Genomic DNA, 56,285 nt, shown 5'->3' on the forward strand with positions numbered 1-56,285 from the left:
CCAGACCGACACAGGCGTCTCTCCTCCCGATTTTACGCGGGAGCAGAGAGTCTCGGTTCGACTCCGAGAGTCGGCATAAAGGCGGCCAAAGCGGTGGGGCAACACCCGTACCCATTCCGAACACGGAAGTTAAGCCCACCAGCGTATCGTGAAGTACTGGAGTGAGCGATCCTCTGGGAACCACGAGTCGCCGCCTGTCCATTCATACGGGAGACAACTCCCTTACAGCCCACGGACGCTGCGTCCGTGGGCTTTCTTTACGTATTGAAAGCCGCGGCACTCGCGACGCGAACTTCCGAAACCAGCAGCAGCGCTGGCGAGTAATATTGGAATCACGTTGTAGCGCTCGCAGGTACTGACACGTCGGACTTCCGAGTCCTTACCACTTGGCGGCAAGTCCGTGGTCAAACCGTAACGACCGGCTAAGTCGCCGTTTCGTCGATATTCATATCAGTACTGATAACAATATCCATAAGTTTATCAGTTTTGTCGGTGAAGCTAACGTATCATGGTCGGCCCGAAGGACGCCGGAGCCACGGTGCGGCTGGCTTGTGGGGATCCCCCGTCGGTTCGCGATCGGACGGCTTCGGACCGCGTCGTGTCGGTGTTGTTCGGGAGCGACGTCGAAGCCTGGCGAACCGGTTGGGATCGGATGGCTGCGGGACCGCCGAATCGGGAGGCGGTGGTGGACGCGAGCGACGTCGCCCGGAGCGGGACCGCCGCGTCGACGCAAGTCGTACCGAACGGCGGACTCGCATACACGGTACTCGGACGTGCGGCCGGAGGTGAACGGGTTCTTGACGCTGTCGCAGACCATCTCGACGACGCCCCCTCGGGGACGGTCGATCTGCTAATTGACGACCTCGCACCCGTCGCCGAACGAGAGGGGATCGGCTCCGCGATCGCGTTCGCGAACCGACTCTCGGACCGGTTTGAGGGACAAGCGAATCGGATCGCGATTGGGTACTCTTTCGAGGGTCCCGCAGAGTTTGTCTCTCGGATCGGCGCTCGCGTCGGTTCCGTCACCGGCGCCGACGCGGAGACGGTAGCGGCGGTCGAACGGCTCTCACGTGACGATCCCACGACCTTCGGGTACGTCCGTCGCCACTGGGACGAGGCCAAGCGGGGAATCGAGGAGTGCGATCGGAACTACCCTCAGTCGAAGCAGGTTCACGCCGTGCTGGCGGACCCGGAGACGACGCCGCGAACGCTGGGAGCGGCGCTGTCGGGGTTAGTGACGCTCGGTGCGCTCGACACGTGGAGCGAGACCGTGGGACCTACCCGATACGATCTCACCGCGTACCGGCCGAACCGGGCGTGGGCCGTCGGCGTCGCGATCGAGGCGGACGCAGCCGATGACTGAGTCGGGGATCGAACTCGGTCCACTGCGCGGAGATTGTCTCACTCGTCCGCCGTGCCGACGCGTTTGAGGTCGGCTTCTACCACCGTGCCGTCCGGTTCGATCGTCACGCTCCCGAGGGGAGCCGTCTCCCCCGTCTCGTACCGTGCGGCGACGGCCTCCAGAGTCGAGCGTCGGTCGAGTCGCTCCCACACGGTTTCGGCCACGAGCGATTGAAACGCCTCGGGGTCGGTCCATCCTGCGTCGATGTCGGAGGGAACGCCGACGACGACGCGGAGCTCCGTCTCGGCGACGCGGATGCCGACCCCGAACGTGTCCGCACACATGATTCGCCGTTTGCGTCGAGGGGTGAAATCTCCGTCGGCGCGTCCGTCGGACGCCGGGACTTCTCCGTCGACTGCTCGGCCGCCTCTCAAAACCCGTAAGCGCCCGCCGCTCGAACGGCCGCGAGACCCGATGACCTCGAAGCCGGCGGTGTCACCGAAGGGAGGACTGGCGGCCGCGGTCGCCGCCGTGAGCGCGGGCGCGATTCTGGTCCGCTTGAGCGACGCGCCGAGCTCGGTCGCCGCGTTCTACCGGGTGTTGTTCACGACGCTGCCGCTGGCCGGAATCGCCGCGTGGCGGTACCGCGGAGAGTTCGCGCGGATTCGGTCTCGGGACCTCGCGTTCGCGGTTCTGTCCGGAGTCGCACTTGCGGTCCACTTCGCGGCGTGGTTCGAGAGCCTGCGGTGGACGAGCGTCGCCGCGAGCGTGACGCTCGTTCAGGCCCAACCGGTGTTCGTCGCGCTCGGCGCGTGGCTGCTGTTACGCGAGCGCGTCACGCGCCGCATGACTGCGGGTATCGCGGTGGCCGTGGCCGGGATGGCGTCGATGTCGATCGGCGACTTCCTCGGCGGCGTGGCGATCGGTCCCCGTCCGCTGTACGGGAACGCGCTGGCGCTGTCCGGCGCGGTCGCCGCCGCGGGCTACGTGTTGGCCGGGCGTTCGCTTCGCCAACGCATCTCGCTCGTCCCCTACGTCACGGTTGTGTACGGCGTCTGCGTGCTCGTTCTGCTCGGGTTCGTCCTTGCCGCGGGGCACCCACTCACCGGCTATCCACCCCGAGAGTGGCTCCTGTTCGCGGGGCTGGCGGCGGGTCCGGGGCTGCTCGGTCACACCGTCCTCAACTGGGCGCTCGCGCACCTCGAGTCGAGCGTCGTCTCCGTCTCGCTGCTCGGCGAGCCGGTCGGCGCGACGCTGCTCGCGTTCGTGTTGCTGTCGGAGACGCCGACGCCGGCTACCGTTGTCGGCGGCTGCGTCGTCCTTCTGGGTATCTACGTCACGGCGGCCGCTGACCGGGAATAGCGTTTTCAGCGCCGATATTTTGGGATAAACGTTGAAGCCCGCCGACCGGCTGGTGCGAGTATGGATCGGCGAACAGTCGTCGCGTTCGTGGGCGACGACGCGAGCGCCGGTGAACGCGTGTCCTGCGCGGTCGATGCCGTCTGGCAGGGACCGGACGGACCGACGTTTCGCGCGCTCACTCCGGGCGATTTCGACGCGGATCGCGACGGGGAGGACCCCCTGAACGCGACGTGCGGCGTGGTCGTCACCGTCGCGGCTGCGACCGACGACGCGGTGGGGGACCGCCTCGCGATGCTCCCGTCGAACGTCCCGGTGATCGCGCTCGTCGAGGACGCGACGACGGCGACGATTCGCACCCTGTTGTCGGCCGACGTGGACGACGTGGTGGACGCCGACGACCGGGAGTCGAACTCGGACGGCGTCGACGACACCGGCCCGCTCGCCGAGCGTCTCGCGAACCGAGTGGACCCCGACCGCGTCCGGCTCGGGGACGACGACGTCGCCCGCCTCGCGGAAGTGTTGCTCGACGCCGGGACGACGCTGATGAGCACGCGAACCGACGAGGTCGGGACGAAGATCGAGTGGACGATGGAGAACGTCGGCGAACACGCCGAACTCGACCGGATCGTCTGTTACCGAGAGGACGACGGACAGTTCGTGCCCGCGTACAGCTGGTGTCCCGACGGGTTCGAGCCGGCGCCGAGACCGTTCGACGACTTCCCCGACCCGGACCGGCTGTCGACGTTCGGCAACGTCGCGCGCTCGTCCGCCTCCGTCCCGCCTCTCGGCGACGAGGCCGAGACTACGGCCGAGGAACCGCCGGCGACGGTCCACGTCCCGCTCGTCGTGGACTGGGAACTGAGCGGGATCGTCGCGTTCGAGTCCGCCGACCGCCGCGTCTGGACGGACGACGAAGTCGACCTGTACCGCACTCTCGGCGACCTGGTCGCGCACACGATCGCGCGCAACGACCGTCGGGTGGCGCTCCGACGCCAGGCCGAACAGCTCGAACAGTTCAGTGCCGTCGTCTCACACGATCTCAGAAATCCGCTCAACGTGCTCTCGGGGTATCTCTCCCTCTCCGAGGACGAGATATCGCCGGCGCGCTACGACGCTATGAGCGGCGCGGTCGACCGCATGGAGACGCTGATCGACGACCTCCTCATGCTCGCGCGCCGCGGCAAGGCGATCGGTGACACGGAACCCGTTCCGATCGAGGCTATCGCGGAAGACGCCTGGCAGTCGGTTCGCGCGCCCGACGCGACCCTCACGATCGCGGACGAGGTCGGCCGCGTCGAGGCGGACCCGAGTCGTCTTCGGCAGGCGTTCGAGAACCTCTTCCGCAACGCGATCGACCACGGCGGTCGGGACGTCGAAATCGAGATCGGCCCGATCGCCACAGAGGGAGACGGCGGGGGACTGTACGTCGCGGACGACGGTCCCGGGATCCCCGTCGAACTCGTCGACACGGTGTTCGACTCGGGCGTCTCCTCGGCCGACAGCTCCGGGATCGGACTGGCGATCGTCGACCGGATCGTCGAAGCGCACGAGTGGGACATCGAGGCGCGAAACGACGACGGTGCCGTTTTCGAGCTCACATTCGGCGCGGACGCGACGCGGGCCGCGTCGCCGTAGGACGCTCGATCCCGGGGCCGGTCGCTGGCGCTCAGTTCTTCGAGAACCGCTCGACCGTCCGTCGGTGCCGGTCGCGGAACATCCCTTCGAACCCGATCTTCGCCGGCGGGCCGGCGGCGTCGCCGAGCGGTCCGAGCGGCAGCCGATAGGTGACCGTGTCGACGAGCAGGGTCTCGTCGTCGGCGGCGTAGAACGCGTGGGTGTGTTCCCAGCGCCGGAACGGGCCGCCTTCCATCTCGTCGACGAACCGGGCGGAGCGCTCGGGCGGCGTCTCTCCGTCGGGATCGCGCTCGACGATCCGCGAGGTCCACCGCTGTCGCGGGCCGATCCCGAACGGTCTGATCGACATCCCTATCGTCGACCCGGCGACGAGGACGTCGGGATCGGGCGATCCGTCCGGTCCCTCGACGTCGCCGACACGGAGGCGCATCCAGTCGGGGGTGAGCTCTCGCAGTCCGTCGACGGTGGAGTGAAACTCCCACACGTCTTCGATCGGGGCCGGCACCCGAGTCGTCCGCCTGTACGTCGGCATACCTCGGATACGGGTCGGGCGGACAAAAAGCCGTCTTCGGCGGCGGTCCGGGACCGAAACCCGCATGTCCGAGCGCGCCCTGGCCGCAGACGATGGAACGCGGGGCGATCGACGTCGGCGACCTGGCTGGACCGTTCGACCTTCAGGCGACCCTGGAGAGCGGACAGAGCTACCTCTGGAACCGCGCTGACGGCGACGCGTACGCGGAACTCCACGCCAGCGGCGGCGACGCGTGGTACGAGACCGTCGTCGACCCGATCCCCGGCGTGACGGACGAGCGCGCAGCGGTCCGGGTTCGCCAGGAGGGGGGCGTCCACGACGGAACGCTCCACTGGGAGGCGTCGATCGACGCCGAGCCGCTGTTGACGCACTTGCTCCGGCTCGACGACGACCTCGACGCGATCTTAGACGCCACGCCGGATCTCCCCCTACTGGAGCGCGCGTACGACGCCTACGAGGGGATGCGGCTGACCCGCGATCCGGTCTTTCCCTGTCTGATCTCCTTTATTTGCTCGGCGCAGATGCGGGTCGCCCGCATCCACGGCATGCAGCGGCGGCTCCGGGAGACGTACGGCGACGCGGTCGCGCTCGACGACGAGACGTACCGGGCCTTCCCGACGCCCGAGCAGTTGGCCGCGCGCACGGAAGACGAACTCCGCGACCTCTCTTTGGGCTACCGCGCGCCCTACGTCCAGCGCACCGCGGAGATGGTCGCGACCGGCGAGGCCGACCCGCTGGAGGCGGCCGACCTCCCCTACGAGGAGGCCCGCGAGTCGCTCACGCGGTTCGTCGGGGTCGGGGACAAGGTCGCCGACTGCGTGCTGTTGTTCTCGCTCGGGTTCCTCGAAGCGGTGCCGCTGGACACCTGGATCCGCACCACCATCGAGGAGTACTATCCCGACTGCGACCGCGGGAGCTACGCGGCCACCTCCCGCGCGATCCGCGATCGCTTCGGCGACGAGTACGCCGGCTACGCGCAGACGTACGTGTTCTACTACCTCCGCGCCGGCGGCGAGTGATCGGGGGTCCCCGAGAGCCGCCCGCCACGGCTCCCGACTGTCGGCCGCGGCCGAAGTTTGATACTCGTTCGCGTGGTAGCTCCGGTCGTGATGGACTGTCGAGTCGTCGTCGAGGCCGCGGTTCCGGTGTACGACGTGGAAACCGTCGACGAGGCGGTCCGGATCGCCATCTCGAAGACGGGCGAGATGCTCAATCCGGATCTCAACTACGTCGAGATCGATACCGGAACGCGGACGTCGCCGAGCGGCGAGCAGCTCGATCCGGCGTTCGTCGCGGCCGACGAGGCGCTCGTCGCCTTGGAACTCCAGATGGACGTGTTCAACGTCGACCGCGGCGAACACGCCAGCCGCGTCGCGCGCAAGGAGATCGGGAAGCGCCTCCGGAACATCCCGCTGAAGGTGCTCTCGGTCACCGAAATCGATCCGGAGGAGAGCGACCGCACCGACGGACCCGAGACGGCCGAAGGGGAGTCGGCGTCGAGCGACGACGAGCCGGCGACCCGCGACGACGAGGAAAGCGTCGGAAACTGAACGCCGGTCGGAGCGACGTGTCGACCGACCCGGGATCCCGATAACCAGAGAGCGGCCGCTACGCTACGTGGGTGTCGGAGCGGTCGGCGAGGAGCAGTACGCGGTAAGCGTCTCAGTCGGCCGTCGGGGCCAGCGGCTCCGATTCGGACGATTCCATCGGCTCGGTGATTCCCTCTGTCAGCTTGAAAACGGCCGCCTTGTGGTCGGTCTTCGACTTGTGAATCGATGTCGGTTTGACGCCCAGTTCCTCGTAGGCTTCGAGGTCAACATCGTCGTCCCAGAACTCGCACTGTTTTCGTACCTCCGCGAGGAGACCGTGAAGATGGATGAGCTCCTGCTTCTTCATGAGTACCAGTCCTTTGCTACCGGAGGTTTATATTATTATCTTGAGTAACGTTACCATACTGTTCGCGTATTTCGTGAGTAGCGGGGCGGAGAAGTGGTTTCTCGATGAATCATTAAGGATCGTTCACCGATGTTCGTAGCCGTGCGAAACTGATGCTACGGAACCGATGATCGTCGACGACGAACGGCTCGGACTGTGCGGCCCTCGGTCAGTTACTGAAACTGCTTGACTGCCTCGAGATCGCGTTCCGTCCGCATGAACTCGGTCAGGCGCCGCGTCGCGTGACACGCCGAACAGCTGAAGTTGGACCGAAGATCCTGAAGTTCGGCGGGATTGTCCTGCCACTCCTTGCCGCACTCCGGACAGACCAGTCTGACGAACGCGTCCACCATGCCCCCGCCTACAGCGGGCCGCGTTAAAAACGTGGGTGGCGAACCGCCGTACAACAGGTCACTGCCGGTGACGGGTCAGGCGGGGACGTCGCCGCTCGCCTCGAGCAGTTCCTTGTACCGGTTCCGGATGGTGACCTCGCTGACGTCGGCCACGTCGGAAACCTGACTCTGGGTCACCTTCTCGTTCGACAGCAGCGCGGCGGCGTACACGGCCGCGGCCGCGAGTCCCACCGGTGACTTCCCGCTCGTGATCCCCGCGCTCGCGGCGTCGTCGAGCAGTTCCCGGGCCCGTCGCTCGGTCTCGTCCGAGAGATCGAGCCGCGAGACGAACCGCGGGACGTAGCTCGTCGGGTCCGCCGGCTTCACTTCCAGCTTCAGCTCGCGGACGACGTAGCGGTACGTCCGCGTCAGTTCCATCTTCTCCACCCGCGAGACCGCCGTGAACTCGTCGAGGCTCCGAGGGTTTCCCACCTGACGCGCGGCGGCGTACAGCGCCGCGGTCGCGACGCCCTCGATGGAGCGCCCGGGGAGGAGGTCCTCGCTCAGCGCGCGGCGGTAGATGACGCTGGCGGTCTCGCGGACGTTGTCCGGGAGGCCGAGCGCGCTGGCCATGCGGTCGATTTCGCCGAGCGCCTGCTTGAGGTTACGCTCCTTGGAGTCGCGGGTGCGGAACCGCTCGTTCCACGTCCGGAGCCGCTGCATCCGGCGTCGCTGCCGTCCGGAGAGCGACTTGCCGTAGGCGTCTTTGTCCTGCCAGCCGATGTTGGTCGACAGCCCCTTGTCGTGCATCATGTTCGTCGTCGGGGCGCCGACCCGAGACTTGCTGTCGCGCTCGCCGGCGTTGAACGCGCGCCACTCCGGCCCGCGGTCGACCGAGTCCTCCTCGACGACCAGGCCGCAGTCGCTACAGACGGTCTCGCCGTGTTCCGTGTCCGTCGCGAGCCGCCCGCCGCACTCCGGGCAGGTCGTCGTCCGCTCGCTCTCGCGCTCGGTCGTCGTCTCCTCGGCCTCCGCCGTCTCTTCGGCCTCCGTCGACTCCGCTCTCGTCCTCGTTCGCGTGCGCTCGCCGCTGGCGGGCGCGTCGCCCGGGTCCGCGAGTCGCTCTCGTTCCGTGCCGCCGTCGCTGTAGGTGTCTGTCTCTGTCATGGGTTTGCCTCCGACGATCCCTCGACGAAAATACAGCGAGGTCCGCGAATCGCCAGTCTGTTAACGTATAGTTAGTCACCAAGGTATTTAAACTTGTTTATACGCGAACCACACAGAATCGACGCGAAACGCCTCCGAAGGCAGGCTGCGTCGTCAACTGGCCCGAATACGCATCGCCCGTAACCGTCCGGGTTCGGAGAAGAGAGCCGCACGACCGTATATATACTTCACTCTCGCAGGCGTCGAACGCGGAAGGGATCGACGCGTCCGGAGTCTCACCGGTTCCGGCTCACGGGGAACGCCACGCGGTCGGGGTTATCGTTGAACCGCTCTAAGATCCGCTCGTACAGCCGGTTCTTCACGCGCTGGCCGCGCCGCGGGTGCGTGAGGTACCGGACGCGAAGCTCGACCCACGACTCCTCCTGTCGGACGTTGACGCTCGGGCCGTCGTGGACCTCCAGTTCGACCGGCGTCTCCGCGAGCGCCTCGCGGTAGGCGGCGATCCCGTCCGCCATCTCCCGGCCGACCAGATCGGTCGCCTCCTCGATCATCACCGAGCGCGCGAACTCCAGGTCGGTCTCGTAGGCGACCTGGACGGCCACCTCGTTCCAGACGTACGGCGACCCGCCGCCGCCGAAGTTGACGACGTTCGACGAGAGGACGACGCTGTTCGGGACGGTGACCACCCGCCCGGAGGGCTGGTTCGTCGTCACCAGTTCGCCGTTTATCTCCCACAGCGTCGTCACGAGGAAGTCGACGCCGATCACGTCGCCTTTCGCGTCGTCGATCCGGACCCGGTCGCCGACGCCGAATGGCTGCTTGACCGCGATGTACACCCACGCGATCAGCGATAAGAGCGGCTGCTGGAGCGCGAAGGTGATCGCGAACCCGATGACGCCGAGCGAGAAGAGGAGTCCGAGCCAGTTCTCCGTCGCGACCGCGAGCGTCGCCACAGTCCCGACGACGCCGAACGCCAGCCGGAGGAGGTTCCGGACGTTGTGCGCCCGGCGCTTGCTCGCAGAGCGCGTCAGCACGCGGACCGCGAGCAGGTAGCTCCCGTACACCAGCCCCGCGACGGCGACGACGAGAAGCGACCGGCCCACCACCACCGGCGCGGGGTACCCGCCGATCGGCGGCCAGTTCGCGAGCGCGTCGGTCGTCCCGGCGATCGTTCCGGCGATCCCCGCCAACAGCCCGACCGCGAGCGACGCGAGTCCGAGTGGACGTCTCACGCTCGTCGCTCGCGGCCGACCGGCAAAACGGTTGTGCCGTCGCGGACGCGGGAGCCGCTCCCGTCTCCGACCGTCACACGCCGCCCGCGACGCGCGCGAGCGCCCCGGCGAGCACCCCGGTCGCGGCGGCGCAGTCCGCCCAGTCGGTCCACTCGCGGGGGTTGTGCGAGATCCCGTCGCGCGAGGGGGCGAAAAGCAGCGACGCGTCGGTGACGCGCGCGACCCGCATCGCGTCGTGGGCGGCGCCCGAGTGGAGGTCGATCGCCTCGCGGTCGGCCGCGTCGGCGGCGGCGTGGGCGGCCTCGCGGAGCCGGTCGCTCATCGGCGTCGGCGCGACGTCGAACGGGCGCTCGAACGCGGTCTCGACCCCCCGCTCGCGCTCCAGCCGCGCCAGCGAGTCGCGGGCGGCGTCGGCGATCGTCTCCATCGATTCGGTCTCGACGTCGCGAACGTCGACGCCCGCCTCGACGCGCCCGGGCACGACGTTCGTCGCGTTCGGCTCGACCGACAGCGATCCCACGGTGCCGACCGCCGACGGCGACGACGACGCCACGACCTCGTTGGCGGCGGTCTCGACGTCCAGCACGAACTCGCTCGCGGCCGCCAGCGCGTCGGTGCGCTCGCCCATCGCGGTCGCGCCCGCGTGGTTGGCCTCGCCCTCGATCGTCGCCTCGCAGTGGGTGATGCCGGTGATAGTCGTCACGACGCCGGCGGCCGCGCCAGTCGACTCCAGCGTCGTGTCCTGTTCGACGTGGAGTTCGTAGAAGGCGTCCCACGACGCGGGATCCAGCGTCGTCCGCTCACCGTCCGCGTCGGTTGGCGTGACGGCGTCGACCGCGCTCCCCCCGCGGTAGCCGATTCGGTCGAGGGCTTCACCGAGCGTCTCTCCGTCGGGATTCGACAGCGCGAGGGCGTCGTCGAGCGCCAGTTCGCCGGTCGCCACGGTCGAGCCGAGCAGCCCGTTGCCGAACGTTCCACCCTCCTCCTCGGTGAAGCTGACGACGCCGACCGGTCTGTCGGGTTCGAACCCCTCGTCGCGCATCGCGCGCACCGCCTCCAGCGCGGCGTACACCCCGAGCGGGCCGTCGAAAATCCCGCCCTCGGGGACGCTGTCGAGGTGGCTCCCCGAGACGACCGGCGCCGCGTCCGGGTCGGCGCTCGCCGGGGTCCACGTCCCGAGAATATTGCCGACGGCGTCGACGGTGACGTCGAGGCCGGCGTCGCGGAGGCGCTCGACCAGCCGGTCTCTCGCCCGTCGGTTCGCCTCGGTACCGGTCCGGTTCGTTCGCGCGTGCGCGTCAGGGTCGTCCGTCTCGACCCGGCCGAACGCCGCGTTCGCCTCGATGTCCGCGCGGAGCCGGTCTGCGTCGACTGGGAGTCTCATACCGGGACCGGGCGCCGCGGGATCAAAACGGTTCGGTCTCCGGCGGTCGCGTCGGGGTCCGATCGGGCGGGGTCGATCGGGTCGGCATCAACGGGTGGGAACGTCACCGCACCCCGAACACTCTCCGAGCCCGTGAGGTAATCAGGCCGTCACCCGTACGATCCCTCGCCCGTTGATAAACGGCCCTCCACCGCTTTCGTCGACGTGTGCTTCCGCCGGTAGCGGAGCGAAAATCCACGCTCCAGACGTGAGATGGGATCGACTATCTGAGAAACACGCAAGAGTCAACTATTTATTCGCAATCTCATTAGGGAATCTAATGGTAGACGACGGAACCGATCTCCGCTCGGTACTCGCCAAGCGGGACGATATTCTCGCGTCTCTCGCGGAGTCTCCCGCGCGAAAGCCGGAACTCGTCGACGAACTCTCGGTCTCGCGGTCGACGGTCGACCGCGCGATCGGCGAACTGACCGACGTCGACTGCGTCGTCGCGGACGGATCCACCTACAGCGTGACGAAGGCCGGCCATCTCGCGCTCGCCGAGCGAACGGAGTACGTCGCCAGCACCGACGCGATCGGCCGCGCGAGCGGATTACTGAAGCACCTGCCGGCGACGGCCGAGATCCCCCCGGTGTTCTTCAAGGGGGCGACGGTGACGCGATCGGAGCCGCACGCGCCCGATCGGGCGGCCGCGGCGAGCGCCTCGCTGCTCACGGAGGCGACGAGCATGCGGGGACTCGCCCCGACCGTCCTGAAATCGGACGTCTTCACCGTCGACGGCGAGCTCGAACGCGACGATCTGACCGTCGAAATCGTCGCCGAACGGAGCGTGATCGACTCGCTCAGGTCGTTCCCGGCGACGCCGACCGAATCGCTGCTCGGCAGGGAGTCGCTGTCGCTCTACGAGTCCGAGACGAGCCTCCCGTACGCGCTGTGGATCATGGAAACCCCGGAGGGAGACCACGCTGGCATCACCGTTCACGATTCCGGCGGCAGCGTCGCCGGCATGATCATGACGCAGTCGGAACCGGCTCTCAGATGGGCGAACGACCGGTATCGGGAGTACAAGCGGCGGGCGTCGCCCGTCGCCGTCACCCCGGACTGAGCTACGTCGGCTCCCTCGACCCCGTCTCTTCAGAGACGCCCGGTTCGAAACGGTCGGTAGAGAGGGACTGCTTCGTGACTAATGACCGTAATTTAAGAGAATCGGACAAAACGAGTGTACCGTGCCCTCCTCAAAACGCATTGCGGCGGCGTTGGTACTGATCGGTATACTCGGATTGGCGTACTCGGTGCTGACCAGACAGGAGTTAATTGGGGCGTGGGTGACGATTTCAGCGTTCGTCGTCGCGGTACTGGTGTACTACGGCGATGCCGAACGTCATACGCTCGCTCGCGCTACGATCGCTGTCACGGTCGTCTATGGCGTTTTCACGGGCCAGCTTCCGATGGCTGTCATCGCCGCCTGCGTTGTCTACCTCTCCGCGTGGCTCACCGGACCGGACGGTCCGTTCAACGCGCCTGATACGGCGATATTCCCGGCTAAACGAGCGACTACCGAGGAGTCTGAACACACTGATTGACGGCCGTGATCCCTTGTCCTGACCGAAGCCGGGTCCGGACATCTCCCACTGAGATCCCGAGAGAGTCAGCGTTCCGTGGTCGTGTCTAACGGGGACCCTGTTCGACGAGCGACGCCGCGGACGATCCGGAAAACACTTGCCTCCGGCCGTTCTGGAATCGGTCGGCATGTCCCCGTTGCTCCTCTAAGGCGCGGCCGCCGGTATCGTCCTCCTGATCAGCCTCGTGTTCCTCGTCGTCCACCTCGCGCTGATCGTGTGGACGTACTCGGACGCGGAGTCCCGCAGCGACCACCCGCCGATCCTCTGGGCGCTCGTCGTGTTCTTCGCCCCGATCCTCGGGGTGTTGCTGTACCTCATCATCGGCCGGAACTCCTACTAGACCGCCGTCCTTCGCGGTCGTCCGCGAACGACGACTGATACAGACACGGACTCACACCCCTCTGAGCACGCTCGTCGCCCCGACCGTCTCGGCGACGACCCACGCGACGAACAGCCCGTAGGCCGCGAGCAGCGCGTACGACTCGCGCGCGGTGAGCGCGAGGCTCGTCCGGAGCGTCACGAAGAGCAGGACGGTCGCGCCCGTCAACACGCCGAGCATCGGCACCGCCGTCGAGAAGTTGACGGCGACCTCGCCGACGATCAGCACGCCGAGCGGGATCGCGACGAGCAGGTCGAACGTGTTCGACCCGAGGACGTTGCCGAGGCTCGTCGCGCCCCGGTCGGCGCGGGCGGTCCGGACGCTCACCAGCGCGTCCGGCAGGCTCGTCGCGGCCGCGACGACCGTGACGCCGGCGAGGAACTCGGGGATCCCGAAGGTGACGCCGAGCGACTCCACCGACGCGACGAGGCGCTCGACCGTGACGACGATGAGCCCGAGTCCGGCCGCCAGTTTCGCCCACTCGCGGCGGACGTCGACCCCGTCGCGGACCCGGTCCATCGCCGCGTCGTCGACGTCTTGGTACTGGATAAAGAGGTAGAGACCGTACAGCGCGAGGGGGATGACCGCGAGCGACCGGGGCATCGTCCCGACGATCGGCTCCGACGAGACCGGGAAGTAGATGGCCGCGAGCGCGAACGTCACGACCAGCGCCGACACCGCGAGCATGTAGAACTGCGCCTCCTTGTACACGATCGCTCGGTTGGCCTCCAGTTTGCCGTCGCCCCCGAGTCCGGACACCGCGGGGATCACGAGGACGTTGAAGATGGCCGACCCGACCAGCGCGCCCACGCCCATGTCGAAGACGCCGGTGACGGCGGTGACGAGCACGCTCACCAGCTCTGGGAAGCTCGACCCGATCGCGACGACGATCGACCCCTGAACCACCGCCGGCAGGCCGTAGTACCCGGAGAGCGTCTCGGCGGCCTCTTCCAGCCAGCCGCTCCCCAGCCAGATGAACCCGGTCGCGGCGACGATCACCAGGACGTGGACGGTCGGCGTGTCAGGGAGGATCCCGGTCACGGCTCACCGCACGTGTTTCCCGCCCAGCTCCCACAGCCGGTCCGCGATTTCGTCGTCGAGCGCGTCCCGGGTGACGCGCCACTCCCAGTTGCCGTCCAGCGTCCCCGGCTCGTTGAACCGCGCCTCGCTGCCGAGTCCGAGCAGGTCCTGTAGCGTCGTCACGGCGAGGATCGCGTCCGAGGCCCACACCTCGTCGATGATCGCCCACTCGCTCGGCTCGTCGGGGTCCGAGCCGACGTTGTACCGGAAGCAGTCGCGCTGTTCGGGCGGCAGGTCCTCGAAGTAGCCGACCCACGTGTCCGTGTCGTGCGTCGAGGTGTAGCCGACGACGCCCTCGTCGTAGTGCATCGGCTGGTACTCGTTCCCCTCCGCACACCAGTCGGCGTACTGCGGGACGCGCATTCCCGGGAAGCCGAACTCGGCCATCAGCCCGTCCATCGCCGGCGCCTCGAAGCCGAGGTCCTCCGCGATGAAGGGGGCCTCGCCGAGCTCGCGCTCGACCGCCTCGAACAGGTCGCGGCCCGGCCCGTCGCGCCACTCCCCGTCGCCCGGGTCGCCGCCCTCGGCGGGGATCGCCCAGTACTTCGCGAACCCGAGGAAGTGGTCGAGCCGCGCCACGTCGGCGAGCTCGAACAGCCGGCGGAACCGGTCGAGCCACCAGTCGTACCCCGACTCCGCGAGCCGGTCCCAGTCGTACAGCGGATTCCCCCAGCGCTGGCCGGAGTCGCCCGCGTTCGGCGGGACGCCCGCGACCGCGGTCGGGCGGTTCCCCTCGTCGAGCCGGAACGCCTCCGGGCTGGCCCACACGTCCGCGGAGTCGAGCGCGACGTAGATGGGCACGTCGCCGACGATCGACACCCCCTCCTCGGCCGCGACCGCGCGCAGGTCGCGCCACTGGCGGTCGAACGTCCACTGGACGAATTCGCGGAACCGGACCTCGCGGGCGTGCTCGTCGCGCGCCTCGGCCAGCGCCTCGGGGTCGCGCGTCCGCAGCGGCTCGGGCCACTCGGTCCAGACGTCCTCCGGCCGCGCCTCCGAGACCGCCCGGAACAGCGCGTAGTCGGGGAGCCACGGCTCGCGCTCGCGGAACGCGTCTATCGCCGCGCGGTCGTCCTCGGTCGCCCGCTCCTCGAAGCGATCGAAGGCGGTCCGCAACAGCGGGAGCTTGTACTCCCGGACCGCGTCGTAGTCGACGCGGTCGGTCGGGAACTCGGGGACCGGCTCTAGGTCGTCTCGGTCGAGCCAGCCGTCGTCGACGAGTCCCTCGGGGTCGACGAACAGCGGGTTGCCGGCGAACGCCGACGGCGACTGGTACGGCGACTCCCCGGCGACCGAGAGCGTCGGGCCGATCGGACAGATCTGCCAGTGGTCGACGCCGGCGTCGCCGAGGAACGAGAGGAACTCGCGCGCGCCCTCGCCGAGGTCGCCGATCCCGTACGCCCCCGGCAGCGAGGTGACGTGACAGAAGACGCCGTCGGAGCGGTCGAATCGCATACGCCACCCTGCGATCCCCACCGACTCAAGCGTTGCGTCCGCCCGGGTCGCGTCCGAGCGAACCGCACCGCGGTCGGCCGCGGGGAGATCGATCGAGCGGTCGGCCGCTCACTCCGCTTCGACCGGCACCACCGCCACCTCGTCGACGCGGATCCGCTCGGTCCCGTCGCCGTCCTCGACGACGCACCGCTCGCCGGCCACCAGGTCGCGCTCGCCGTGGTCGAGTTCGACCGCGACGCTCGCGTCGGCCGGCGCGAAGTTGAGGACGACGACGAGGTCCTCCTCGCCGTCGCTCCGGCGGAACGCGACCACGTCGTCCGGGTGGACGTCGCCGCTGGCGACGATCGGTTGTTCCGAGAGATCGCCGCTCGCGACGTGGTAGCCGACGCGGTCGAGTTCGCCCGCGGGACCGAGCGCCGGGTGCTCCCGGCGCGTCTCGAGCAGTCGCTCGTAGCGGTCGCGGACCTCTTCTCGCGCGTGGTCCCACGCGATCGCGTCGCGGCGGCCGCGCTGGCCGATCTCCTGGCCGGCATACACCATCGGGACGCCCGGAAGCGTCATGATCGCCGCGCCAGCGGCGGCCGCGGCCGCGTCCCCGCACTCGACGCGGTAGCGCGTCTCGTCGTGGTTCTCGATGTACTGGAGGAACTCCGCGTGGTCGGGGAACCCGATCTCGGCGCGCCCGTCGACCGCGTCGAGGACGGTCGCCGCCGGCTCCGCGCCCCGGCCCACCTGTCGGAGCTGGAAGTACAGCGTCGCGTCGAAGTGGACGTCGAACATCCCCTCGTGGAACCCGGGGATGTACGGGATCGTCTCGTCCATCAGGAGGAACTCCCGGTCGATGTCCTTCACGCGGTCGCGCAGTTCGCGCCAGAACGAGTCGGGGACCGCCCACGCCATGTCGCAGCGGAACCCGTCGACGAGCGGCGCCCACTCGTCGATCACGTCCAGCAGGAACCGGCGTACGTCGAGGTTCGCGTGGTTCAGGTTCGCGATCAGCTCCCAGTCGAAGTAGGTGCCCGGCTCGCCGGACGCCTGCCACTCGTAGCGGTCGCGGAACGGCGAGTCGGGGTTCCGATACGCGTCCCGAAACCACTCGTGGTCGCGCGCGGTGTGGTTGGCGACGAAGTCGAACAGCACGCGCATCCCGTGGTCGTGGGCGGTGTCGACGAGCGCCTCGAAGTCGTCGCGGTCGCCGAGGTCGTCGGCGGTGTCGAAGAAGTCGACGATATTGTAGCCGTGCGGCTTCCCGTCGTGGCCGAGGACCGGCGTGAGCCAGAGCGTGTCGACGCCGAGTTCGGCAATCTGCGGGATCCGCTCGGCGATCGCGTCGAACGCTTCCCCCTCCTCGGCGTCCGCGAAGGTGCGGACGAACACCTCGTAGACGGCGGCCTCCCGGGTCCACTCGGGCGGGTCGTTGAGTCGCCGCGTCTCGAAGTCGGGCGTGTCCGGCGTCAACACGGCCTCGCCGCCGGCGGCCTCGCCGATCGCAGACGCGCCGTCGCCGGCGCGCTCGACCGCGGCCGCGTCGGCGACGCTGACCCGCGGGTTCTCGCCCGGATCCCTCGCGACCGCGACGGCGTGAACCCGAAGTCGGTCCGGCACGGCGTCGAGCGGCACGCGGAGCTCGCGGCCGTCCTCGCCCACGCGCAGCGCGTCTCGGGGATTCGACCGACCGTCGGCGACCGCGGTCTCGACGTCGCGGTCGTCGACGACGAACGTCACCGTCAGGTCGTCGGCGTCGAGCGTCGACTCCGGGTTCGGCGTCGGAACCGCGGTGAACACCGCCTCGCCGGCGCTTTCGCCCGACGGATATTCGGTCGCTTGCCCCGCCGACTCCTCCCCGTCGAACGCGACGCTCGCGTCCACCTGGACCCGCGGGCGACCGACCCCCTCGTGTCGCTCCCGCGCGGCGTAGTCGCTCGGTATCCCGTCCGCGTCGCGGTCGCGTATCGCGGTGCCGCTCCCGCCCGCGACGTCGACGCCCTCGTAGCTCGCGGCGAACGCGCGCACCGTGAGCAGGTGGTCGCCGTCCGGCGCGTCGAGTCCGAGCAGGTAGCGACCCGGCACGTCCGGGGTGAACCCGGTCACGGGGGCGTCGCCGACGGTCGCCTCGCTGTCGGGCGGCGCGTCCGCGACGCGCCACGCGTACGTTGCGTCCGGGTCCGGGTCTCTCGGTGCAAGCTCCGTCCGCTCGCCGGTCGGGAGGAAGCGCGGGGGTCCGGGGTGGTGCATGTGACGGCCATCGACGCCCGGGGCCTTCGGTGTTGCTCTTGTTCCGGTGCCACTCAGGGTAGCGACGCCCGGCACGGACGGTCCCCGCCGCGGTCGTCAAGGCTTTTACTCCGGCAGGCGCAGGGCGCGTATGCGACTGCGTACCGCCCTTACGGAACATGAACGTCGGCGCGGGGAGCGCTACCCGGCGGAACACTCGATGACCGCCGGTGCGTTCACCGGCGATGACGGCCGACTGGTCCACGTCGGGCCGGACGGGACCGTCCACGACTGTTCGTACTCCCTCTCCGGCGTCGGCGGCGCCGACCGGCTCCGGATGGGGATCACCGCCGGGCGCGGCGTCCGCTGGTTCGACGACCTGGAGACGACCCGCCAGCACTACGACGGGGACACGCCCCTCGTCGAGACCGAGTACGACGCCGGCCGCTACACCATCCACCAGTTCGACCTGGTCGTGAGCGACACGCACCTCACCCACGTCGAACTCCGCGGCTCGCCGCCGGCCGACGCCGAGCTGGTCGCCGCCTACGCGTTCTCGCCCGACATGGTCGAGGGCCGCGTCGGCAACATGGTCCACGAGGCCGCCGGTCCCGAAGACGGCGGCGTCGTCGAGGTGTATCACCGCACGGAACACGACTTCCTCACCGCCTCCACCGGTCTCTCGAACGCCCACGGCCAGCGGCTGCGGACGATCCCGGAACTGCTCGGCGAGGGCGAGGACGGCTTCCCGCACCGCGGCGAGATCGACCGCCGCGAGGACTCCCGGCTCACCCCGGACGTCGTCGTCCGCGCGCCCTTCGAGCGCGACGGGCGGACCGAGCGAGTCACCCTCGCCGGCCGGGCCGTCGTCGACCGTCGGGAGGCCCGCGACACCGGCGACGACGCGAAGGACGCGCTCACCGACGGGGCCGACCGCCAGCGCCGCATCGAGGCGGTGTCGAACATCGCCACCGCCTACCTCGACGCCGACGACCTCCGCGAGGCCGCGGACGGCCGCGGGCCGAACGTCCCCGAGGACGCCCCGCGTCGGTCGGTGATCGCGAGCGACCTCCGCGCGCTCGACCTGCTCACCGCGGAGTCCGGCGCCCGGATCGCCGCGCCCGAGTTCGACCCGTTCTACTCCACCTCCGGCGGCTACGGCTACACGTGGTTCCGCGACGAGGCGACGGTGTCGACCGCGCTGCTCGGCGCGAGCGAGGAGCTCGACCTCGACGCCGACGAGGAGCTGCTCGCGGCCGCGAGCTTCTTCTGTCGCACGCAGGACGCCGACGGCTCGTGGCCCCACCGGGTGTGGGCCGACTCCGGGAAGGTCGCGCCCGGCTGGGCGAACGCCCGCATCGAGGGAGCGAACGGAACGCCCGGCCCGAACGACCAGCTCGACCAGCCCGCGACGGTCGTCGCCTTCTTGGCGACGCTGCGCCGCGAGGCGGACCTCCCGGCCGAGTGGCGCGACCGGATCGACGAGACGATCGCCGACGCCGTCGGCTTCCTCCTCGAGACGACCGAGGACGACGGGCTGCCCCGCCGCTGTCAGAACTGCTGGGAGAACGCGCTCGGCCGGTTCACCCACACCGGCGCCGAGTACCTGCGGGCGTTCGCCGCGGTGGCGCGCGCGCCGGTCGGCGAGGAGCTCCGGGCCGACGCCGCGGACGCCGCGGACGCGGCGCTGTCCGGTCTCGACGCCCGCTGGAACCCCGAGACGGAGCGGTTCCTCCAGCGCGCGAGCGAGGAGAGCCAAGACGCCCGCGCCGACGCCAGCACCTTCGCGCTCGCGACCGCCGCCGCGGAGTACGCCGCCCTACTCGACGACGAGTCCGCGGCGGCCGGCGGTAGCGACGCGCCCGCCGACGACTCCGCGCCCGCCGACGACTCCGCGCCCGCCGACGACTCCGCGGCTACTGACGGCTCGGGCGCCGGGTCGATAGAGTCCGTCGAGGCGAGCGAGTTCGACCGGTTCCTCGACCGCGTCAACACCCACGTCCGGCGGTCGATCGACGCCCTCCGGCGCGAGACCGCCTCGGTGGAGGGACTCGTCAGGTTCACCGGCGACGACTGGCGCACGGCCGAGCAGGGCGCCGCGAAGGTGTGGTCGATCGCGACGCTGTGGGGCGCGAGCGCGGCGGCGACGCTCGCGGGCGTCGTCGAGGAGCGCGGCGGCGCCTCCGGGCCGCTGTTCGCCGACGCCCGCGAGCTGTACGCGCTCTGTGAACCCGACGGTCCGTTCGTCAACGAGGCGGGACTGTTCGCGGAGCAGGCGTTCGACGACGGCGATCTCGACAGCGCGACCCCCATCGCGTGGTCGCACGCGCTCCGGATCGACGCGACGGTGACGCTCGCGAGCCACGGCGAACTCCCGGTCCCGCACGACCGCGAGACGGGTCCCGAGGCGGCGCCCCACTGGACCACCGGTCGGAAGTTCGGCGTCGGCACGCCCGCGGACTACGAGAGCGACGAGCCGGTGCCGGTGTGGTTCACGCTCACCGAGGGTGCGCTCACCGAGGCGCGGTTCCCCCGGATCGACGTGATGAACGTCCGGACGTTCGACTTCCTCGTCGCCGACCCCGACTCCGAGTACGCCGTCCGGACGTTCGACGAGACCGACCACGTCGCGACGACGGAGACGGTCGAGCGGACGACGGAGCCGGCGGCCGACGACGCGCTCGCGTACGTCCAGACGATCCGCGAGACGGGCGACGGCCACGGCCACAGCTGGACGCTCAGAGTCGAATACGCGGTCGACACCGACGGGACCGCGATCCTCGCCGACGTCCGGTTCGAGGGGAGCCGCGAGTACGACGTGTACGCGCTCGCCGACGCGACGGTCGCCAACGTCGGCACGAACGACCGCGCCGAGCGCGTCGACGGCGACGCGGGGGCGCACCTGCTCGCGCGCAAGGACGAGCCCGACCGCGACGCGGGCAAGCTCGTCGACGACGAGGGCGAGCCGTTCGACCCCGCGCTCGCGCTGGCGAGCGGCGACGGGTTCGACTGGGCGAGCGCGCTCGCGGCCGGGAGCGAGGCGGCGGACGCGCTGTTCGGCGACGGCGAGCGCGGCGCGGAGTCCGACGAGGCGGTCGGCAACGTCGTCCTCGCCGGTCTCGTCGGCAGCGGCGAGGCGGTCGCGGACACGGTCGCGCTCGGCTTCGCCGAGGCGTCGGACACCGCGGCCGCGCTCGGCGAGGCCGAGGGGGCGCTCGCCCGCGGGTTCGACGACGCCGTGGACGCGTACGCCGAGACCTGGCGCGCGTGGCTCGCTGACCGCGAGCTTCCGGACTCGGTCGCGGGCGACCCCGACCTCGCGGCGCAGTACCGCTTCGCGCTGATGACGCTGGCGGCCGTCGAGGACAAGGCCCACGACGGCGCGGGGATCGCAAGCCCCTCGGTGCCGTGGGGCGAGACCGAGTACGCCGCGGAGGACCGCGGCTACGGCTACAACTTCGTCTGGTCGCGGGACCTCTACCAGGTGTTCACGGCGCTGATCGAGATGGACGAGCTGGAGCGCGGCGCCGACGCCCTCGCGTACCTGTACAACACCCAGCAGGACGACGACGGGTTCCTCCCGCAGAACACCTACATCGACGGGCGGACCCGGTGGGGCGGCGAGCAGATGGACAACATCGGGTTCCCCTCGGTGATGGCGTGGCAGCTGTACGAGCGCGGCGTGACGCTCGCCGACGCGGGCTACACCTACGAGCAGGTGAGCCGCTCGCTCGATTATATCGCCGAACACGGTCCCGAGACCGCACAGGAGCGCTGGGAAGAGGAGGCCGGCTACTCGCCGTCGAGCATCGCGGCGGAGATCGCGGGCCTGGTCTCCGGCGCGGCGCTCGCGCTCGCGGAGGCCGACCGCCGCGACGGAGCCGAGTCCGGGAGCGACGCCGCGGCGTCGCCCGGCTCGCTCCGCGCCGACGCGCTCGCGTGGCTGGCGCTCGCGGACGACTGGACCGCGCGCGTCGAGGACTGGTGCGCGACCGCGACCGGCACCGACCGCCACAGGGAGACCCCGTACTACCTCCGGATCACGGCCGACGGCGACCCCGAGGCGGGGCGCCCCCGAACCATCGCCAACGACGGGCCGACGTACGACGAGCGGGAGATCGTCGACGGCGGCTTCCTCGAACTCGTCCGGCTGGGGATCAAGCCTGCCGACGACCCGGTCGTCCGCAACTCAGTCTCCGTCGTCGACGACTCGATCCGCGTGGACACGCCCCACGGCGCCGCCTGGTACCGCTACGTCGGCGACGCGTACGGCGAGATCGCGGTCGGCGACCCGGGCGCGCCGTGGGCCGGAACCGGCGACGGCCGCGGGCGCCTCTGGCCCATCTTCACCGGCGAGCGCGGCGAGTACGAGCTGCGCGCCCGCGCCGACGGTCCCGACGCCTTCGGCGGCACCGACGACGAGAAGCTCGACCCCGAGGCGCTGTTGGAGACGATGGCCGGCTTCGGCAACTCCGGACGCATGCTCCCCGAGCAGGTGTGGGACCGCGAACACCCGACGAAGTACGGCTGGGAGTTCGGCGAGGGAACCGGGGGGGCGACCCCCCTCGCGTGGTCGATGGCCGGCTTCGTCCGGCTGGCGCACGGCGTCGACGCGGGCGAGCCGGTCGAGACGCCGACCGTCGTCCGCGAGCGTTACGTCGAGCGCGGCCGCCCCGCCGGTCCCGACCTGACGGCCACAGCCGAGTTCGTCGAGGACTCCGTCGTCGTCGCCGGCGAGACGGACGCCGAGTGCGTCGCGGTCCACACGCGGAAAATCTCCCGTCTCGTGACGCTCGACGACGACGGCGCGTTCGAGGTCGACCTCGACGCGGCGACCGACGCGGACACCGTCGTGGTCGCGGCCGCGACCGACGAGGAATTCGAGACCGCCGGCACCGCGGTCGAGCGAATCCGGCTGTAGCCGCGGGCGAACCGCTTTCCCCGCCGGTCCCGCCATCCGAGCGCAACCAGCGTCACCCGAGCGCGACCACGTCGACCGCGCGGGAGTCGCCGTCGCCGTCGATCTCGACCGACGAGCCGATGCTCCTCCGAACGCGCTCGCGCCAGTCCTCGACGGCCTCCGCGTGTCGCTCCCGCCGGGCTTCGAGGTCGGTATCCGGGTGTTCGGCGGCGGTGTCGTCCGGCTCGGGGTACGGCGGTACGTCCGCGACGAGGTCCCGAGGATCGATGTGAAGCGGGGCGGGCGCGTCGTCGGCGCTCCTGGCGTCCCTCTCGTCGGTCCCGTCCCCGCCCGCGTCGAGCGCGTGAAGTCGAGCGCGCATCCGTCCGGAGAAGGGCGGCGTCGCGCGGAGGACGACCTCTCGGTCGCTCCGGAGCGCGGCTTCGAGGGCGTTCGCCACGTCCTCGCGGTGGACCGCGATCGACCGGATCCGGCCGGGTCCGGGGTCGCTGCCGGGCTCCTCCTCAGTCATCGTTCGCCGTCCACTCGGCGTCCGAGAGCGTGCGCTGGACCGCCTCCTCGCCGACCGCGCCGGCGAGGTGCTCGAAGCCCGCGCGGACGCCGCGGTCGCTCGCGTTCGCGACCAGCCGCGAGACGATGAACTCCGGCGTCGACTTCCCGACCGTCTCGAACCGCGGCTGGTAGTCGACGCGGAGGTCGAGGTCGCTCGTCAGCCCCTCCGCGAAGATGCCGTCGATGCGTGCGGCGTCGGGCAGCGGACTCAGGTCCTCCGCGAGGTGGGTGACGTAGACGCCGAGCGCGCCGCGGTCGACGGTGAGCGTCACCAGCCCGTTCAGCAGGTCGGCGGCGCGGCCCGGCTCCGTGATCGCCTCGAACTCGTCGACGAGCATGAGCGTGCGGCCGTCCGCGACCAGCGGCGGGACGACCGACTTCAGCGTCGACTCCAGCACGCCGGCGTTGAAGGAGGCGTGCCGGCGGTGGAAGACGATCCGGTCGAACGTCCCGACCTCGGCCGCGTCGGCGGGCACGGGCAGCCCCATCGACGCGAGCAGCGCGACCGCACAGAGGGTCTCCAAGAGCGTCGTCTTCCCGCCGGAGTTCGCCCCGGTGAGGACGCTCACGCGGTCGCCCGTCGGCGGCGCGTCCGCGCTCGCGACGCCCGCGTCGTCCGCGAGCGAGTGGGATCCGACGCCGTAGGAGACTGGCTGGACCTCGCCGTCGAGGAACGGGTTCCGCGCCCCGCGCACGGCGATCCCGTCGTCGACGAGCGTCGGTCGGACGTGGCCGTTCTCGGCCGCGAACCGGCCGAGCGACAGCAGGAACGCGGCGTCGGAGACCGCCGTCGCGGCGCGGGCGACGGTGGTGTCCCCGTCGTCGCTCTCCGCCTCATCGCCGTCGTCGCTCGCGTCCGCCGCGGACTCGTCTCCCAGCCGCTCGCGGATGTCGGCCGCCACGGCAGCCTCCCGCTCCTCGACCGCCGATTCGAGTTCGACGACGAGGTCCCGGAGCGTCCCGGAGACGAAGTCGGCCGCGTCGAGCGCCTCGTCGGGCGCCGCCGACCGGACCGTCGCGGGCTCGACGCCGGTCTCGCGGGCGACGTGGTCGATCGTCGCCGCCTCCAGCGCCTCGAAGTCGCGGAGGCTCCCGTCGCGGACCGATTCGAGCACGTCGAACGCGGAGTCCGCGAGGTCGCGCGCGGCCGACAGCTGATCGCGAAGTCGGTCCAGTTCCGCGTCGGCACCGCTCGCGATCTCGATGTCGTCGCCGTCGAGTCCCCCGGCGGGGTCGATCGACCCCCGCACGTCGGCGAGGGCGTCGGCCGCGTCTCGAAGGCGGTCGCCGTCGAGCGCGCCGACGTCGGCGAACGGACCGTCCGTCAGCCTCGCCTCGCGGAGCGCGACAGCGGTCTCGACCGCGGCCAGGTCCGACCCCTCGGCCTCGTCGTACGCCGCGAAGGCGTCCGCGACGGCCCCGCGCTCGGCGTCGTCGAGACCGGCCCACGCGTCGCGGGCGGCGACGACGCGATCGAGCCGCGACTCGACGGCGTCGCGGTCGAGCAGCGGGGTCAACACCCGGATGCGGTCGGCGGCGTGCGCGGTGAGCGCCTCGCCCGCCGCGAGCGCGAGGAGGTCGTCGTACACCGAGCGCGCGTCGCCCGTCGCGAGCACGTCCATCCCGGCCTCGCCGTTCGCCCGGCGGAGGATGCGAGTCGCGCGGCCGCGGTGGAGTCCGGCGTCGACGAGCGCGCGGACATCGGCCGATTCGATCGCCTCGACCGCCCGCTCGGTCCCGAGCGCCTCGGTGAGCCGCTCGCTCGTCTTCGGGCCGATCCCCCAGTAGTCCTCCAGTCGCATACGCCGTGGTGTCGCCCCGGCGTCTTGGCGCTTTCGTCGCCCGCGCCGGCGACTCGCAATCGCCTTGGTGGCGTCTGTCCCTCTTTCACGACAGCACTCATCCCGATTCGGCCCGTACGCGTCGACATGGCCACGGAGATCACGGACGGCGTCTGGCGGTTCGACTGCCGAGGTGTCAACGCGTACCTCGTCTCCGACGACGTGCCGACCCTCGTCGACGCCGGCACGCCGTGGGACGAGGAGACTATCCGGCGCGGGCTCGACGAGGCCGGCGTCGAGGTCCCGGCGATCGGTCGGATCCTCCTCACCCACTACGACCTCGACCACGTCGGGACCCTGGCGGCGCTGGCGCCCGAACTCGACGCGTCGGTCCGCGCGTACGGCTTCGACGCGGAACTGCTCCGCGGGACGCGGTCGCCGCCGCTCCGGAACCACAAGGGGTTGATCCAACGGCTCGGGGGACTCCTCACGGACTTCCCCGACCTCGACGTGGTCGGGGTCCGCGACGGCGAGACGCTGGGATCGTTCACCGCGTATCACACGCCCGGCCACACGCCGGGCCACGTCGCGTACGTCAGCGAGGAGCTGGGCGTCGGACTGCTCGGCGACCTCGTCTCGGAATCGGACGGCGAGCTAGAGCCGTCCGGCTGGCTGATAAGCTACGACACGGACGCGGTCGCGACGAGCGTCCGCGGCCTCGCGGCGCGCGCGCCGCCCTACGAGGTCGCCTGCGTCGGACACGGTGAGCCGCTCGCGGCCGGGGGTAGCGAGGCGCTGCGTCGGTTGGCTGCGACGCTTTGAACGGATCGAACGGGGGCGCCCGATCTCAGCGCGACTGCCGGTAGATCAGGTTACGCTGGATGTCGTTGGCGCCCTCGTAGATCACGGGGATCCGCACGTCGCGGTAGACGCGGGCGATTCTGCGGTCCGTGAGGATCGAGCGACCGCCGTGGAGCTTCATCCCCTGCTCGGCGCAGTCGGTGGCGACCTCGGTCGACTTCGTCTTCGCCAGAGCCGCCCAGTAACCCGCGTTCTCGTTGTTCGCGACCTTCTCGCAGGCGCGCCAGTTGAGCGCGCGGGCCGACTCGAACCCGATCCGCATGTCCGAGATGGTGTGTTGGACCGCTTGGAACTCGTCGATGGTGCGGCCGAACGCCTCGCGCTCGTCGATGAACGCCTCCGCCTCCTCGATGGCCGCGGCCGCGAGGCCGAGCCCGTGGCCGCCGACGACGACGCGGCCGTGGTTGAAGAAGTCCGCGAGTACGTAGAAGCCGCCGCCCTCGCTGCCGACGACGTTCTCCTCCGGGACGAAGCAGTCCTCGAAGACGATGTGGCCCTGCTTCGACGCGCGCATCCCCATCTTCTCGGGGATGTGTTCGGCCTCGTAGCCGTCCGAGTCCGTCTCGACGATGAACAGCGTGTAGTTCGAGTACCGGTCGTCGCTCTCGCCGGTCTTCGCGTAGACGGTGAGCCAGTCGGCCTCGACCGCGTTGCCGACCCAGTACTTCTCGCCGGTGATCTCGTAGCCCCCCTCGACCTTCTCCGCCTTCGTCGTCATCCCCGCCAGGTCCGAGCCGGTCTGCGGCTCCGAGACCGCGAGCCCCGAGATCTGGTCGTTCTCGGCGACCGGGCGGAGGTACTCCTCCTTCTGTTCGTCGGTGCCGTACTGCTCGACCATCTCCGCGCCGAAGCTGGCGAGTTGAAGCGTGAGCGCGATGCCGGCGTCCGCGCGGTAGAACTCCTCCGCGATCGCGAGCGTCTGCGCGAGGTCGTACCCCTTCCCGCCGTACTCCTCGCCGATGTCCTGGGCGACGAGTCCGGCGTCCATCCCTGCTTCGAGCACCTCCCACGGGTACTCGCCCGACTCGTAATACGCCTCGGCGTTCGGGGCGATGTACTCGTCGGCGAACTCGCGGGCCTCCTGTTTGACGTCTCGCGCGCGCTCCGGCACGACGCTGTCGTCGAGCAGTTCCATGTCCGCACTGAGACCCCCGCGGACAAAACGTTCGTGGAACAACGAACAACTCCGGGCGTGTTTACGGCTCGTCGTTTTCGGCGTCGCCTCCGGCACTGCTCGCCCCGCCGACTCCGTCAGGCTCGTCGTCGCCGACGTCGGGGTCCGGCCCGTCGTCTCCCTCGGCTGACCCGTCAAAGTCGTCGATTTCGGCGGTGTCGTCGTCGGGTTCGGCGGTGTCGTTGCCGACGTCGACCGGTCCGTCCGCGACCTCGTCGGCATCGGCGATCTCGACTTCGTCGGCGACGGCGGTCGCGGTCTCGTCGTCGCCCGACGCCGCCGGTTCCGATTCCTCCAGCGGCTCGGTCGGGTCGGCGGGCTCGAACCCCGCCGTTTCGAGGTCCGCATCGGCGCTCTCGCGGGGGTCGACGCCGCGCTCGCGGAGGACGGCGCGCGTCGCCTCCCTGTCGACCGTCCCCGAGACGGTCCGTGGCAGTTCCTCGGCGTACGCGACGGTTTTCGGGATCTTGAACCCCGTCAGTCGCTCGCGGGCGAAGGCGACGAACGCCCCCTCGTCGATGGGCGCGGGACCGATGCGGTCGGCTCCGGCAGCCGGCTCCGCGATTTCGTCGTCGTTCGGTTCCCCCTCGGTCGTCTCGGAGCCGTCCGGCTCGGAGATGATTTCCGGGGAAGCGTCTTCCGGGGAAGCGTCCCCGGGGGGCGCGTCGTCGCCGGCGGGATCGGCGGCGACCGACGGGAGCCGGTCGCCGACGGCGAGGAGCGCCGCGACCCGCTCGCCCCACACGTCGTCGTCGAGACCGACCACCGCCACGTCGTCGACCTCCCCGTACTCGCGGAGCACGTCCGCGACCTCTCCGGGTTCGACGTTCTCGCCGCCGGTGATGATCCGGTCGTCGACGCGGTTGAGCACGTGGAGGTACCCCGACTCGTCGAACCGTCCGACGTCGCCGGTGTGGAGTCCGTACGGTCCGAAGTCGGAGCGGTCGAGGGCCGCGGGGTCGATCCCGTTCACGTCGACCGCGTCGGACGCGGGGAGGTCGCGCTCGTCAGCCCCATCGGGAGCGGGAGCGTCCCCGTCTTCGGCGAGGTATCCCGGCGTGATCGTCGGTCCGCTGACGGCGATTTCACCGGTCTCGCCCGGCCCGACCGGGTCGCCGCCGTCGCCGACGACCGTCACGTCGGTGCCGAAGAGCGGTCGGCCGACCGTCCCGATCCGGTCTCTGGTCTGTCGCGGCGTCGCGGTCGTGATCTGCGAGGCGGCCTCCGTCATCCCGTAGGTCGGATACACGGGGATCGAGTAGTCCCGACACCGCTCCAACAGCTCCGCCGGCGCCGGCGCGCCGCCCAGCAGGACGACGCGGAGCGAGTCCGACAGCGTCCCGCGGCGGTCGAGCATCCGCTTGAGCATCGTCGGGACGAGCGAGACGCCGGTCACGTCGTAGGCGTCGATGTCGTCGGCGGTGCCGCCCGCGTCGAACCCCTCGCGCAACACGAGCGTCGTCCCGTACAGCACCGACCGGTACACCGGTGCCAGCCCGCCCATGTGGTGGAGCGACAGCGACACGAGCCACCGGTCGTCGGACTCGACGCCCAGCCGGAACGCGGAGGCGACCGCCGAACTGTACAGGTTGCCCGCGGTCAGCGGCACGGGCTTGGGTTCGCCGGTCGTCCCGGAGGTGAACAGCACGCAGAGCGGGTCCGCGAACGACCACTCCGAGGGATCGATCGACGCCGGGTCGACGTCGTGGATCCCGGTCACGTCCGCGCTCGTCGCATCGTCGACGGAGTACACGGGAACCCCCTCGATCCGAGACGCGGCGTCGGTCGCGGTCGACTCGGTCGGCTCCGCGCAGACGACGGCGTCGAGGTCGGTCCGGTCGATCCGCGCGGCGATTTCCCGCGAGGTCAGCTCCTCGCCGAGCGGGACGAACGTCGCCCCGATCCGCATCGCCGCGTGAACGAGTCCGACGGTGCCGACGTAGGGCGGCGTGAGCACGCCGATCCGGTCGCCCTCGCCCAGCCCGTGGGCGACGAGCCGCCCCGCGGTCTCGGAGACGAGGCGGTCGAGGTCGGTGTAGCTCCACGCCTCGCCGTCCTCGGCGCGGATGAGCGCGGTGTCGTCGGGCGACGAAACGACGCGGTGTGACAGCCAGTCCCGCATCGCTGTCACCCGCGTTCACCGGAGGTGATGCGGCTACTCATCCGTTGGCTGTCGGACGGTCAACACCGGCACGTCCGAGGTGCGGACGACGCGCTCCGTGACGCTCCCCAGCAGGTAGCGGTCGAGTCCCTTTCGACCGTGGGTGCCCATCACGACGACGTCGATGCCGTGTTCGTCGACGTAGTCGTGGATCGACTGGTAGGCGGTCCCGGACACAACGGTGGTGACACACTCGACGCCGGCGGCGGCGGCGGCGTCCGCCACGCGTCTCGTCGCCTCCTCGCCCTCGGATTCGAGCGCGTCGACGACGACCTCCGCCCCGGCCTCCAGACTGGAGTACGCCCCGCCGTCGACGACGTACAGCGCGTGAAGGCGGGCGCCGTACCGGTCGGCGAGGTCGATCGCGTGTTCGATCGCGGCGTCCGACGCCGGACTTCCGTCCGTCGGAACGAGGATCTCTGAGTACATCTCTCTCGGTGAGTACAGCGGGTATCGATTAAAAACCCGATCCAACTACTCGGGACGCGAGCACGCGGCGAGGTGGGCGCCCCGGGCGAGGCCAGAACGCGAGCCGGTCTCCGTCGTCGAACCGCCCTACCTGAAGCCCATCGCTTCGATCTGCTCTTGGTACCGGTTCCGGATGGTGACCTCGGTGACCTGCGCCACGTCGGCGACCTCGCGCTGGGTCTTCTTCTCGTTACACAGCAGCGAGGCGGCGTAGATGGCGGCCGCCGCGAAGCCCGTCGGCGACTTCCCGGAGAGGAGTCCCTGCTCGGCGGAGACGTCGATGATCTCGGTCGCCTTCGACTGGACCTCCTCGGAGAGCTGGAGCGAGGACGCGAACCGGGGGACGAACTGCTTCGGGTCGACCGGCTTCAGCTCCAGGCCCAGCTCCTGAGAGATGTACCGGTACGTCCGCCCGATCTCCTTCTGTGGCACCCGCGAGACGTCCGCGACCTCGTCGAGGCTGCGAGGGATCCCCTCCTGCCGGCAGGCGGCGTACAGCGCGGCGGTGGAGACGCCCTCGATGGAGCGCCCGCGGATCAGGTCCTCGTTGAGCGCGCGGCGATAGATCACCGACGCCACTTCGCGTACCGAGCGCGGGACGCCGAGCGCGCTCGCCATGCGGTCGATCTCCGAGAGCGCGAACTGGAGGTTGCGCTCGCCCGCGTCCTTCGTCCGAATCCGCTCCTGCCACTTGCGCAGGCGGTGCATCTGCGACCGCTTCTCCGAGGAGAGCGACCGCCCGTAGGCGTCCTTGTCCTTCCAGTCGATCGTCGTCGTCAGCCCCTTGTCGTGCATCGTCTCCGTGATCGGGGCGCCGACGCGCGACTTCGACTGCCGCTCGTTGTGGTTGAACGCCCGCCACTCCGGCCCGCGGTCGATGTTCCGCTCGTCCAAGACGAGCCCGCAGTCCTCACAGACGAGCTCTTGGTCTGCGTCGGTGACGATGTTCTCCGAGTCACACTCCGGACAGGAGACCGTCGATTCGTCCGTTTCCTGCTCCGTGTCTCGCTCCTGTTGCCGTTGGCGGCTCGGACGTTCCATTAAAAGGTTTCTGGTCAGTCGCACATTTAACTCTTGTCCACCCCGTTAACGACCCTGATGGATCTGCGATCGTTTGGAACTGCCTTCTCCACCGGGTACAGCGCTCGTAACGCCGGAACGAGTAATTCGGTGCCGGTCCGGCGATAGGTTCGACACCCCGCCATTGCCGCCGCCGCGACGCACGAAACGTGACCGCGAGTCGGGGTCGGAATCTGTCGGTTCGGGTTCTCGGGATCGACCGCGGCGCACTCACCCGACGGTCGTGGGAATCACGGATCCCGCGCGCCCCGATGTCGTCCTCTCACTGAGTATTACTATGAAACATCTATAAAGACTTTTGTATAACCTACACCAATGGGTGCGTATGAGCACTACCTCGTCTCCCGGCATCGAACGCACGCTCCGCGGCTGTCGCCCCGCCGACGTCGACCCGGTCGTCATCGACGCGTCCGACCTCGACAGTACCGCGCCCGAACACCTCCGCGACCTCAAGCAGGGACTGGCGGCCCGCGGCTACCAGCCCGCCGCGGTCGCGACCGAGGCGGAGTTCGACGCCGAAAGCACGCTCGAACGCCAGCGCGAGGTCGACCGGCTCCGGGGACTCGTCCGCGCCGCCTCGTTCCTCGGCGCCGGCCGCATCGAGGTCGGCGTCGACGAGGCGGCGTGCGAGGCGGTCCGCACGGCGCTCGCGGCGCTCGCCGAGCGCGCCGACCGCGAGGGCGTCGAGTTCGTTCGCGTCGAGGGCGACGGCGCCGCCTGACCGATGGCGACGAAGCGGTCGCTCGCGACGAAACTCGGCGTCGTCGCCGGCTTCGAGCGCCCCGACGCCGCCCTCGAACAGTACCCGACGCCGCCCGAACTGGCCGCCCACGTCGTCCACCTCGCGGACCTCCACGGCGACGTCGACGGCCGGACCGTGGTCGATCTGGGCGCCGGGACGGGGATGCTCGCGCTGGCCGCCGCGCTGCGCGGTCCCGCCCGCGTCGTCGGTCTCGAACTCGACGGGGACGCGCTCGCGACCGCCCGGGCGAACGAACGCCGCGTCGCCGCCAGCGCGCCGGTCCACTGGGTCCGCGGCGACGCCACGCGCCCGCCGCTCGCCGTCGCGGAGCCGGTGACCGTCGTGATGAACCCGCCGTTCGGCGCACAGGACGGGAACCGGAACGCCGATCGGGAGTTCCTCGCGGTCGCGAGCGAGCTCGCCGACGTCTCCTACTCGGTCCACAACGGCGGCAGTCAGGAGTTCGTCGAGGCGTTCGCCGCCGACGAGGGCGGCGAGGTGACCCACGCGTTCGCGGCCGAGTTCCGGATCGAGGCGCAGTTCGACCACCACGCCGACGACGCGCGCGACATCGAGACCGAAGTGTACCGGATCGAGTGGTCCTGAGAACCGCCCTGGCCCCTCCGGCGTCGGGACGACCGACCGCGCTACTGCCGTCCTTCGTACGTTTCCCGCTGCGCGATCCGCACCCGCGTCTCCCCCCGGACCGCGAACACCGCGTCGCTCCGCTGAACGAACGTGACTCCCCGCAGCGTCACCGACTCGTTCGCCGCCGGAAGCGGCGCGCTCGCGTTCCCGACGGGACCCGTGACCCGCAGTTCGAACCCGCCTCGCGTCGCCGCGACGGTGACGTTGCGGCCGTCGATCCGCGGTTCGGCCCGCGCCGGCTCGCTCGTGAACAGCGTCCGTCTGGTCTCGTTTCGGACCGCGTCGACCCGGTAGGTCGAGCCGTCGTTCGCGGCGACCCAGCCGACGCGCTGGACCCAGACGGTCTCGCGCCAGCCCGTGCCGCCCACGTCGACCGCGCGGTACCCCCAGAACGCGAGGTTCCCCTTCGAGACCGCGGTCGTCCATATCTCGCGGTCGGGGTCGCTGACGATCACTCCCGACGTGTTGACCGACGTCGAGCGACCGAACGCCTCCACGTCGACGACGCCTACGAGCTGGTTTTCGACGTTCTCGGCGTAGGTCACCTGATACCCCTCCACCTCGACCGGTTCGCCGGGGAGGTCGCCGTCGTCGACGGTGACGAGGTTCGGGACGACGCCCGGTCCCGCGACGACCGCCAGCGCCGCGACGAGAAGGAGGAGACCGACCGCCGCCGGCGTCGCGGATCGGATTCCCGCTCGTAGCGTCTCCGGATCCGGGGTCGCCCGCGCCGGCCACAGGGGATCGTCACGCGCGACGGCGGCGACGGCGACGATCGCAGCGAGGAGGCCGAGCAGCCCGACCCCGACCGCGCGGTACAGCTCGTACTGCTCGTTGCCGAGGTACCAGTACACCGCCCACAGCCGACGCGAGGCCCCGAACAGGAGCAGGGCGCCGAAGACGACGAGCGCGGACCGTTCGGTCGCGTCCGCGTCGGAGTCGCTTTCGGTCGCGTCCGCGGCGGAGCCGTCGCCGCTCGCGGCCGCGGTCGGATGGAACCGCCACCTACCGGCGGTCGCGTCCCCGTCGCTCTCGATCCCGGACCGCCCGCGACTCGTCTCGTCCCGTTTGCGAGCGCGGCGGCGCAGGAGGAGGACCGCGATCAGCGCGCCGCCGATGAGTCCGAGCGCGTGCCCCTGGATCGCGATGTTCGCCCAACTCGGCGCGCCGTACGAGGGGGACGCCTCCGCGAACGCCACCGGGACTCGGACGGCGTCGTAGAGGACGCCGACGAGCGTCGTCCCCGCCATGGCGACGACCGCGGCGATGGGACGCGACACGAGCGCGAACCCCCAGTACGCGAACACGACGACGGAGAAGCCGATCACCGGTCCCAGCGCGAACAGCGCGGACACGAGACCGAACGCGACCGCGGCGCCGGGGACGATCAGGAACGCCCGGACGTACGGGTTCGATCCCGGCGACTCGACGGCGGAAATCCGGCTCGGCAGGCGCCGGATCCGTCCGGAAAGACGCCGCGCTCGGCTCGGGAGCCGCCGCAGTCGAGCCGGAACTCCCCGCAGCCGACCCGGGAATCGCCTGAGCCGGACACCGAGGCGGTCGCCGTCGTCGACGTCGCGTCCGTCGGGAAAGTGGCCGTACGCGTACTCGGCGAGCCCGCCGGCGACGAGCGCGGACAGGAGGTTCCCGGTGATGTGACCGCGACTCGAATGCGCGAAGCTGGACCAGAGGAGTCCCTCCGGGTAGAAGTACGACCACGACCGGAACGGGATCACGACCGGTCGGTTCGGGTCGTCGATCCCCGACTGGACGAACAGGTACACCGCGATCACGCCCGCGATCACGACGAGCGTCCCCCACGGGACGCCGAGGAGAAGCCGCGAGCGGAGCGCCCGCGTCCACTCCCCGGCCGGGCGGTCGATGAGGTACACCGCGACGAGCGCGACGGCGACGCCCGCGGCCCCCGCGGCGAGGTGGACGGCGTCCGACGTCAGCGCCTCCGCGACCATGTCACGACGGAGGGGACCGCGCGTACATCAATTCGGGGGGTCGAGCGCGGTCCGCCGGTGGGGCCGGTACCCCGATCAGATCTTGTTCTCGGCGTCGTCGGCCAGCTCCTCCATCCGCTTGCCGACGCGGCCGGCGGGCGAGAACTCGTCTTCGCTCATCGCGTTCGCCAAGGCGTTGCCGAGGACGAACACGGCGTGTTTGTGTTCGCTCTTCGATTTGTGAACGTGCGAGGGGTCCACGTCGAGCTCGTCGTACGGGTCGAAAAGCGATCCGTCTACCGTCTCCTGTGCGCGGAAGTGCTCCATGATCGTCACCATCTGTTCGTGGAGTTCGAGCAGCTCGTCTTTGTGCATACCCTCGGATACGGTCTGTAGGCCCTTTAAGCGTTGTTGAGGCCGGGACGCACGGTTTAGCCCGTTCGGCGCCCTCCGACGGAAAAAGTGTCGCCGGTGGCGGTCAGAAGACGTACTCGTCTTCGTGGCCCATCATCCCCTCGTCCTCGAACCCGCTGGAGTCGTCGTCCTCCCGCGGGCCGCTCGTCTTGTACGCCTTGATGCCCGTCGAGAGCAGCTCCTCGACCGCCTCCTCCCGGTTGAGGAACTCCCCCTCCTCGACCATCTGGGCGATCTGCATCTCCAGATGCTCCGGCACCGTTATCTTCACTCGTGGCATTTGCTGTCCGGGTCTTGTAGCATGGCACATATAAAAGTGGCGTCGAAGATGTGTGTATCTGAAAACTAAACGCTGATATCAAAAACCCTATTTTCTACCAATAAAATATACTTTTCAATATCTCGAACGCGGCCGCTCCCCATCGCTTGTGAGCGACGCTCGCGCGCGGTCTCGCATCCGAGAGCGACATTAATACGTCGGTCCGGGTCGTACCGCACTCTATGACCGCATCTCGTGTCGATTCCGTCGAGGACCTCACGGACCTCTACCGCGAGTACGGCGACGACCGGCTCCCGCCGGGCCAGCGCGAGACCGACGGCTTCCCCGTTCTCTCGAAGAGCGGGACGCCGTCTTGGGACCCGGAGACGTTCGAACTCGACGTGTGGGGCGCCGTCGAGGAGCCGCTCGCCTTCTCGCTCGAGGAGTTCCGCGCCCTCCCGGCAGTCACCCAGCGACAGGACTTCCACTGCGTGACGGGATGGAGCAAGTTCGACTGCGAGTTCACGGGCGTCGCGTTCGCGGACCTGGCCGAGCGTGCGGACGTCCGCGACGACGCCGAACACGTCATGTTCCACGCGCTCGACGGCTACGCGACCGACCTCCCGCTCGACGAGTGCGCGAAGCCGGGCGTCCAGCTCGCGTACGGCTACGACGGCGACGACCTCCCGGCCGACCACGGCGGACCGGTTCGCGTCGTCACGCCGCACAAGTACGCGTACAAGGGCGCGAAGTGGATCTCCGGCGTCGAGTTCCTCACGGAGAAGGAGCTGGGTTACTGGGAGAAGCGGGGGTACAGCGACACGGCGAATCCCTGGAACGAGGAGCGCTACAGCTGACGACCGAGACCGTTGCCGGTCGGGCCGTCTCTCGGTCCTTCGACCCTCTCTCGCCGCTCGATTTCCCCCGTCTCCTCCGCCCCGATAGTCAGGATAAAGAGTCCCCGTCCCCGACGGGCATCGCATGGAACAGGCGCGCTCGCGGTCGTCGCCGCCGCTGGTCAGCCGGACCACAGCAGTCGACGAGCCGGCGTTCGCGGCGGCGTTCGACGCGCTCCCGTCTCCGCGTACGACCTGGAGCGCGCCCGACGACGCGCTGGTGCTCGGCGGCGGCGCGGCCGCGACGCTGACCGCCTCCGGAAGCGACCGGTTCGCGTCGGTCCGCGAGGCGGCGACGGAGCTGTTCGAAGCCGGCGACGTCCACGCCGGCACCGAGGCGGCTCGCCCCCGCGTGTTCGGCGGCTTCTCCTTCCACGAGGGCGCCTGCGACGGCGACCCGTGGAAGCCGTTTCCGGAGGCGCGGTTCGTGCTGCCGCGGGTCCAACTGACAATCGCGGACAACGGCGCGTGGCTCACCGTCAACGCGGTCGGCGCCGACGCCGACGTCGACGCCGTCGAGGACCGGTTAGCGCGCGAGGTCGACCGGTTCGCGGCGCTCGACGGGAGCGCCGCCGCGGAGGCGTCCGCCGCTCTCGACCCGCGACCGTCCCGGCCGGGAATCCGCGAGAGCCGCCGGACGACGAGCCGCGAGGCGTGGCGCGAGAGCGTCGGCGCCGCGGTCGACCGGATCCGCGACGGCGACCTTCGGAAGGTGGTGCTGGCGCAGGCGCTGGAGACCGACCTCGCCGGCGACTTCCCGCGCGCGGCGACCCTCGAACGCCTCGCCGAGAAGTACCCCGACTGCCACCGCTACTGGTTCGAGCCGGCCGCCGGGGAGAGCGCCTTCTTCGGCGCCACGCCCGAGCGCCTGGTCTCGCTGCGGGGCCGGACGGTCGAGACCGACGCGCTCGCCGGCACGACCGGGCGCGGCGAGACCCCCGCGGAAGACGAGTGGCTCGCACAGGAACTCCTCGACGACGAGAAAAACGTCCACGAGCACGAACTCGTCGCGGAGACGGTCCGCGACCAGCTGGAGCCGTTCGCGGCCTCGGTCTCCGCCGGCGAACGCCGCGTCCGCCGGCTCGCGACCGTCCAACACCTCCACACCCCGATCACAGCCGAACTCGACGCGGACCGCCACGTCCTCGATCTGGTCGAGGCGCTCCACCCCACTCCCGCGGTCGGCGGGCTGCCGCCGGACCGCGCGCTGGCGACGATCCGCGAGACGGAGCCGTTCGACCGCGGCTGGTACGCCGCCCCGGTCGGCTGGATCGACGCCGCGGGCAACGGCGCGTTCGCGGTCGCGATCCGCTCCGCCGTCGCGAGCCGCCGTCGCGCCACGCTGTTCGCGGGCGTCGGTATCGTCTCCGACTCCGACCCCGACCGCGAGTGGGACGAGGTCCAGCTGAAGTACCGGCCGATACTGGACGAACTGGAGGGCGACGCCGCGGACGCGGACGACTCGCCCGAGCGGTAGTGTAACCGTCCGGCGGCGCTCGCGTCTACTGGAACATCTTCAGCGGCTCGGCCTGCGAGCTCTCCTCGGTCGCCCGTCGCATCTGCTCTGCGAGCTGCTGTTTCGCGTCTCGGATCTCGGTCGCCTGCTCGACGAGTCCCTCGGTCGGGGTGTCGATGCCGGCTATCGGGTCGATTCCGTCGGCGATGAGCACGCGCGCCGCCTCGGGGTCGGGGAACTGCGGGTCGGACTCGACGACCAGCCCGACCGCGTCGCGGTCGTCTTCCAGCGCGGCCGCCAGCATCGCGCCCGTCGGCCCGGAGACGAGTCCGGACTCGGGCGGCTCTGACACCTCGGCGCGCCCCAGCGCCCCGCCGCCGTCGCCGGTCGCGATCCCGTACAGCTCCGGTGGCGCCTCGTCCTTCTCGCGGCCGAGCCCCGACAGGAACACCGGGAACAGGTCGACCTCGTCGAACCACGAGCCGAGACACGCCGCCACCTCTGTCGCCGCACTCGGGTTCACGGGCACGTCGCTGCGGAGCGCGACGAGGTCGTTCTCGGGGTCCGCGTACAGCCGCACCGGCGTCGTCGCGGCCGTCTCGGACTCCAGGTAGACGGCCACCGGCGGGAGTCCGTCGCAGTGGACGTTCGCGTAGTGGGTCATCCCGTGAGCGTCGATCAGGTGATCGGTCGCTATCTTCCCGACGAGACCGACGCCCGGGAACCCCTCCACCAGCGTCGGCTCGTCCAGCGAGACGTCGTCGTCGAGGACGGAGATGCGTGCCATGCGCGCCCCTACGCCCGGGGCGGACCTAAAGGTGCGGCGCGGCGCGACGACGCGCGAGTCCCGAAACCGTCTAACGGCCCGGCGCGAAAGGGAGGCCATGAATCCGCTCGACCGATACGAGTCGCTCGTCGACGACGTCGACGCGTTCCGGGCGGCGTGCGACCGCCCGCTCCCCTCGGTCGTGCGCACGAACCGGATCGCGGCGACGCCGGCCCGCGTCCGCGAGGCGTTCGACGAGGCGGGGGTGGCGTACGAGCCGGTCGACTGGCACGACGGTCTCTTTCGGCTCCCCGACGGGAACCCCGGCGGCAACTGGCCGTACGTCCACGGTTGGACCCACGGGCAGGAGGAGGTGTCCGTGCTGCCGGCGCTCGCGCTCGACCCGCAGCCGGGCGAGCGCGTCTGGGACGCCTGCGCGGCTCCCGGCAGCAAGACGACCCAGATCGCGGACGCGATGGACGACGAGGGGACGGTCGTCGCCAACGACAACAACCTCGGGCGCCTCTCCGCGCTCCGCCACAACGCCGAGCGCCTCGGGATCACGAACTCCATCGTCACGAACCAGGACGCCCGCAACTTCTCGACGAAGCCGCTGGCGTTCGACGAGTTCGACCGCGCGCTGGTCGACGCCCCCTGCTCGTGTGAGGGCACCTGCCGGAAGAACCCGGACGTGCTCGACCAGTGGACGCTCGACCACGTTCACGCGGTCGCGGGGATCCAGAAGGGGGTCTTGGCCCGCGCCGTTCAGGCGACCCGCCCCGGCGGCGTCGTCGTCTACTCCACGTGTACGTTCGCGCCCGAGGAGAACGAGGCCGTCCTCGATCACGTCCTCGCGAGCGAGGACTGCGAGCTGGTCGAGTTCGACCTGCCGCTCGAAACCGACCCCGGCGTCACCGAGTGGGACGGCGAGACGTACGACGAGTCCGTGACGCGCACGAAGCGGGTCTACCCGCACCGCAACGACACGGGCGGGTTCTTCTGCGCGAAGCTGCGTGTCGGCGGAGAGAGCGACGAGAGCGGTGACGCGGTCGACCGCGAGGTGGCCGCATGAGCGACGACGCCAGGAGCGCGGAGGTCGACGCCCCCACCAACGACGGTCAGCAGTTCGATCGGTTGCCGGCGACGCCCGCCGATCGGGAGGTGGAGGGCCGGGCGAGCCGCGAGGAGGTCCTCGACTGGTGGGAGGAACGGTTCGAAATCGGGAGGGAGGTCTTCGCGGAGTACTCCTTCTGGGAGAAGGGCGCCGGGAAGGTCTGGATCTTCAACGGCGAGGCGACCGACCCCAGCGAGGTGGAGGCGGTCGGGATGACGTTCCTCCGGACGCGACAGGAACACTGGAAGCCGACCGGGCGGGCGGTCTCGCGGTTCGGCGCGCGCGCGACGAAGAACGTGATCGAACTGGATCCGGAGCAGGCGGCCACCTTCGCCGCGGGCGACGATCAGGACATCCCCGAGTGGGACGGCGACTGGGGATACCTGATCGCGACCCACGAGGTCGCCGGTGAAAGCGTGCCGATCGGCGTGGGGCTGTATTTATACGACGAACTGCGCTCCGTGGTTCCGAAGGGAAGCCGGGCGGACCTGCCGGTCGTGGAGTGAGGGATCGAGGTGGTGAGTCGTTTTGTTGTTTATAAACCGCTACCGCCGTGGTGAACGCTTCCAAGGCCCCAGCCGCTCGCTTATAAACGATTGACTATGTGACGGCGGTGAACACTTCCAAAGCCCCAGCCGTGAGGTGGGCGCACGCTCGCTGTGCTCCTCGTCGCTCGTTTCACTCGCTCCTGCGGTGCTTGCGTCGCCTGCGCCCACCTCACGGCTGCCCCTTTGAGTCCCACCCGAACGCGACCGCACCACCGGAAGACGGTCCTGCTCGCTCACTGCGTTCGCTGCGCGGGCTGCGACTTCCGTACTCCCGCTCGCTCCCTGCGGTCGCTCGCGGGACCGCGCCTCACGCCTCCCCAGCCTCGTCGCTCACTTCGTTCGCGACTCCCTCGCGCGTGCGACTCGCGGCCTGCGGCCGCTCGTCGGCACGCGCCACCGCTCCGATTTAAATATCCTATTCCGATTTCTCCCGGACCGTTCCCCCGCCCAGTCCCTCCCACTCGACCCGGTAGCCGAGCCGCGAGAGGGCCGCGCTCGCGTCGTCGACGCCGTGCTCGTCGAGGACCGCCTCGGCCTCAGAGAGCGACATCCCGGCTTCGATTTCGTCGCTGATTGCCGCTAACACCGCGGGCCGCACGAGCGTCCGCCCGATCTGCTCGTGGTCGGGGAACGCCTTGCCATCGATCGCCTCGACGCTCACGCCGTGTTCGTCCGCGAGGTCGTCCAGTCCGATCGCGTCGGCGTCCGGCGAGAGCGAGTCGGGGAGGTCGGCGGCCGCGTCCGCGACGAACTCGGCCTCGTACTCGCGGAGCACGTCGACCACGTCCTTCACCCGCACCGTCCCGGAGTAGGTGACGACGCGGTGGTCGCGCGCGGCGATCTCCTCGCCGACGCCGAGGCTCTCGTCGACGGCCACGAGGAGGTCCACGTCCTCGACGTCCGCCAGCTGGCCGAGCTTCTTCTCGACGTACTCGGGCGTCCAGAAGCCCATCACCTCGAAGAACAGCCGGAAGTCGGCGTGGTCGTAGTCGAACGCGAAATCGGGGATCATCACGCTCGCGCCCGTCTCCAGCGGCTCCGGCTCGCGGACGAGCGTCCAGTCGAGGTCGAGTCCGCGGACGCGCCCGGCGAAGTCCGCCTCGACCCCGCTGTCGAAGTCGGGTTCGGCGACCGGCTCCACGTCCGGCACGCTCACGTCGCCGTCGGAGAGGCGCATCGTGCGCTCGCGGCCGCGGTCGTCTATCGTCGCCTCCAGCGACCACTCCGCCGACTCCGCGACCGTCCGGAGCAGTCTGGCAAAGGCGGTGCCGTACCGTCGCGTGTGCGAGAACAGCCTGTCCGGGCCGGTGACGACGAGTTCGCGGCCCTCGGAGGTCTGCTCCACCTCGTACATCAGCCGCAGGCGCTTGACGGCGGAGACGAGCCGCTTCGGGTCGTTCGACCGGACCCTGACCTCGGTGGCGTCGAACAGCGCGGTCTGGGCCAAAGAGAGGTCGTACTGCTCCAGCAGGGAGTCGGGGTCCCACCGTACGTCGCCGTCGACGAGGACCTGATTGACGTCGCGGTCGGCGTACAGCGACGCGTCCACGTCCGCCGATTCGATGCCGAGCGCGTCGGCCGCGCGGTCGACCGCGGTCTCCCGCTCCGCCTCGCTGGCGACGCCGACCGCCTCCGCGGCCTCGAACGCGGCCCGCCGGACGCGACGGGGCGGGACCGGCGCTCGCGTCTCGAACTCGCACTCGCGCTCGACGAGCGCCGCCAGCCCGCGGACGAGCTTGAAGTCGCCGTTCCGCGCGGCGGCGTCGGACTCCAGCTCCGCCAGCGCGCTGTCGAGGTCGCCGCGGCGCTCGCCGACGTGCGACTCGAACGTCCCGAGGACCTGCGCCGCGAGCGGCCGGTGTTCCCGGGTCGCGAACTGCGGGCGGTAGCCGCCGCCCGCCCGGGAGACGCGCAGGAGGTCCTTCCGTAACACGGCCGCGGCTACGCGAGCGCCCGTCTAAAACCGGGCGGTTTCCCCGGTGCGACACGCTTAACTCCGAAACCCCTCGATCGGAGGGTAATGAGTACCGACGCGGCGAGCGACACGGACGCCGGCGGTGAGAGCGACGACGCCGGCGACGCCGCTTCCTCCGAGGCGTTCGTCCGGACCTGCGAGCACCTCGTCGAGCGCATCCTCGCGGGCGAAATCGAGCGCGACGACCTCGAGAGCGCCAAGCTCGACGCCTGCTCGGAGTTCGGCTCCCCGAAGGTGCCGAAGAACACCGAGATACTCGACCACGCGCCCGCGGAACACCGCGACGACGTGATCGAGGTGGTCCAGCGCAAGCCCGTCCGGACCGCCTCGGGCGTCTCGCCGGTCGCGATCATGACCTCGCCGGAGCTGTGCCCCCACGGGAAGTGCCTCTACTGCCCCGGCGGTCCGGCCTCCGAGTTCTCCTCCGCGCAGTCGTACACGGGTCACGAGCCGGCCGCCGCCCGCGGCGAGCAGAACGACTACGACCCGTACGGGCAGGTCACCCTCCGGCTCGAACAGCTCCGGAAGATCGGCCACCCGGTCGATAAGGTCGAACTCATCCTGATGGGCGGGACGATGACCGCGCGCTCGCACGACTACCAGGAGTGGTTCGTGAAGCGCGCCCTGCAGGCGATGAACGACTACGACCTCGACAAGGAGCCGGAGCCGGCCGAGGGCGAGTCGTTCGCGCCCGCCCCCGAGGAGACGGAGTTCGAGTATCTGGAGGACGTGATCGCGGAAAACGAGACGAACGCGATCCGCAACATCGGCACCACTTTCGAGACGAAGCCGGACTGGTGCGATCCCGAGCAGATCGACCGCATGCTCGATCTGGGCGGCACGAAGGTCGAGGTCGGCGTCCAGACCACCTACGAGCGGATCAACCGCGAGATGCACCGCGGCCACGGCAACGAGGCGAGCCGGAACGCGAACCGCCGCCTGCGCGACGCCGCGTTCAAGGTCGGCTTCCACATGATGCCCGGCCAGCCGGGGATGACCCGGGAGATGTGTCTGGAGGACTTCCGCCAGCTGTTCGACAATCCCGACTGGCGCCCGGACTACCTGAAGATCTACCCCACCCTCGTCGTCGAGGGCACCCGGGTGTACGACCGCTGGCGCCGCGACGACTTCGACCCGCTCACCAGCGAGGAGGCGGCCGACGTGGTCGCCGACGCCATGGACCTCATCCCGAAGTACACGCGGCTCCAGCGCGTCCAGCGCGACATCCCCGCCGACTTCATCGACGCCGGCGTCCAGAAGTCGAACCTCCGCCAGCTCGCGGCCCGGCGCGCCGAGGAGAAGGGGATCGTCCAGCGCGACATCCGCGCCCGCGAGGTCGGCCACAACGACGCCGACCCGGACCCGGACGACGTCGAACTCGACGTCACCACCTACGAGGCCGGCGGCGGGACGGAACAGTTCATCGCCTTCGAGGACCCCGTCCGCGACCTCCTCGTCGGGTTCTGTCGCCTGCGGTTCCCCTCCTTCGCGCCCGACCAGCCGGGCGCGCCGGGCACCGAGAGCGACCCGATCCGCCCCGAACTCGAAGACGCCGCGCTGGTCCGCGAGCTCCACGTGTACGGCAACGAGGTCGGCATCGGCGGCGACGGCGACTGGCAGCATCAGGGGTACGGGACGAAGCTCCTCGAACGCGCCGAAGAGCTGTCTCGCGAGGCGGGCTACCGGAAGATTGCGGTCATCTCAGGGATCGGCGCCCGCGAGTACTACCGGAACAAGCTCGGCTACCGACAGGACGGGCCGTACGTGTCGAAGCGGCTCTGACCGGATCGAGAGCGGTCCGGTCGCTCGCTTCGTCGCCCCCGCAGTCCCCACCGCACCCACAACGACACGCCTTTTTCCGGCCCGCCGGTTGCTTTGGAGTATGGACCAGAAGCGGGAGCTGTCGAGCATCGACCTCGCCGCGCTCGTCACCGAGCTGAATCGGTACGAGGGCGCGAAGGTCGACAAGGCGTACCTCTACGACGACGACCTGCTCCGGCTGAAGCTCCGCGACTTCGACCGCGGCCGCGTCGAGCTCATGATCGAGGTGGGCGACGTGAAGCGCGCGCACGCCGCCGACCCGGACCACGTCGCGGACGCCCCGGGCCGCCCGCCGAACTTCGCGAAGATGCTCCGGAACCGGATGTCCGGCGCCGACTTCGCGGGCGTCGAGCAGTACGAGTTCGACCGCATCCTCACCTTCGAGTTCGAGCGCGAGGACCAGAACACGACGCTCGTCGCGGAGCTGTTCGGCCAGGGGAACGTCGCCGCGCTCGACGAGACGGGCGAGGTGATCGGGGCGCTCTCGACCGTCCGACTGAAGTCACGCACGGTCGCGCCCGGCTCGCAGTACGAGTACCCCGCCTCCCGGCTGAACCCGCTCGACGTGAGCTACGGCGGGTTCGAGCGCCACATGCGCGAGTCGGACAGCGACGTGGTGCGGACCCTCGCCACGCAGCTCAACCTCGGCGGGCTGTACGCCGAGGAGGTGTGTACCCGGGCCGGCGTGCCGAAGGAGACGCCCGTCGAGGAGGCGACCGACGACCAGCTCCGCGCGCTCCACGACGCGCTCGCCCGGATCGACGAGCGGCTCCGCTCGGGCGACGTCGACCCTCGCGTGTACGAGGAGTCGATCGACGGCGGCGAGGGGAGCGACGGCGGTGAGAGGAGTGCTGGAGACGACGGGAGCGACGGAGACGACGACATCGACCCCCGCGTCGTCGACGTGACGCCGTTCCCGCTCGCGGAACACGAGGACCTGCCGAGCGTCGGGTTCGACTCCTTCAACGACGCCGTCGACGAGTACTTCTACCGGCTCGGGAGCGAGGACACCGCCGAGGGCGAGTCGCCCGCGGACGCGAGCGCGTCCCGCCCGGAGTTCGAGGAGGAGATCGCCAAACAGGAGCGGATCATCGAACAGCAGGAGGGAGCGATCGAGGGGTTCGAGGAGCAGGCGCAGGCGGAGCGGGAGCGCGCGGAGCTACTGTACGCGAACTACGACCTCGTCGACGAGGTGCTCTCGACGGTGCGGGAGGCCCGCGAGAACGACGTGCCGTGGGACGAGATCGAAGCGACCCTCGACGCCGGCGCAGAGCGAGGAATTCCGGCCGCGGCGGCCGTCGTCGACGTCGACGGCGGCGAGGGGACGGTGACGGTCGAACTCGCCGAGGATAGCGACGACGGGGACGACGGGGGGACGACCCGGATCGAGCTCGACGCGAGCGAGGGCGTGGAGGTCAACGCGGACCGCCTCTACCAGGAGGCGAAGCGCGTCGAGGAGAAGAAGGCGGGCGCGAAGGCGGCGATCAAGTCGACCCGCGAGGAGCTGGAGGCCGTCAAGGAACGGAAGCGGGAGTGGGAGGAGACGCAAGCGGCCGACGACGGCGCGGAGAGTGGCGGCGACGGCGGTGACGGTGCCGATGAGGACGAGGCGTACGAGACCGACTGGCTCTCGCGCTCGTCGATCCCGATCCGGAGTCCGGACGACTGGTACGACCGCTTCCGGTGGTTCCACACCTCGACGGGCTACCTCGTCATCGGCGGGCGCAACGCCGACCAGAACGAGGAGCTGGTGAAGAAGTACATGAGCAAACACGACCGGTTCTTCCACACGCAGGCGCACGGGGGACCGGTGACGATCCTGAAGGCGTCCGGCCCGTCGGAGTCGGCCGACCCGGTCGACTTCTCGGAGGAGACGCTGCGGGAGGCCGCGCAGTTCGCCGTCTCCTACTCGTCGGACTGGAAGGACGGCCGCGGCGCGGGCGACGCGTACATGGTCGAGCCGGATCAGGTGTCGAAGACGCCCGAGAGCGGCGAGTACATCGAGAAGGGGAGCTTCGTGATCCGCGGCGACCGCACCTACTTCGAGGACGTGCCCTGTCGGATCGCGGTCGGCGTCCAGTGCGAGCCGGTCACCCGCGCGATCGGCGGCCCGCCGTCGGCGATCGTCGACCGCGCGGCCGCGCACGTCACCTTCGAGCCGGGGATGTACGCACAGAACGACGCCGCGATGATGGCGTATCGGGACCTGAAAGAGCGGTTCGCGGACCAGTCGTTCGTGCGGAAGGTCGCGAGCGCGGACCGGCTACAGGAGTTCCTCCCGCCGGGCGGGTCGAACATCGTGGACTGAGGGGTGGTCTCTCGTGCCGGCGCATCGAACCCGAAGCCGCACCCCGAACGCGACGTTTTCAAGCCTCCGCGACCGAGGGGCGCCATGGCCTTCGAATCGCTGCCGGAGGGGTGGCGGGTGTGGAACGAGGAGCCGAGCGGGCGGGCCATCCTCGTCTACCGCCCCGACGTCTTCGGGACCGGCGACCTCCCGGACGAGTGTCTCCCGACCATCTACCTGACGAACGGCTCCCGGAACGCCCGGCCCGGCTCCGGCCAGTACGCGACCGACGAGTGGCACGTCGTTCTCTTCTTGGAACCCGAGATCGAGGCGGTCGCGGAGACGTACGAGAGCCGCGAGGCGGGCGCGGCCGGCGCGGTCGACGTCGCGGAGCGGTTCGTCGCGGGCAAGGTGGATTACCGGGGCGCGTATCAGGTGCCCCGAGAGGACTACTTCGCACGCCTCGACGAGTTCGTCGGGGGCGAGGAGACCGCCTGACGACGCGGCGGCTGCGAGAGTTTTATCCACGATTACGCATAATATAGTGTGAGAAGGGGAGCGATACGCCACGAACACGAGGATTTTTATCGCCGCCCGCCCGACCCTCGCGTACATGAACGCCGGTGGGGACTACGGCGACGACGAACCGCGGGAGAAGTGCGGCGTCGTCGGCGTCTCGCTCGAGGACCGGGAGGCCGCGCGACCGCTGTACTACGCGCTGTACGCGCTCCAACACCGCGGTCAGGAGTCGGCCGGGATCGTCACGCACGACGGGTTCCAACAGCACAGCCACGTCGAGCGCGGACTCGTCGGCGACGCGTTCGAGGAGGGGGACCTCGCGTCGCTGTCGGGCGGCACCGGCATCGGCCACGTGCGCTACCCGACCGCCGGCAGCCTCGACAAGAGCTGCGCACAGCCCTTCTCCGTCTCCTTCAAGTCCGGCTCGCTCGGCCTCTCGCACAACGGCAACCTCGTCAACGCCGACGAGGTCCGCGAGGAGCTGGCCGCGGCGGGCCACGCGTTCACCTCCGACGGCGACACGGAGGTGATCGCCCACGATCTCGCGCGCAACCTCCTCGAAGAGGACCTCGTGCGCGCCGTCAAACACACGATGAACCGCATCCACGGCTCCTACTCGCTTGCGATCACCCACGACGACACCGTGCTGGGCGTCCGCGACCCGCTCGGGAACCGCCCGCTGTGTCTCGGGAAGATCGACGGCGGCTACGTCCTCGCGAGCGAGTCCGCCGCCATCGACACGCTCGACGGCGAGCTGATCCGCGACGTGCGCCCCGGCGAACTCGTCGTCTTGGACCCCGACGGCACCGGCTACGACACGTACCAGCTCGTCGAGCGCGAGTCGACCGCCCACTGCTTCTTCGAACACGTCTACTTCGCTCGCCCCGACTCCGTCATCGACGAGAACCTCGTGTACGAGGTGCGGCGCTCGCTCGGCCGGAAGCTCTGGGAGGAGTCCGGCGTCGAGTCCGACGTGGTGATGCCCGTCCCCGACTCCGGGCGCGCGTTCGCCTCCGGCTACGCGGACGCCGCGGGCGAGACCACGGCCGACGGCGAGCCTCGGGCGGCCGACGACGGCGGCGTGGAGTTCGCGGAGGGGCTGATGAAGAACCGGTACGTGGGTCGGACGTTCATCATGCCGACGCAGGACGAGCGCGAGCGCGCGGTCCGGCTGAAGCTCAATCCGATCAAGTCGACGGTCGAGGGGAAGTCGGTCACCATCATCGACGACTCCATCGTCCGCGGGACGACCTCGACGCAGCTCGTCGAGCTGGTCCGCGAGGCGGGCGCCGAGGAGGTCCACCTCCGGATCGGTGCGCCGCCGATCCTCGCGCCCTGCTACTTCGGCATCGACATGGCGACGCGCGAGGAGCTGATCGCCGCCGACGCCTCGACCGAGGAGATCCGACAGGAGGTGGGCGCCGACTCGCTGTCGTACCTCTCCATCGACGCCGTCGCGGAGGCGGTCGGCGAGAGTCGCGCGGACCTCTGTCTCGGCTGCGTCACCGGCGAGTACCCGTTCGACGTCGAGGGCGAGGCGACCGACCGCGACGTCGACGCGCCGGTCTCGGACCCGACGCCCGCGGACGATTAGCGGTCTCTTTTCGGCGGCGATCCCGCACACGTTCGCTGACGGTCCGACCGCTCGGGACGTATCGGGGGCTTAAATACGCTCACGATCAGACGTGGAGGTATGACACGGAACGCCGACGCTGCCGCCGAGGGCGACGACACCGGGTCGATGAGCCGTCGCGGGTTCTTCCGCGCCGGGGCAGCCGGGGCGGCGGTCGCCGCAGGCGTCGCGGCCGGAAGCGGGACCGCTGCCGCGCAGTACGACGGCTGGCTCGACGACGTGAGCAACTACGACGGGACCCACGACTACCGCGGACAGGACGAGGTCACCGTTCGGGTCGGGGCGGGCGAGAACGGACTCCGGTTCGGTCCCGCCGCGATCCTCATCGATCCGGGCGCGACCGTGGTCTGGGAGTGGACCGGCCAGGGCGGCGGCCACAACGTCGTCGCGGACGACGGCACCTTCGACAGCGGGTCGGCGGTCCCCGACGAGGGGACGACGTTCGAGTACACGTTCGAGGACGCCGGCGAGGGCGACACGTTCAACTACTACTGTGGTCCGCACCAGTCGGTCGGCATGAAGGGCGTCGTCGCGGTCGGCTCCACCGACGACGACCTCGTCGACCCGCAGGCGGAAGGCGACGGCGGCGACGGCGGGTCCGGGGGCGGCGCGTCCGAGGGCGGCGCGTCCGGCTACGGCACCTGGTTTGAGAACGTCGGCAACTACGAGGGGACGCGGGACCTCCGCGGGGAAAGCGAGGTCACCGTCTCCGTCGGCGCGGGTGAGAACGGCCTGCTGTTCGACCCGCCCGCGATTCTGGTCGACCCCGGAACGACGGTGGTCTGGGAGTGGACCGGCCAGGGCGGCGGCCACAACGTCGTCGAGGAGAACGACGTCTTCTCCAGCGGGGAGCCGGTCGCGGAGGAGGGGACGACGTTCGAGTACACGTTCGAGGACGCCGGGGAGGGCGACGTGTTCCGCTACGCCTGCGAGCCGCACCAAGGCGTCGGGATGAAGGGGGCGGTCGCGGTCGGCGCAGTCGACGACGACCTCATCGGCGGCGACGGCGGTGACGGCGGCTCCGGCGGCGGTCGCAGCCTCTCGGCGAGCGACATCGGCACCCTGGCGCTCGGCTTCGGCTTCGCGGGCGCGCTGCTCGTTCCGCTGTTCTACGCGGCACACCAGAAGGCCGAGCGGAACGCGTAGTCGACCCGTCTTCCTCTCCGGACGTTCGGTCAGTAGAGATGGTACAGCAGGAGGTACACGCCGATCCCCATCGTGAACGAGACCAGCCAGAGGACGGCGCCGACCAGCCCGACCTGCGCGTGTCGCGTCTCGTAGAGGTCCTCGAACGGCCGGGTCGCGGCGAGGAAGAGCGCGTGGAAGACGAACGGGATACAGACGATCGCGAGCAGGATGTGGATCGCGAGGAACGGGAGGTAGAGGTACGAGTAGACGATCTCCGGGCCGGGGAACTCGGTGGTGCCGACGTGGATCAGCCGGTAGAGGTACGCGCCGAGGAACGCGGCGAACAGCGCGAACGAGGTCACCATGAGGTTCCGGTGGCGTTCGACGTTCCCGCGCGAGATCGCTCGCCAGCCGAGGAGGATCGTGGCGATGGCGGTCGCGGAGACGGCGGCGTTGAAGTGCGGGATCGCGGCGAGGACGGCGTCGCTCGCGCGCGGTAGCAGCGAACTCGGGACGACGCCGCCGACCGCGGCGAAGACGAGCGCGAGCGCGGCGACGGAGGCGACGGCGGTCAGGACGGAGACGTTCTCGCGGGCCCAATCGGACATGTCCGTGCGGTGGGACGCGACCCCCAAACGCGTGCCGGTTGCGGTCGAGGCGTTCCAGTTGCGGTCGAGGCGTGCCGGTTGCGGTCGAGGCATGCCGGTTGCGGTCGCCGAGTCGCGGCCGCGTCCCGCCGCCCGTCGGTCTGCGAAACCCCGCCACGCTCCCGCCAAATGGAAGGGCTTTTAATTAGGGGAAGGGTACGTGGAGACGCGACAGAACACCGCGAGCGTGGGTAGCCAAGCCAGGCCAACGGCGCAGCGTTGAGGGCGCTGTCCTGTAGAGGTCCGCCGGTTCAAATCCGGTCCCACGCATCGCTCGGGGCACACCCCCAACGATGCCGGTGTTGTCTACACGACAGCACCCACGCATAATTCCTTTCGAACGTTACGCGACGAGTGACGAGTACGATCGGAACGCTGTGATCGTGAACCCCTCCAAAGCCGCAGCCGCTCGTTTATAAATAGCTACTCGCAGATCGGCGGCGAACACTCCAAAGCCCCAGCCGGGAGGCGGGCGCAGGCGACGCAAGCACCGCAGGGAGCGAACGAAGTGAGCGACCGAGGAGCACAGCAAGCGTGCGCCCGCCTCCCGGCTGCCCCCCTTGAGTCCCACCCCGCACAGCACCGCAACCGCACCTCACGCCTCCCCAGCCTCGTCAGTCGCCGTCGCTTCGCTCCGGCGACTAACTCCCTCGCGCGTGCGACTCGCGCCCTGCGGGCGCTCGTCGGCACGCGCCACCGCCGCGTTTATTTATAAGTACTATCGGGAGTACCACTCCCCATCGCTCGCGCGAACTGCCACCCTTTTAGTCGCGCGCCGTCGGAGTGAGGCGTAATGAGTACGGACGCGACCCCCGAGTACGACTACGAGGAGCTGGGGCTCGTCGCCGGGCTGGAGATCCACCAGCAGCTCGACACGGCGACGAAGCTGTTCTGCGACTCCCCGACCGTCGAGCGCGACCCGGACGAGGCCGACCGGTCGATCACCCGGCGGCTCCACCCGACGAAGAGCGAACTGGGCGAGCTGGACGACGCCGCGATGGAGGAGAGCCGCGTCGACCGCGAGTTCACCTACCTCGCGTACGACACCACCTGCCTCGTCGAGGAGGACGACGAGCCGCCCCGGCGCGTCGACGGCGAGGCGCTCGCCGTGGCGCTCCAGATCGCCGACCTGCTTGACCTCTCCGTCGTCGATCAGGCCCACGTGATGCGGAAGCTCGTCATCGACGGCTCGAACACCTCCGGCTTCCAGCGCTCGATCCTGCTCGGGCAGGACGGCGAGATCGAGACGAAGTCCGGCTCGGTGTCGGTCGTCGACCTGATGCTCGAAGAGGAGTCCGCCAAGCGCGTCGAGGAGACCGAGGAGGGCGTCGTCTACTCGCTCGACCGCCTCGGCGTCCCGCTCGTCGAAATCGGGACCGGCCCGGACATCCGTAGCCCCGAGGGCGCGCGACAGGCCGCGGAGCGCATCGGGATGCTGCTGCGCTCGACGGGCGCGGTCAAGCGCGGGCTCGGCACGATCCGTCAGGACGTCAACGTCTCCATCGCCGACGGCGCCCGCGTCGAGGTGAAAGGCGTCCAGGACCTCCAGGGCATCGAGGACATCGTCCGCGGCGAGGTCGGGCGGCAGGCGGAGCTGCTCGCGATTCGGGACGACCTCCGCGAGCGCGACGCGAGCGTCGGCGACGTCTCCGACGTGACCGACGTGTTCGCCGACACCGAATCCGGCGTCATCCGCGGCGCGCTCGACTCGGGCGGGAAGGTCACCGCGGTCCCGCTGTTCGGCTTCGACGGCCTCGTCGGCCGCGAGATCCAGCCGGACCGCCGGCTCGGCACGGAGCTCTCCGACCACGCGAAGCGCCACGGCGCGGGCGGGATCTTCCACACCGACGAGCTGCCGGCCTACGGCGTCACCGAGGCGGAGGTCGACGCGCTCCGCGACGCGGTCGACGCGGGCGACGACGACGCGGTCGCCATCGTCGCGGCCGATCCGGAGACCGCCGACCTCGCGATCGAGGCGGCCGCCGAGCGCGCCGAGACCGCCATCGAGGGCGTCCCCGAGGAGACCCGCGGCGCGAACGACGACGGCACGACGCGCTACCTCCGGCCGCTCCCGGGCGCCGCGCGGATGTACCCCGAGACGGACGTGCCGCCGGTCGAGCCGGACCCCTCGGACGTGGAGACGCCCGAACTACTCGACGAGAAGGCCGAGCGCTACGCCGACGAGTTCGGACTCGACGCCGGTCTCGCAGAGCAGGTCGCGTTCGGCCAGCGGTTCCCGCTGTTCGAGACGGCCGTCGACCGCGGCGTCGACCCCACCTTCGCAGCGTCGACGCTGGAGTCGACGACGACGGAGATTCGGCGCGACGGCGCTCCCGTCGAGAACCTCACCGACGAGCACTTCCTCGACCTGTTCGCCCTCGTGGAGGACGGCGACCTCGCGAAGGAGGGCGTCCCCGAGGTGCTGACGACGCTCGCGGCGGACCCCTCGCTGTCCGCGGCCGAGGCCGTCGAGGAGGCGGGCCTCTCGGGAGTGAGCGAGGACGAGGTCCGCGAGGCCGTCGTCGAGGTCGTCGAGCGCAACGCCGACCAGATCGAGGCCGAGGGGATGGGCGCCTTCTCGGGACTGATGGGCGAGGCGATGGGCGCGCTCCGCGGGAAGGCGGACGGCGAGGTGGTCTCCGACGTGTTGCGCGAGGAGATCGGCAAGCGGTCGTAACCGGATTCGACGGTCACGGGCGAAACTCTCCCGGTCCGCGAAACACCTGATATCCCCGACATTTTTCTCCGTCGGTGCGGAAGCCGATTCCATGAGAGAGCCGTTCGACCCGGGGTTCGACTTCGACCGCGGGACGGTCGCGGCGGTCACCGCGACGACGGTCCTCCTCTGTGCGACCGTGCTGTTCGTGTTGGACCGCCCCGCGTGGATGCTCCCCGTCGCCATCGCCGTCGGCGGGTTCGCGACGGCGCTCGGCGGCTTCTACGACGCGAGCGCGAACAACGCGCTCCTCGGCGTGGCGCTCGGGACGCTCCCGCTGTACATGCTCGTGTTCGTCTACCGGATCGGCGGCGTTCCGACCCCCGGAACCGACCCCGACCTGCTGTTCGCGACCGCCGTCTACTCGATGGCCGACATGATCGGCTACATCCCCATGATGGCGGTGTTCGCCTACCTCGGCGCCACCGCCGCCGACCGCGCCCGGCGTCGCTTCGAGCCGCCGGTCGGCTACCGCGACCGCGAGGAGACCCGGCGGATAACCGGTCTCGACGACGAGACGCGCTGACCGGCCGGTCGTCGATCCTCCCGTCAGTCGGTCAGCACTTCGATCAGTTGGTCAGCACTTCGATCAATCGGTCAACTCTTCGATCAGCGTGTCGAGGTCGTACGTCGCCGGCGCGCGCGACTCGTCACGCAGGGTCGCGATGGTGAACGTCGAGTTCGTGCGCTCGACCTGCGGGATCGCCTCGAAGTCGCTGATGAGCCGCTCGACGGTGTCCGACGAGGAGAGGCGCGCGAGGACGACGAAGTCCGTCTCGCCCATCGTGAAGAACGCCTCCGTGACGCCCTCGACCGCCAACAGCTCGTCGGCGAACTCCTCGTAGGGCCCCTCGTAGCTCGCGAGCACCTCGACGATGACGGTGACGCCCAAGCCGAGCGCCTCGTGGTCGAGGTCGTACAGGTCGTTCTCGATGACGCCGTCCTCGCGCAGGTTGTTCAGTCGGTAGTGGATCGTCGACACCGGAATGCCCGTCTCCTCGTGGAGTCGCTCGGGGCTTCCGGTGCCCAGATCGGAGATGGCCTTCAACAGCCGCACGTCGCGCTCGTCCATACCCCGGGATCGGACCCCGATCGGTTGTATATGTCGACCGACAGGGTTGGATCCGAGTCCAAGATACCGACGCATATCGGAACTAAGTCGGATCTAATTCGTATGTCTGATTGATCATCTCGAATATTGGAATATTCCGGAGTGTAGTTTAACTATCGTCGTGTATTTCGAACAGATAACGAATGAAGCTCGCAAAACTCCTCTCTACTCCGGAAGCGATCGTCGGCGCGTTCCTCCTCCTCGCGACGCTGTGGGGAACCTCCTTCGTCGCCATCGAGGCCGGTCTCCACTACTTCCCGCCGCTGCTTTTCGCCGGCGTCAGGTACGTAATCGCCGGCGCGGTCGTGTTGGCCTACGCCGCGGTCGCCGCGGACCGGTGGCTCCCGCGGGGCCGCGACGAGTGGCTCGGCGTCGCCGTCGCGGGCACCTTCGTGATCGCGGCGTACCACGGACTCCTCTACCTCGGCGAGATCCGGATCTCCGGCGCCGTCGCCGCCGTCGTGGTGAGCCTCGCGCCGGTGTTGACGGCCGTCTTCGCGGCCGCGCTCCTCCCGAACGAGCGGCTCGGACCCGTCGAGATCGGCGGGTTCGCGCTCGGCGTCGTCGGCGTGGTCGTGGTCGCCGACCCGGCCGCGGCCGGACTCGGCAGCGCGGCGGTCGTCGGCGTCGCGCTCGCGTTCGCGGGCGCGGTCGCCTTCTCGCTGGGCGCCGTCCTGCTCCGGCCGCTCCGAACCGATCTCCCGATCGCCGCGCTTCAGGGCTGGGCGATGGTGATCGGGGCCGGGCAGCTGCTCGTCGCCGCCGTCGCGATCGGCGAGTCGCCCGCCGCGATCGTCTGGAACCAGACGTCTATCGCGTCGCTCGCGTACCTGACGCTGCTGTCCGGCGTCGTCGCGTTCCTCCTGTACTTCGCGCTGCTCGACGCCGTCGGCCCGTCGCAGCTTCACCTCGTCGGCTACGCGGAGCCGGTCGTCGCCGCGGTCGGCAGCTGGGTCCTGCTCGGCCACCTCATCGACGCCGAGGCGCTGATCGGGTTCGTCGCGATCCTCGCCGGCTTCCTCGTCTTGGAACGGCAGGAGATAGCCGACTACGTCGGTATCGACCGGCTGACGCGGTAGCGACGGTCAGAACTGTCTCTTTGCCGTTCGAGAGGGCTTAGCCCTCGATGTCCTGACTCAGTCCCGTGCGGAGGTCGCGACCGAAGTAGTGCCCGAGCAGCGCGAGGACCAGGCCGACGCCGCCGCCGACCGCGACGAGGGGGAGCCCCCACTGCGAGAGGTAGTCGATCCCGATCGGCAGGAAGCCGACGCCGAGGACGCTCGTCACCGCGCTCACCGCGCCCGCCGCGGCGCCGGCGATTCCCGTCTCGACGTACCGGCGCGTCGACAGCACGAGACCGAGCAGGAACGCGGCGAGGAACACGCCGCCCGTGGTGCCGACCGTCCCGCCGATGAGCGGGATCAGGCTCCCGGCGAACGCGCCGACCGCGACGGTAACGAGCGCGAGCGCGAACGCCTTCGCCGAGAACCACCGGCCGGAGACGCCGATTCTGCCGGTTTCTCCCGTACTCCCGGTACTTCGGGCGCTTCCCGCGCTCGATTCGGCAGCCGCGGGGGCGCCGGAATCGGCATCGGACTCCCCCTCGCCGCTCGCGAGGTCGTCGTCGAGGAGTTCGTCGAGGTCGTCCATCGGATCGCCCTCGGACGACTCGGGCTCCTTGGAGGGTTGCATACCGGAGCGTTCGGCCCCGCGGACTTGGCTTTTGTGCCGCGGGTTGCGTTCGTGCCGTCGAGTTCGTGCCGTCGAGTTCGTGCCGTCGAGTTCGTGCCGCCGAGTTTGAACCGTCGAGTTCGTGCCGCCCGTCGCTGCGCGGTCGCGTGTGACGCGGTACCGCTCGCCGTTTCACCGGAAACGAGGTGTCCCCCTGCCCGAATCCGACCCTACTCACCCTCTACTCTCCGGCGTCCGCCTCCGGGTCGGACCGCCGCTCGCCCCACATGCGCTTGTCGACGAGCGCGACCGTCTCGCCGCCTCTCCCGCCGTCACCGTCGCCATCGTCGGAACCAATCATCGTCAGCCCTTCGCGCGCCGGACGGAACGCGTCCGGGACCCGGAACGGCTTTCGGCGCGGGCGTCGGAACGGACGGCATGGACACGCGTCGCGCGCTGCTGGACGCCCTCGCGGCCGACGACGGTCCCGTCTCCGGTCCCGCCCTCGCCGACTCGCTCGGCGTCTCGCGGGCGGCCGTCTGGAAGGCCGTCGAGGCGCTCCGCGAGGAGGGGTTCGCGGTCGAGTCGACCCCGGACGGGTACGTCGCCCCCGATGACCCGGGGTACTCAGGCCCGGGCATTGAGTTCGGACTCGACGCGCCCTACTCCGTGGAGTACCGCGACCGGATCGCGTCGACGAACGAGCGGGCCCGCGAACTCGCGGGGGAAGGCGAAGCCGGCGTCGCCGTGGTCGCCGACGAGCAGACCGGAAGCCGAGGCCGCCTCGACCGCGAGTGGGTGGCGCCGAGCGGGGGCGTCTGGCTGTCGATCCTGACGCGCCCCGACGTGCCGACGGCGCGGGCGCCGCTCTTCACCCTCGCGGCCGCGGTGGCGACGACCGACGCCGCCCGCGAGGCCGGCGTCGACGCGCACATCAAGTGGCCGAACGACGTGCTCGTCGGCGGCGACGCGGGTGAAGAGGGCGACGACGACTCGGACGCGACCGGCCGCGGCGGGCGAAAGCTGGCGGGGATCCTCACCGAGATGGAGGGGGAGGCCGACCGCGTCGGCTGGCTCGTCGTCGGCGTCGGCGTCAACGCCGACCTCGACCTCGAGACGCTGCCCGAGGGGGCGACGTCGCTGTCGGCGGAGCGCGGCGAGCGAGTCGACCGTCGGCACTTCGCCGCGACGCTGCTCGAACGCTTCGCGGAGCTGACCGAGTCGCTCGAGGCGCTCAACCGGGTGCTCCCGGCGTGGCGCGAGCGGGCGAGCACGCTCGGACGACGCGTTCGAGTCGACACCGCGGACGGCCCCGT

General features: G+C 70.1%; 49 protein-coding genes, 1 tRNA gene and 1 rRNA gene (1 of these 51 running past the window's edge). 27 read left to right on the forward strand and 24 right to left on the reverse strand.

From position 1 onward, the window contains the following. Nucleotides 1-77 precede the first annotated feature (77 nt). Both rrf and J2744_RS00010 read left to right on the forward strand, forming a co-directional pair. A 5S ribosomal RNA gene (rrf, locus tag J2744_RS00005) occupies nt 78-199 on the forward strand. Between the two features lie 453 nt (nt 200-652). Then, complete coding sequence (locus J2744_RS00010; RefSeq protein ID WP_209542942.1) at nt 653-1,363, forward strand: RNA-binding protein; 711 nt, start codon at nt 653-655, stop codon at nt 1,361-1,363. Nucleotides 1,364-1,401: 38 nt separating this feature from the next. Here J2744_RS00010 and J2744_RS00015 read toward each other — a convergent pair whose 3' ends face one another. Further along, nucleotides 1,402-1,686: a hypothetical protein gene (locus tag J2744_RS00015; RefSeq protein WP_209542944.1), complete on the reverse strand. Its 285-nt coding sequence runs from the start codon at nt 1,684-1,686 to the stop codon at nt 1,402-1,404. Nucleotides 1,687-1,816: 130 nt separating this feature from the next. Between J2744_RS00015 and J2744_RS00020 the strand changes: the two genes are divergently transcribed. Beyond that, the gene (locus J2744_RS00020) at nt 1,817-2,704 is read left to right on the forward strand and encodes a DMT family transporter (protein ID WP_209542946.1); all 888 of its coding nucleotides are present in this window, start codon (nt 1,817-1,819) and stop codon (nt 2,702-2,704) included. Between the two features lie 60 nt (nt 2,705-2,764). Beyond that, nucleotides 2,765-4,339 carry a sensor histidine kinase gene (locus J2744_RS00025; protein WP_209542948.1) on the forward strand — a complete coding sequence of 525 codons (1,575 nt, stop codon included), beginning with the start codon at nt 2,765-2,767 and terminating at the stop codon, nt 4,337-4,339. Between the two features lie 31 nt (nt 4,340-4,370). Here J2744_RS00025 and J2744_RS00030 read toward each other — a convergent pair whose 3' ends face one another. After that, nucleotides 4,371-4,871: an SRPBCC family protein gene (locus J2744_RS00030; RefSeq protein ID WP_209542950.1), complete on the reverse strand. Its 501-nt coding sequence runs from the start codon at nt 4,869-4,871 to the stop codon at nt 4,371-4,373. Between the two features lie 92 nt (nt 4,872-4,963). Between J2744_RS00030 and J2744_RS00035 the strand changes: the two genes are divergently transcribed. Then, complete coding sequence (locus J2744_RS00035) at nt 4,964-5,890, forward strand: DNA-3-methyladenine glycosylase family protein (RefSeq protein WP_209542952.1); 927 nt, start codon at nt 4,964-4,966, stop codon at nt 5,888-5,890. Between the two features lie 90 nt (nt 5,891-5,980). Continuing rightward, nucleotides 5,981-6,421: a DUF555 domain-containing protein gene (locus J2744_RS00040; protein ID WP_209542954.1), complete on the forward strand. Its 441-nt coding sequence runs from the start codon at nt 5,981-5,983 to the stop codon at nt 6,419-6,421. 112 nt (nt 6,422-6,533) lie between these two features. On the opposite strand, the gene J2744_RS00045 is transcribed toward J2744_RS00040, so the two are convergent. The 5 genes from J2744_RS00045 to J2744_RS00065 all read right to left on the reverse strand — a co-directional run bounded on the left by J2744_RS00045 (nt 6,534) and on the right by J2744_RS00065 (nt 10,921). Further along, nucleotides 6,534-6,767 carry a UPF0058 family protein gene (locus tag J2744_RS00045; protein ID WP_004598519.1) on the reverse strand — a complete coding sequence of 78 codons (234 nt, stop codon included), beginning with the start codon at nt 6,765-6,767 and terminating at the stop codon, nt 6,534-6,536. A gap of 212 nt (nt 6,768-6,979) precedes the next feature. Next, on the reverse strand, nt 6,980-7,159 hold the full coding sequence (locus J2744_RS00050; protein WP_096392845.1) for a DUF7836 family putative zinc-binding protein: 180 nt from the start codon (nt 7,157-7,159) through the stop codon (nt 6,980-6,982). A gap of 75 nt (nt 7,160-7,234) precedes the next feature. Beyond that, nucleotides 7,235-8,305: a transcription initiation factor IIB gene (locus J2744_RS00055; protein ID WP_209542957.1), complete on the reverse strand. Its 1,071-nt coding sequence runs from the start codon at nt 8,303-8,305 to the stop codon at nt 7,235-7,237. A 275-nt stretch (nt 8,306-8,580) separates the two neighbouring features. Next, nucleotides 8,581-9,537, reverse strand: a complete 957-nt coding sequence (locus J2744_RS00060) for a mechanosensitive ion channel family protein (RefSeq protein ID WP_209542959.1) — start codon at nt 9,535-9,537, stop codon at nt 8,581-8,583. Nucleotides 9,538-9,610: 73 nt separating this feature from the next. Then, nucleotides 9,611-10,921, reverse strand: a complete 1,311-nt coding sequence (locus J2744_RS00065; RefSeq protein WP_209542960.1) for a Zn-dependent hydrolase — start codon at nt 10,919-10,921, stop codon at nt 9,611-9,613. A gap of 319 nt (nt 10,922-11,240) precedes the next feature. On the opposite strand from J2744_RS00065, the gene J2744_RS00070 reads away from it, so the two are divergent. The 3 genes from J2744_RS00070 to J2744_RS00080 all read left to right on the forward strand — a co-directional run bounded on the left by J2744_RS00070 (nt 11,241) and on the right by J2744_RS00080 (nt 12,883). Next, nucleotides 11,241-12,026, forward strand: a complete 786-nt coding sequence (locus tag J2744_RS00070; protein WP_209542963.1) for a helix-turn-helix transcriptional regulator — start codon at nt 11,241-11,243, stop codon at nt 12,024-12,026. 121 nt (nt 12,027-12,147) lie between these two features. Then, nucleotides 12,148-12,504 (forward strand): hypothetical protein, encoded by a 357-nt coding sequence (locus J2744_RS00075; protein ID WP_209542965.1) that lies wholly within the window; start codon nt 12,148-12,150, stop codon nt 12,502-12,504. A 202-nt stretch (nt 12,505-12,706) separates the two neighbouring features. Continuing rightward, entirely contained in the window at nt 12,707-12,883 is a 177-nt protein-coding gene (locus tag J2744_RS00080) for a PLDc N-terminal domain-containing protein (protein WP_209543956.1), read from the forward strand. A 51-nt stretch (nt 12,884-12,934) separates the two neighbouring features. On the opposite strand, the gene J2744_RS00085 is transcribed toward J2744_RS00080, so the two are convergent. From J2744_RS00085 to malA, 3 genes are all read right to left on the reverse strand, one after another. Then, nucleotides 12,935-13,963, reverse strand: a complete 1,029-nt coding sequence (locus J2744_RS00085; protein ID WP_209542967.1) for a sodium:calcium antiporter — start codon at nt 13,961-13,963, stop codon at nt 12,935-12,937. 3 nt (nt 13,964-13,966) lie between these two features. Then, the gene (gene malQ, locus J2744_RS00090; protein WP_209542969.1) at nt 13,967-15,457 is read right to left on the reverse strand and encodes a 4-alpha-glucanotransferase; all 1,491 of its coding nucleotides are present in this window, start codon (nt 15,455-15,457) and stop codon (nt 13,967-13,969) included. 108 nt (nt 15,458-15,565) lie between these two features. After that, nucleotides 15,566-17,692, reverse strand: a complete 2,127-nt coding sequence (gene malA, locus J2744_RS00095) for an alpha-amylase MalA (RefSeq protein WP_209542972.1) — start codon at nt 17,690-17,692, stop codon at nt 15,566-15,568. A gap of 130 nt (nt 17,693-17,822) precedes the next feature. On the opposite strand from malA, the gene J2744_RS00100 reads away from it, so the two are divergent. Beyond that, nucleotides 17,823-22,592, forward strand: coding sequence for a glycoside hydrolase family 15 protein (locus tag J2744_RS00100; RefSeq protein WP_209542973.1), 4,770 nt, complete (start codon nt 17,823-17,825; stop codon nt 22,590-22,592). Between the two features lie 52 nt (nt 22,593-22,644). Here the strand turns inward: J2744_RS00100 and J2744_RS00105 are convergent, their stop codons facing one another. Together J2744_RS00105 and J2744_RS00110 are read right to left on the reverse strand one after the other, a co-directional pair. Next, on the reverse strand, nt 22,645-23,103 hold the full coding sequence (locus J2744_RS00105; RefSeq protein ID WP_209542974.1) for a hypothetical protein: 459 nt from the start codon (nt 23,101-23,103) through the stop codon (nt 22,645-22,647). Beyond that, nucleotides 23,096-24,946: a MutS-related protein gene (locus tag J2744_RS00110; RefSeq protein WP_209542975.1), complete on the reverse strand. Its 1,851-nt coding sequence runs from the start codon at nt 24,944-24,946 to the stop codon at nt 23,096-23,098. Before J2744_RS00110 ends, J2744_RS00105 begins: the two co-directional genes overlap by 8 nt. 126 nt (nt 24,947-25,072) lie before the next feature. Between J2744_RS00110 and J2744_RS00115 the strand changes: the two genes are divergently transcribed. Continuing rightward, nucleotides 25,073-25,747, forward strand: coding sequence for an MBL fold metallo-hydrolase (locus J2744_RS00115; RefSeq protein ID WP_209542976.1), 675 nt, complete (start codon nt 25,073-25,075; stop codon nt 25,745-25,747). 25 nt (nt 25,748-25,772) lie between these two features. On the opposite strand, the gene J2744_RS00120 is transcribed toward J2744_RS00115, so the two are convergent. From J2744_RS00120 to J2744_RS00135, 4 genes are all read right to left on the reverse strand, one after another. Next, entirely contained in the window at nt 25,773-26,921 is a 1,149-nt protein-coding gene (locus J2744_RS00120) for an acyl-CoA dehydrogenase family protein (RefSeq protein WP_209542977.1), read from the reverse strand. Nucleotides 26,922-26,982: 61 nt separating this feature from the next. Next, a complete protein-coding gene (locus tag J2744_RS00125) occupies nt 26,983-29,082 on the reverse strand; it encodes a class I adenylate-forming enzyme family protein (protein WP_209542978.1) in 2,100 nt (699 codons plus the stop codon). Between the two features lie 33 nt (nt 29,083-29,115). After that, a complete protein-coding gene (locus J2744_RS00130) occupies nt 29,116-29,550 on the reverse strand; it encodes a universal stress protein (protein WP_209542979.1) in 435 nt (144 codons plus the stop codon). A 126-nt stretch (nt 29,551-29,676) separates the two neighbouring features. After that, the gene (locus J2744_RS00135; RefSeq protein WP_004598548.1) at nt 29,677-30,630 is read right to left on the reverse strand and encodes a transcription initiation factor IIB; all 954 of its coding nucleotides are present in this window, start codon (nt 30,628-30,630) and stop codon (nt 29,677-29,679) included. Between the two features lie 364 nt (nt 30,631-30,994). Here J2744_RS00135 and J2744_RS00140 point away from each other — a divergent pair, with 364 nt between their 5' ends. Together J2744_RS00140 and J2744_RS00145 are read left to right on the forward strand one after the other, a co-directional pair. Further along, nucleotides 30,995-31,390, forward strand: a complete 396-nt coding sequence (locus J2744_RS00140) for an apurinic/apyrimidinic endonuclease family protein (protein ID WP_209542981.1) — start codon at nt 30,995-30,997, stop codon at nt 31,388-31,390. A 3-nt stretch (nt 31,391-31,393) separates the two neighbouring features. Beyond that, a complete protein-coding gene (locus tag J2744_RS00145) occupies nt 31,394-32,017 on the forward strand; it encodes an METTL5 family protein (RefSeq protein WP_209542984.1) in 624 nt (207 codons plus the stop codon). A gap of 41 nt (nt 32,018-32,058) precedes the next feature. On the opposite strand, the gene J2744_RS00150 is transcribed toward J2744_RS00145, so the two are convergent. The 3 genes from J2744_RS00150 to J2744_RS00160 form a co-directional block, all read right to left on the reverse strand. After that, a complete protein-coding gene (locus J2744_RS00150) occupies nt 32,059-34,029 on the reverse strand; it encodes a rhomboid family protein (RefSeq protein WP_209542986.1) in 1,971 nt (656 codons plus the stop codon). 75 nt (nt 34,030-34,104) lie between these two features. Next, nucleotides 34,105-34,383: a UPF0058 family protein gene (locus J2744_RS00155; RefSeq protein WP_008580735.1), complete on the reverse strand. Its 279-nt coding sequence runs from the start codon at nt 34,381-34,383 to the stop codon at nt 34,105-34,107. 103 nt (nt 34,384-34,486) lie between these two features. Then, nucleotides 34,487-34,702, reverse strand: a complete 216-nt coding sequence (locus J2744_RS00160) for a ribbon-helix-helix domain-containing protein (RefSeq protein WP_209542987.1) — start codon at nt 34,700-34,702, stop codon at nt 34,487-34,489. Between the two features lie 221 nt (nt 34,703-34,923). On the opposite strand from J2744_RS00160, the gene J2744_RS00165 reads away from it, so the two are divergent. Both J2744_RS00165 and J2744_RS00170 read left to right on the forward strand, forming a co-directional pair. Beyond that, the gene (locus J2744_RS00165) at nt 34,924-35,538 is read left to right on the forward strand and encodes a sulfite oxidase-like oxidoreductase (RefSeq protein WP_209542989.1); all 615 of its coding nucleotides are present in this window, start codon (nt 34,924-34,926) and stop codon (nt 35,536-35,538) included. Nucleotides 35,539-35,662: 124 nt separating this feature from the next. Next, a complete protein-coding gene (locus J2744_RS00170) occupies nt 35,663-37,054 on the forward strand; it encodes an isochorismate synthase (RefSeq protein ID WP_209542990.1) in 1,392 nt (463 codons plus the stop codon). A gap of 25 nt (nt 37,055-37,079) precedes the next feature. On the opposite strand, the gene J2744_RS00175 is transcribed toward J2744_RS00170, so the two are convergent. Beyond that, nucleotides 37,080-37,820: a proteasome assembly chaperone family protein gene (locus J2744_RS00175; RefSeq protein ID WP_209542991.1), complete on the reverse strand. Its 741-nt coding sequence runs from the start codon at nt 37,818-37,820 to the stop codon at nt 37,080-37,082. Nucleotides 37,821-37,917: 97 nt separating this feature from the next. Between J2744_RS00175 and J2744_RS00180 the strand changes: the two genes are divergently transcribed. After that, nucleotides 37,918-38,871: an RsmB/NOP family class I SAM-dependent RNA methyltransferase gene (locus J2744_RS00180; protein WP_209542992.1), complete on the forward strand. Its 954-nt coding sequence runs from the start codon at nt 37,918-37,920 to the stop codon at nt 38,869-38,871. Continuing rightward, nucleotides 38,868-39,419 (forward strand): DUF7122 family protein, encoded by a 552-nt coding sequence (locus tag J2744_RS00185; RefSeq protein ID WP_209542993.1) that lies wholly within the window; start codon nt 38,868-38,870, stop codon nt 39,417-39,419. The genes J2744_RS00180 and J2744_RS00185 overlap by 4 nt, the downstream gene beginning before the upstream one ends. A gap of 457 nt (nt 39,420-39,876) precedes the next feature. On the opposite strand, the gene J2744_RS00190 is transcribed toward J2744_RS00185, so the two are convergent. Further along, nucleotides 39,877-41,394 (reverse strand): DUF790 family protein, encoded by a 1,518-nt coding sequence (locus J2744_RS00190; protein WP_209542994.1) that lies wholly within the window; start codon nt 41,392-41,394, stop codon nt 39,877-39,879. A gap of 87 nt (nt 41,395-41,481) precedes the next feature. Here J2744_RS00190 and J2744_RS00195 point away from each other — a divergent pair, with 87 nt between their 5' ends. The 5 genes from J2744_RS00195 (at nt 41,482) to J2744_RS00215 (ending at nt 48,842) form a co-directional block, all read left to right on the forward strand. After that, nucleotides 41,482-43,218 (forward strand): tRNA uridine(34) 5-carboxymethylaminomethyl modification radical SAM/GNAT enzyme Elp3, encoded by a 1,737-nt coding sequence (locus J2744_RS00195; RefSeq protein WP_209542995.1) that lies wholly within the window; start codon nt 41,482-41,484, stop codon nt 43,216-43,218. A 100-nt stretch (nt 43,219-43,318) separates the two neighbouring features. Next, complete coding sequence (gene rqcH / locus J2744_RS00200; protein WP_209542996.1) at nt 43,319-45,565, forward strand: ribosome rescue protein RqcH; 2,247 nt, start codon at nt 43,319-43,321, stop codon at nt 45,563-45,565. A gap of 84 nt (nt 45,566-45,649) precedes the next feature. Next, entirely contained in the window at nt 45,650-46,042 is a 393-nt protein-coding gene (locus J2744_RS00205) for a DUF5820 family protein (protein ID WP_209542998.1), read from the forward strand. Between the two features lie 115 nt (nt 46,043-46,157). Continuing rightward, a complete protein-coding gene (gene purF / locus J2744_RS00210; RefSeq protein ID WP_209543000.1) occupies nt 46,158-47,657 on the forward strand; it encodes an amidophosphoribosyltransferase in 1,500 nt (499 codons plus the stop codon). Nucleotides 47,658-47,756: 99 nt separating this feature from the next. Beyond that, nucleotides 47,757-48,842: a halocyanin domain-containing protein gene (locus J2744_RS00215; RefSeq protein ID WP_209543002.1), complete on the forward strand. Its 1,086-nt coding sequence runs from the start codon at nt 47,757-47,759 to the stop codon at nt 48,840-48,842. 29 nt (nt 48,843-48,871) lie between these two features. Here the strand turns inward: J2744_RS00215 and J2744_RS00220 are convergent, their stop codons facing one another. Continuing rightward, the gene (locus tag J2744_RS00220; RefSeq protein ID WP_209543004.1) at nt 48,872-49,432 is read right to left on the reverse strand and encodes a DUF420 domain-containing protein; all 561 of its coding nucleotides are present in this window, start codon (nt 49,430-49,432) and stop codon (nt 48,872-48,874) included. 224 nt (nt 49,433-49,656) lie between these two features. On the opposite strand from J2744_RS00220, the gene J2744_RS00225 reads away from it, so the two are divergent. The 3 genes from J2744_RS00225 to J2744_RS00235 all read left to right on the forward strand — a co-directional run bounded on the left by J2744_RS00225 (nt 49,657) and on the right by J2744_RS00235 (nt 52,713). Continuing rightward, nucleotides 49,657-49,741, forward strand: a tRNA-Leu gene (locus J2744_RS00225). Nucleotides 49,742-50,264: 523 nt separating this feature from the next. After that, nucleotides 50,265-52,148 (forward strand): Glu-tRNA(Gln) amidotransferase subunit GatE, encoded by a 1,884-nt coding sequence (gatE, locus tag J2744_RS00230; RefSeq protein ID WP_209543006.1) that lies wholly within the window; start codon nt 50,265-50,267, stop codon nt 52,146-52,148. A 91-nt stretch (nt 52,149-52,239) separates the two neighbouring features. After that, complete coding sequence (locus J2744_RS00235; RefSeq protein ID WP_209543008.1) at nt 52,240-52,713, forward strand: hypothetical protein; 474 nt, start codon at nt 52,240-52,242, stop codon at nt 52,711-52,713. 63 nt (nt 52,714-52,776) lie between these two features. Here the strand turns inward: J2744_RS00235 and J2744_RS00240 are convergent, their stop codons facing one another. Further along, the gene (locus tag J2744_RS00240; RefSeq protein WP_209543010.1) at nt 52,777-53,259 is read right to left on the reverse strand and encodes an Lrp/AsnC family transcriptional regulator; all 483 of its coding nucleotides are present in this window, start codon (nt 53,257-53,259) and stop codon (nt 52,777-52,779) included. Nucleotides 53,260-53,441: 182 nt separating this feature from the next. Between J2744_RS00240 and J2744_RS00245 the strand changes: the two genes are divergently transcribed. Continuing rightward, on the forward strand, nt 53,442-54,377 hold the full coding sequence (locus J2744_RS00245; RefSeq protein WP_209543012.1) for a DMT family transporter: 936 nt from the start codon (nt 53,442-53,444) through the stop codon (nt 54,375-54,377). A gap of 37 nt (nt 54,378-54,414) precedes the next feature. Here the strand turns inward: J2744_RS00245 and J2744_RS00250 are convergent, their stop codons facing one another. Next, nucleotides 54,415-54,990, reverse strand: a complete 576-nt coding sequence (locus J2744_RS00250; protein WP_209543014.1) for a hypothetical protein — start codon at nt 54,988-54,990, stop codon at nt 54,415-54,417. Between the two features lie 417 nt (nt 54,991-55,407). On the opposite strand from J2744_RS00250, the gene J2744_RS00255 reads away from it, so the two are divergent. Then, nucleotides 55,408-56,285, forward strand: partial view of a biotin--[acetyl-CoA-carboxylase] ligase gene (locus J2744_RS00255; protein WP_209543016.1) — the 5' portion only. It continues 112 nt past the right edge of the window; the window shows 878 of its 990 coding nt (coding positions 1-878); it begins with the start codon at nt 55,408-55,410; its stop codon lies beyond the right edge, outside the window.

Source organism: Halorubrum trapanicum (genome assembly GCF_017873555.1).
GTDB lineage: Archaea > Halobacteriota > Halobacteria > Halobacteriales > Haloferacaceae > Halorubrum > Halorubrum trapanicum.

What these genes read in the sequence shown, in the direction of transcription:
- J2744_RS00065 (WP_209542960.1), bottom strand. Translation starts at nt 10,921, where the DNA reads ATGAGACTCCCAGTCGACGCAGACCGGCTCCGCGCGGACATCGAGGCG.
- J2744_RS00025 (WP_209542948.1), top strand. Translation starts at nt 2,765, where the DNA reads ATGGATCGGCGAACAGTCGTCGCGTTCGTGGGCGACGACGCGAGCGCC.
- J2744_RS00105 (WP_209542974.1), bottom strand. Translation starts at nt 23,103, where the DNA reads ATGACTGAGGAGGAGCCCGGCAGCGACCCCGGACCCGGCCGGATCCGG.
- J2744_RS00130 (WP_209542979.1), bottom strand. Translation starts at nt 29,550, where the DNA reads ATGTACTCAGAGATCCTCGTTCCGACGGACGGAAGTCCGGCGTCGGAC.
- J2744_RS00135 (WP_004598548.1), bottom strand. Translation starts at nt 30,630, where the DNA reads ATGGAACGTCCGAGCCGCCAACGGCAACAGGAGCGAGACACGGAGCAG.
- J2744_RS00195 (WP_209542995.1), top strand. Translation starts at nt 41,482, where the DNA reads ATGAGTACCGACGCGGCGAGCGACACGGACGCCGGCGGTGAGAGCGAC.
- J2744_RS00175 (WP_209542991.1), bottom strand. Translation starts at nt 37,820, where the DNA reads ATGGCACGCATCTCCGTCCTCGACGACGACGTCTCGCTGGACGAGCCG.
- J2744_RS00170 (WP_209542990.1), top strand. Translation starts at nt 35,663, where the DNA reads ATGGAACAGGCGCGCTCGCGGTCGTCGCCGCCGCTGGTCAGCCGGACC.
- J2744_RS00235 (WP_209543008.1), top strand. Translation starts at nt 52,240, where the DNA reads ATGAGAGAGCCGTTCGACCCGGGGTTCGACTTCGACCGCGGGACGGTC.
- J2744_RS00155 (WP_008580735.1), bottom strand. Translation starts at nt 34,383, where the DNA reads ATGCACAAAGACGAGCTGCTCGAACTCCACGAACAGATGGTGACGATC.
- J2744_RS00245 (WP_209543012.1), top strand. Translation starts at nt 53,442, where the DNA reads ATGAAGCTCGCAAAACTCCTCTCTACTCCGGAAGCGATCGTCGGCGCG.
- gatE (WP_209543006.1), top strand. Translation starts at nt 50,265, where the DNA reads ATGAGTACGGACGCGACCCCCGAGTACGACTACGAGGAGCTGGGGCTC.
- J2744_RS00115 (WP_209542976.1), top strand. Translation starts at nt 25,073, where the DNA reads ATGGCCACGGAGATCACGGACGGCGTCTGGCGGTTCGACTGCCGAGGT.
- J2744_RS00015 (WP_209542944.1), bottom strand. Translation starts at nt 1,686, where the DNA reads ATGTGTGCGGACACGTTCGGGGTCGGCATCCGCGTCGCCGAGACGGAG.
- rqcH (WP_209542996.1), top strand. Translation starts at nt 43,319, where the DNA reads ATGGACCAGAAGCGGGAGCTGTCGAGCATCGACCTCGCCGCGCTCGTC.
- J2744_RS00010 (WP_209542942.1), top strand. Translation starts at nt 653, where the DNA reads ATGGCTGCGGGACCGCCGAATCGGGAGGCGGTGGTGGACGCGAGCGAC.
- J2744_RS00160 (WP_209542987.1), bottom strand. Translation starts at nt 34,702, where the DNA reads ATGCCACGAGTGAAGATAACGGTGCCGGAGCATCTGGAGATGCAGATC.
- J2744_RS00030 (WP_209542950.1), bottom strand. Translation starts at nt 4,871, where the DNA reads ATGCCGACGTACAGGCGGACGACTCGGGTGCCGGCCCCGATCGAAGAC.
- malQ (WP_209542969.1), bottom strand. Translation starts at nt 15,457, where the DNA reads ATGCGATTCGACCGCTCCGACGGCGTCTTCTGTCACGTCACCTCGCTG.
- J2744_RS00185 (WP_209542993.1), top strand. Translation starts at nt 38,868, where the DNA reads ATGAGCGACGACGCCAGGAGCGCGGAGGTCGACGCCCCCACCAACGAC.
- J2744_RS00050 (WP_096392845.1), bottom strand. Translation starts at nt 7,159, where the DNA reads ATGGTGGACGCGTTCGTCAGACTGGTCTGTCCGGAGTGCGGCAAGGAG.
- J2744_RS00140 (WP_209542981.1), top strand. Translation starts at nt 30,995, where the DNA reads ATGAGCACTACCTCGTCTCCCGGCATCGAACGCACGCTCCGCGGCTGT.
- J2744_RS00110 (WP_209542975.1), bottom strand. Translation starts at nt 24,946, where the DNA reads ATGCGACTGGAGGACTACTGGGGGATCGGCCCGAAGACGAGCGAGCGG.
- J2744_RS00180 (WP_209542992.1), top strand. Translation starts at nt 37,918, where the DNA reads ATGAATCCGCTCGACCGATACGAGTCGCTCGTCGACGACGTCGACGCG.
- J2744_RS00070 (WP_209542963.1), top strand. Translation starts at nt 11,241, where the DNA reads ATGGTAGACGACGGAACCGATCTCCGCTCGGTACTCGCCAAGCGGGAC.
- J2744_RS00045 (WP_004598519.1), bottom strand. Translation starts at nt 6,767, where the DNA reads ATGAAGAAGCAGGAGCTCATCCATCTTCACGGTCTCCTCGCGGAGGTA.
- purF (WP_209543000.1), top strand. Translation starts at nt 46,158, where the DNA reads ATGAACGCCGGTGGGGACTACGGCGACGACGAACCGCGGGAGAAGTGC.
- J2744_RS00120 (WP_209542977.1), bottom strand. Translation starts at nt 26,921, where the DNA reads ATGGAACTGCTCGACGACAGCGTCGTGCCGGAGCGCGCGCGAGACGTC.
- J2744_RS00240 (WP_209543010.1), bottom strand. Translation starts at nt 53,259, where the DNA reads ATGGACGAGCGCGACGTGCGGCTGTTGAAGGCCATCTCCGATCTGGGC.
- J2744_RS00220 (WP_209543004.1), bottom strand. Translation starts at nt 49,432, where the DNA reads ATGTCCGATTGGGCCCGCGAGAACGTCTCCGTCCTGACCGCCGTCGCC.
- J2744_RS00020 (WP_209542946.1), top strand. Translation starts at nt 1,817, where the DNA reads ATGACCTCGAAGCCGGCGGTGTCACCGAAGGGAGGACTGGCGGCCGCG.
- J2744_RS00055 (WP_209542957.1), bottom strand. Translation starts at nt 8,305, where the DNA reads ATGACAGAGACAGACACCTACAGCGACGGCGGCACGGAACGAGAGCGA.
- J2744_RS00250 (WP_209543014.1), bottom strand. Translation starts at nt 54,990, where the DNA reads ATGCAACCCTCCAAGGAGCCCGAGTCGTCCGAGGGCGATCCGATGGAC.
- J2744_RS00165 (WP_209542989.1), top strand. Translation starts at nt 34,924, where the DNA reads ATGACCGCATCTCGTGTCGATTCCGTCGAGGACCTCACGGACCTCTAC.
- J2744_RS00150 (WP_209542986.1), bottom strand. Translation starts at nt 34,029, where the DNA reads ATGGTCGCGGAGGCGCTGACGTCGGACGCCGTCCACCTCGCCGCGGGG.
- J2744_RS00035 (WP_209542952.1), top strand. Translation starts at nt 4,964, where the DNA reads ATGGAACGCGGGGCGATCGACGTCGGCGACCTGGCTGGACCGTTCGAC.
- J2744_RS00215 (WP_209543002.1), top strand. Translation starts at nt 47,757, where the DNA reads ATGACACGGAACGCCGACGCTGCCGCCGAGGGCGACGACACCGGGTCG.
- J2744_RS00100 (WP_209542973.1), top strand. Translation starts at nt 17,823, where the DNA reads ATGCGACTGCGTACCGCCCTTACGGAACATGAACGTCGGCGCGGGGAG.
- J2744_RS00205 (WP_209542998.1), top strand. Translation starts at nt 45,650, where the DNA reads ATGGCCTTCGAATCGCTGCCGGAGGGGTGGCGGGTGTGGAACGAGGAG.
- malA (WP_209542972.1), bottom strand. Translation starts at nt 17,692, where the DNA reads ATGCACCACCCCGGACCCCCGCGCTTCCTCCCGACCGGCGAGCGGACG.
- J2744_RS00125 (WP_209542978.1), bottom strand. Translation starts at nt 29,082, where the DNA reads ATGCGGGACTGGCTGTCACACCGCGTCGTTTCGTCGCCCGACGACACC.
- J2744_RS00145 (WP_209542984.1), top strand. Translation starts at nt 31,394, where the DNA reads ATGGCGACGAAGCGGTCGCTCGCGACGAAACTCGGCGTCGTCGCCGGC.
- J2744_RS00040 (WP_209542954.1), top strand. Translation starts at nt 5,981, where the DNA reads ATGGACTGTCGAGTCGTCGTCGAGGCCGCGGTTCCGGTGTACGACGTG.